The sequence below is a fragment of the Rhizobium sp. 01N424 genome, from assembly GCF_056399485.1.
In genome coordinates this window covers 111,832-166,785 of record NZ_JBFTRK010000007.1, presented here as the reverse complement: position 1 = coordinate 166,785, position 54,954 = coordinate 111,832, and the positions used below count along the sequence as shown (strand labels likewise).

Below are 54,954 nucleotides of genomic sequence, written 5' to 3'. Positions count from 1 at the left end.
TGTCTCGCGGCCGGCGTCATCGCCGTCTCTGCGCTTGGACATTCATATAGTGGATCTCTGTCATATTGTGCAGTGCAAAGAAAAGGCATCTGCTATGCGTTTGTGCAATGATCTGCCCGCGAAATGCGCAGGTGTGATTTTTTGAGCGGCTAAATTGAGCCTTTTTATCTGCAACTCTTACGAAAGTGTAAATTTCAAACAAAAGAAAACGCCCGTTGCGTGAGCACCGGGCGTTTTGAGAAGGAGATCAGCTTGGGAGGACGCTGATCGCCTGAATTAGCGGGCAGCTGCCTCGCGAGCGACGCGATGGATTTCCGACCGGTCGATGCCGAGATCGTGCAATTCGCGGTTGCTCATGCGGCCGAGTTCGCTGACGGTCTGACGGTACTTGCGCCAGTTGTTGAAAGAGCGGGTAATGTTCATTTTGATCCCCTTTCCGAGGGTTCGCATCTGCCAGCTGCAGCCTATCCGCGCTGGCTTTCATTTGATGAGCTGAATATATGCTGCGCCGCAAAGAACGAATAGAGACAAGATTTCAAGTCACCTATGCGCTTTGCGCAGGTCTGGCGCAGTGAATTACATGATTCTGCCGCTTTCTGGTCAATGAATAGGCAGAATGATATTCCCCCAGCGTGCCTATTGCCGGTGACCCGGCGCCAGGTGCGGCTGAGAGTGTTTTCGAGGCGCGCAAAGGGGGAAGCCGAATGCCCGGAGTAGGCGCCGCCGCGGCAGCGCCCAACATTTCCGGCTGACGGCGGGATATGTATCTATAGCTTCTCGCGCGCCGCCGGCTCCATCCGCAGACATTAAGCGGCATATATGCATTCCGGCTGATTTAATCGTTTAACCACCCATTAAACAAAACGCCCACCGGGGGAGGATCCGGTGGGCGTCATGTAGGTGACTGACAACTGGGAGGAGGAGTGTTGTCAGTCTATCGGAGTGCGCTTGGGAGGAGGAGTGCGCATCTCCGAATTCTTTATACGGACATCATATCCGCAGGCTTCCGGTTAACCGGGCCGGGCTGCCACGCCCGCGCTTCTTGATGATCTAAATAGTATGACTAATGATTATTTTGCAGTGCAATATTTTCATAGTGGCTATGCGCATCGTGCATGCCTTTCTACAATGACCATATATTAGAACATTGGCGTTAACTGTCGGTTAAGAAGCGCACCAAGTTCATGCAGGGCGTTTCTTGCATTTCGAGCGCGGGATTGCCTAACCGGATCACCGGCGATAACGCTAGCGGATGCCATCACGGGGGCGGAGGCTGATATGTATCGAGGCAGGTTGGAGCGTGATCTTTCGGTGTGGGTCGGCAAGGGATTAATCCCAGAGGCGACTGCCGAACTGCTGCTCGGGGAATATGACAGCCGTCCGGCGAGCTTCAGTCTCGGCCGCGTCTTGATGGTACTGGCCGCTGTCCTGCTGGGTGCGGCCCTGCTGCTGCTCGTCGCGTCCAACTGGGAGGCAATTCCACGGCTGGTGCGCGCCGGCGCGATCCTGGCCGTGATCTGGATGGCCTATCTCGGCGCTGCCGCCCTGTTTGCCCGCGGCGCGATTGCCGCAGCCAATGCGCTGCTTGTCGTCGGCGTCCTCAGCTTCGGCGGGGCCATATCGCTGATCGGGCAGATGTATCATCTGTCCGGCGACGAGCAGACAGTCATGTATCTCTGGTTTGCCATCGCTGCTATTTCGGCCGCGCTCTTCCGCTCGGGTCCGGCAACGGCAATCGCGGGCTTTCTCTCCTGGGCGTCCTTTGGTGTTTATCTCAGCAATTACGACACCCGCTGGGTCGGTGCCGGCGCCTGGGCGCCGCTGGCAATGAGCGTCGTCCTCATTGCGCTGGTTCGCTACACCGACGCTGGCCGGTCACGCCACCTTGCCTACTTCCTGGTGGTCAGCTGGCTGGCATGGCTTTATACCTTGCACGACGATTTCTGGCTGGCTGCAGCCTATGTGATCTGCGGTCTCGCGGTGTTCCTGGCCGTCAGCCTGCCGCCGTTACGCAATTCCGTCTTCGTCAAGACCGCGGGGGCTGCACCGGCCTTCTACGCATTCCTGATCGCCACCGTCGGCCTGCTGCTTCTCAACATAGAACTGGACAAAGGCGGCGCGCTTGTCGTTCTCAGCCTGATCACGCTGGCCATCGCCGTACTGGCAATCGCGCTGCAGGGCCGGGATAATGGCGCCGTTCGCTATCTGGCCTATCTGATGTTTGCCGCCGACGTCCTTTATCTCGCATCGGAAACGGTCGGCTCGATCCTTGGCACATCCAGTCTCTTCCTTCTCTCCGGCGTCTTCGTTGCTCTGGTCGCGTGGCTGGTGATCCGGCTGGAACGGCGCTTCGGTGGAAAAAAGGCGGAGGTGGCCCAATGAGCGCGATCGTCTCGAGCCGCAATCCGGCAAGGCGTTATATGGTGGCGGCGCTTATCGCTGCCGGTCTGCAGACCGCGGTACTCGGCTATATCATAGAGAGCCGTGCCGCTATTCTGCGCAGCGGCGCGGAGGTCGTCCTCAAGACTGCGCCCGTCGATCCGCGCGACTTCCTGCGCGGCGATTACGTCGTCCTGAACTATGACATCTCCTCCGTGCCGGTCAGCAGCGTCAAGGGCGGGCTTCCATCTGCCGCCGGCGAGCAGGTGCTATGGGTGCGGTTGAAGCCGCAGGCCGATGGCTTCTGGAACGTCGCCGAATCGTCATTCTCTGCGCTGCCGGAAGAGAGCGGCAGCGCGGTGATCAGAAGCCAGCCTTTCTATAGTTATGGCCCGGCCGGCGGCGACAGCATGCGCGTCGAGTATGGCATCGAGCGCTACTATGTTCCTGAGGGTGAGGGCAAGCCACTTGAGGAGGCCCGGCAGGATGGTCAGGTCTCGGTTGCGGCCCGTGTTTCGGCCGATGGAACGGCGCAGATCAGGAGCCTGCTCGTCGATGGGAAGGCAGCCTATGAGGAGCCGCTTTACTGATTGGAGGAGAGGCCTGTGGATTGCCGCTCGCCGGGCGGTTGATCGCTGTCATCCGGCCTTCATTTTTCCTTTGCCTCTACCAAATCGGGTGATATAGAGACGCCGCGCTCCGGAAGGCCTCATGCGCAGGCATATGCATGCGGTTTTGCGAACGCGGGTATGGTGAAATTGGTAGACACGCCAGATTTAGGTTCTGGTGCCGCAAGGCGTGGGAGTTCAAGTCTCTCTACCCGCACCAAAGCTGGCTTGCAGGCGGGAGATCCCGATTACCCGGCAGGATGGCGCCGTCCCCCTTAACGGCGGGATGTATTGGAATTTGAAGAACAAAGCCACGCGCGGCCAAATTGTCCGGCGTCGTGCTCATCGAAACGAAGGCGTCTGGGCACGGCCGCCAACGAAATGAAGGTAGGAAGACATGCAGGTTATCGAAACGCTCGCTGAAGGGCTGAGGCGCGAAATCAAGGTCGTTATCCCGGCCAAGGACATGGAAAGCAAGCTGAACGAGCGTCTTGCCGACGTGAAGGACAAGGTCCGTATCAACGGTTTCCGTCCGGGCAAGGTACCGCCGGCTCACCTCAAGAAGGTCTACGGCAAGTCGATCATGGCCGACCTCGTCAACGAGATCGTCCGCGAACAGCCGACCCAGATCCTTTCCAGCCGTGGCGAAAAGTCGGCTACCCAGCCGGAAATCGCCATGACCGAGGACAAGGACGAAGCCGAGAAGATCCTTGCCGCTGAGAAGGACTTCGAATTCACGCTGTCCTACGAAGTCCTGCCGCCGATCGAACTGAAGTCCACCAAGGGCATCAAGATCACCCGCGAAGTTGTCGATATCTCCGACGACGAAGTCAATGAACAGGTCCTGAAGGTTGCCGAGAGCGCCCGCTCTTACGAAACCAAGAAGGGCAAGGCTGCTGACGGCGACCGCATCACCATGGACTACGTCGGCAAGGTCGACGGCGTTGCCTTCGACGGCGGCACCGATCAGGGCGCCGAACTGGTTCTCGGTTCCGGCCGTTTCATCCCAGGCTTCGAAGAACAGCTCGTCGGCACCAAGGCTGGCGACGAAAAGACCATCACCGTCACGTTCCCGGCCGATTACCCGGCCAAGAACCTCGCCGGCGCTGAAGCCACCTTCGACGTCACTGTCAAGGACGTTGCCGCTCCGGGCGAAACCGAAATCAACGACGAACTGGCTAAGAAGCTCGGCCTCGAATCGGCTGACCGCCTGCGCGAAATCGTCCGCGGCCAGATCGAATCGCAGTACGGCTCGCTGACCCGCCAGAAGGTCAAGCGTCAGATCCTCGACCAGCTCGACGAGATGTACAAGTTCGATACGCCGAAGTCGCTTGTTGACGCTGAGTACAACGGCATCTGGAGCCAGGTGAACAACGACCTCGCACAGTCGGGCCGCTCGTTCGAAGACGAAGGCACGACCGAAGACAAGGCGCAGGAAGAGTACAAGACGCTGGCTGAACGCCGCGTCCGCCTCGGCCTCGTTCTCTCCGAAATCGGCGAAAAGGCCGGCGTCGAAGTCTCCGAAGACGAAATGCAGCGCGCGATCTACGAACAGCTGCGTCAGTATCCGGGCCAGGAAAAGCAGATCCTCGAGTTCTTCCGCAGCCAGCCGGGTGCAGCCGCTTCGATCCGCGCTCCGATCTTCGAAGAGAAGGTCATCGACCATCTGCTGACCGAAATCGACGTCACCGACAAGAAGGTCACCAAGGAAGAGCTGCTCGCCGACGAAGAAGGCGAAGGCTCCGACAAGGACGCCAAGAAGACCGCCCCGAAGAAGAAGGCAGCTGCCAAGGCTGAAGCTTCCGAAGGTGAAGAAGCAGCTCCGAAGAAGAAGGCTGCTCCGAAGAAGAAGGCTTCCGAAGGCGACGCTGAATAATCGGCTGATCCCTTATGGATTTTCGAAGGCCTCGCCGCTTGCGGCGGGGCCTTTTTGTTTGTCATCGAGCGTCCTGACTCCGAGGCTGTGAAGAAGTTTCATATTTGCTAATCAGTGCCTTGCAGTGTGAAGCTGATCCTTTACACTTCTGGATTGCGACGATGTGCAAAGGGGAAAATCTTGGCCTTCCAGAACAGCGCCATTGAGTCCGAACAGGCCGATTGGCAGGCGGCAGAGTCCGGCTTTTTCACCTGGGATATCGTGGCGAACCTGCTCTATGCGGATGGTGCGGTCGCTGAGCTTTTCGGGCTTGATTACGTCAAGACCGAGCACGGTCTGCCGCTGGATATCTATATCGAGCGCATTCATCCGGAAGACCGCGCGAATGTTGCTGCCGCCATCCACGAATCGATCGCGACAGGCGAGCCGGAGCAGCAGAGCTACCGGACGCGCCAGGCAGACGGTCGCTACAGCTATGTGATGGTCTTTGGCCGTTGCTTCCGCGACAAGGCGGGCATCCCGTCGCTCTATGCCGGCATCATTTGTCCGGTGTCCGATGAGCCGATGCTGACCAAGCCATTGGTGAAATACTGCCTCACGGCCTACGATATCGCCGTTCGCGAAGGTAACCACGCCGTTGCCAAGCACCTGCAGGCGGCGCTTGGCGAACTCGACTGGATGAAACCAGATGGTTTGCTGGCGAACTGAGAAAGCTTAGCGCTGGAAGCGCTTTAAAGCTCCGACTTGATATCGCCCATGCGGTTCCAGGCGTCGAGGCCTGCAATCTTGTAGGCTTCGGCAAGCGTCGGATAGTTGAAGGTGTTCTCGACGAAATATTCGACGGTACCCTTCAGGTTCAGCACGGCCTGGCCGATATGAACGAGCTCGGTGGCGCCTTCGCCGACGATATGGACGCCGAGCAGGCGCCGCGTCTTCAGCGAGAAGATCAGCTTCAAAAGGCCGGTATCGAGGCCCATGATATGGCCTCGCGAGGTCTCGCGGAAACGGGCGATACCGCATTCATAGGGAATGCCGCGTTCCTTCATCTCTTCCTCAGTCAGGCCGCAGGTGGAGATTTCAGGGACGGCATAGATGCCGTAGGGGAAGTATTTCGGCGGCTCCTTGGCAACGGCACCGACGGCGACGCGTGCCGCGATGCGGCCCTGTTCCATCGAGGTCGAGGCAAGGCTCGGAAAGCCGACGACGTCGCCTGCGGCATAGATATTCGGTACCGAGGTCTGGAAGGTTTCCGGATTGACCTTCAAGCGGCCGCGATTGTCGGCTTCGAGGCCGATGGCAGGCAGGTTGAGCGTATCGGTAGCGCCCATGCGTCCGGCGGCAAACAGCACCATGTCGGTGACCAGGTGGCGGCCATTGTCGAGTGTCAGCTGCACCTTGCCATTGTCGAGCTTCTCCACCTTGTCGGCCTTCTGGCCGAGCAGCAGTTTCATGTTGCGGTCACGCAGCTGATAGGTGAAGTCCTCGATGATTTCCTTGTCGATGAAGTCGAGCATCGTCGACTTCGGATCGATGACGGTCACGGCGGTGTCGAGCGCGCTGAAGATCGTCGCATATTCGATACCGATGACACCGGCGCCGATGACGACCATCGAGCGCGGCAGTTCCTCGATATCGAGCAGCTCGTCGCTGTCGATGATTGCCTTGCCGTCGAAGGGCATGTAGTCGGGCCGGAACGGCTTGGTGCCGACGGCAAGCAGCACGCTTGCGGCAGAAACCTGGATCGTCTCGCCATCATCCTTGACGACCTGCAGCGTCGCGGCGTCGATGAAGCTCGCCTTGCCGCGCATATGCTGCACGCGGTTGCGGGCGAACTGATGTTCCAGGACTTCGACTTCATGATCAAGGGTGATTAGCAGGCGGCGGCGCAGGTCCTCTGCGCTGATCTGGTCCTTGACGCGATAGGCCCGGCCGTAGAAGCCGCGTTCGCGCCAGCCGGAAAGATTGAGCGCCGTTTCGCGCAAGGTCTTGGACGGGATCGTACCGGTATGGACGGAGACGCCGCCCACCCGCTTGCCCTGTTCGATGACCAGAACTTTCTTGCCGAGCTTGGCTGCCTGAATGGCGCCGCGGCGGCCTGCGGGGCCGCTGCCCACAACAACGAGATCGTACTGGAACATGGCTCAGCCCCGGCTGGAAGAGGAATCAAATATTGCGCCGCAAAATGTCGCGCATTCACCGGTAGCTGGTCAATGTTACAGATGGTTTAAGGCGCTGGTATCAAGAATTACCGAAGCCAAGCAGGGGTTCCATCTTCTCGAAGGTAATATCCATCGGGAAAGCATGCGAAAACGAGTAAGGGATATGGCCGTAAAGCAGCGACAGCTGGCCCTCCGCGACCTTTTCACTCTTACCGGCGATGGCAGCAAGATAGAGCGCCGAAGCGAGCCCTGTGCGATCTGCGCCTGCCTGGCAATGGATCAGGAGCGGCTTCGGCGCATCGCGCATGATGGCAATCAGCTGCAGCGCCTGTTCAGGCGTCAGCTCCTTTGAGGAGTTCATGCGGAAGTCGATATGCTTGATCCCAAGCGCATTCGATTGGGCGATCTCGCTGTCGTACCAGCTCTTGCTGCCGTTCTCGCCCCTTAGATTGAGGATCGTCTTGATGCCGTAGCTGCCTTCCAGCCGGGCGATCGCCGAGGCGGAAGGCTGCGAGGAGCGATAGACTTCCCCGGGCACGACGGCGTGGAAATTGTTCGTCGCCAACAGATGGACATAGTAGCCGCCAATCAGCAGCACGAGCAGGCCGGTGAGGCTGAGGATGCGTGTGGCGATCGGGGAAATGGTCAGGCGCGGAAATCTCAGTGTCATCGAATCTCAAGCTCGGGTCGCGCTGCGAGAAGAGCAGCATGCGCTCTTTGCGAGCCGAAGCTGACAGACACCTGAAGGAAACTGTGACGGTAGCTAGATTAGCCTGAGGCCTTTAAGGCTGGCATGGCCGTCCTTACCGATGATGATGTGGTCGTGAACCGTTATGCCGAGCGGCTTTGCCGTATCGATGATCATTTTCGTCATGTCGATATCGGCGCGCGAAGGCGTCGGGTCGCCGGAGGGATGGTTGTGGACCAAGATCAGCGCGGTTGCCGAAAGCTCCAGCGCGCGCTTGACCACTTCACGCGGATAGACAGGCGTGTGATCGACCGTGCCGCGCCCCTGCACCTCGTCGGCGATCAGCGCGTTGCGTTTGTCGAGGAAGAGAATGCGAAACTGCTCACGGGTCTCGTGCGCCATCGCCGCATGGCAATACTGGATCACCGACGACCAGGAACCGAGCACCTGCTTGTTGCGCAGCTCGCTCTTCAGCGTGCGTTGCGCCACCGCGGCGATCAGCTTGAGATCCAGCGCCACCGTCTCGCCGATGCCCTTGACCTCCTGCAGCAGCCCGGCCGGCGCGCCGAAAACGGCGGCGAGCGTGCCGAAGCGGTCAAGCAGGGCTTTGGCGATCGGCTTGGTGTCGCGCCGCGGGATCAGGCGGAAAAGCAGAAGCTCCAGGATTTCGTAATCGGCCAGCGCCCCGTCGCCATTTTCGCGGAAGCGGTTTCGTAGCCGCTCGCGGTGGCCGTGATAATGCTGCTCTCCGCCAAGGGCAGGCGGTGCTGAAGCCGCTTTCGCCATCGAGGGTTTTGCGGGCTGCTCGGCAAAGAACAGGCGCTCGTCGATATCCGGTTCGCCAACAGGCAAATCGTCGAAAGGCAGCTCGTCATCGGAAGTCAGAACCGGGCCTTTCGCCATCTTCGTTTCACCCGTTGAGCGGCGCGAGCCCCGGACGGTCGAGACCACCGGGCGACAGTGTGAAAATCTCGCATCCGCTGGCGGTGACGCCGACGGTGTGTTCGTATTGTGCCGAGAGCGAGCGGTCGCGGGTGACTGCCGTCCAGCCGTCGGCCAGAACCTTCACATGCGGACGCCCGAGATTGATCATCGGCTCGATGGTGAAGATCATGCCTTCCCGCAGTTCCGGCCCTTCGTTGGCGCGGCCGTAATGCAGGATGTTCGGCGAATCGTGGAACAGGCCGCCGACGCCGTGGCCGCAGAAATCGCGCACGACGGAGCAGCGCTCGGCTTCGGCATAGGTCTGGATCGATTCGCCGATCGCGCCGGTGCGGGCGCCCGGACGCACGGCGCCAATGCCGCGCATCAGTGATTCATGGGTGACCTCGAGAAGCCGTTCGGCCGCGCGCTTCAGCTGACCAACCGGATACATGCGGCTCGAATCGCCGTGCCAGCCGTCGACCACATAGGTGACGTCGATGTTGACGATGTCGCCATCGCGTAGCGGCTTTGAATCTGGAATGCCGTGACAGACGACGTGGTTGATCGAGGTGCAGGTCGATTTCGTGTAGCCGCGATAATTCAGTGTCGCCGGATAGGCGCCATTGTCCATGCCGAATTCGAAGACGAAACGGTCGATCGCATCGGTCGCAAGCCCCGGCTTGACGATGGCCGCCAGCTCGTCGAGACAGCGGGCTGTCACCTGGCACGCCTTGCGCATACCCTCGAAAGCCTCGGGGCCATAGAGCCTGATTGCGCCGGTATTTTTCGGCGGCGCCGATGCGGCTTCGATATAATTCACCATTGCAGGGCCTTAGCGGAAATTGTCCTTGTCGTACATAATGCAGCTATGCCGGGTTCGTCCATGCCGATCAATGGGCCTGTCGCGATTTGTACCAGCATAACGCAGATGAGGCGGCCAGTTGCCTGGGCCGCCTCATCGATCAAATGCAGATACTGGACTTAGGATTGCTTGGAGAAGAGCGATGCCAGCGTCGATTTGGGCGAGGAGCCCGTCGAGCCGCCGGTATATTTCGGCACGACGACGAGCTGTTTGACTTCGCCACGCTTGAAGGCGGCCAGGAAGCGCTTGTAGTCCCTGAACGATACGCAGCCGTTGGAATCGCCGCGCTTGCCGAGCATGTAGGTGTGGGCAAGCAACCCGACACGGTCATGGATGGCGCCTGGGCCGCCGACGGGATGCAGGCGGATTGCCTCGACGCCGTGGAACAGGGCTTCGCGCATCTGCAGATTATAGGTGTGCGGCGGCGTCGGGCCGCGCATCTTCTGGCTGACATAGCGCGGGTTGTCGCGCATTGCGCCAAGGCCGGAATGGGCTTCGAGGCGCTCGCCGTTCGGCATGTACACAGTGCCGGCGGAAATGTCGTAGATCGCAATGCCGTTGCGAGCGATTGGGGCAAGCGCCAGTCGGCCGATCTTCGGCATGTCGCCGTCATCGTCGTCCTGATCCACCTTGGCATAGGCGAGTGCTGCGACCGGTGCATCGGCAGCGGGCTTCGGCCGGTTCGGGCGTGCCATCGGCAGCGGCACATCACCGCTTTCCGACAGAACGAGGCCGAACGGTGCGTCGGAAACGACGCTCTCGGCAAGCGCGGTCTCGACGGCCGGTGCAGCGGCGGCTTCCGGCTTCTGTTGCGGCATAGCTTCTGCAGCTGCCATGGTCGGCGCCGGTTGCGGCGCCTTGACGGTGGCGACTTGGACTGGCGCGGGGAGGGAGGCCGGAACCGTGACGGCAGAAAATGCCGCAGCGCCTGCGATCGTTTCTGCCTGCTGCTTCAGGGCAGAGGCAATTTCACTGCCGTTGTTGCGCATGGCGAGCGCCGAGAGCCCGCGGCGCTGCATCAGCGCCACCATGTCCTTGGAGGATTTCGACTGCACCTCTGCAGTCATGCGATCGGACACGGTGATCTGGCCGGGCAGCCGGGAAAATTTGCCGATGTGGACGAGCGTATGGGCAGCCGACGCGTTGTGATGCGCAGGCGCCATCGGCGCGATGGCGATATCCGCAAACAGCCGCTTGTCTTCGCGTTCCGGCATGGCCGACGAGTGCATCGTTGCGACCGATGCGAGAGCCCATGTCGATACAGCGGCCCCAAGGCCGATGGCAGCGATGACCGGAACGAGCCGGAGGAGCTTTGCCGAGCCAAAAATCGCCCAGCCGAAAGGGTTGACGCTTTCACACGTCTCGACAGCAAACGCCATATTACTCGGTTTCCAAACGCGTCACTCTACCGGCGGCTTACGCAGGACGCTTTCGCCGGAGCCGATAATGAAGCAAGAGGGCCTAATTGAGGCATCCCGCACATAATCAACTGTCTGGAACTATGCGGGATTATGGTTTCCAATTTCTTTATAAGCATGAAGGACCGCCCAAAAAAAGATTCTGGTTCGGTTCTTTTGGCGATGAAATCGGGCTAAAGATCGGCCGTTCGGAGGCAGATATGGCCTATGCCCGCTCCATCACGTAGCTGCCCGGTGCTTCCTCGATCGCATTCAGCGAGGCGCCGCCGGGCTTGCGGGCGGACACGCGCTTGCCGTCCTTGGCTTCGATCCACGCCTGCCAGTGCGGCCACCAGGAACCTGGATTTTCCTCGGCCTTGTTGAGCCAGCTGTCGTAATCGCCCTTGGCAGGGCCGCCGGTCCAGTACTGATATTTCTTCTTGTCCGGCGGATTGACGACGCCGGCGATATGTCCCGATCCGGTGACAACGAAATCCACCTTGCCGCCGAAGAACTGGCTGCCGAGGAAGACCGACTTTGCCGGCGCGATGTGATCCTCGCGGGTCGCCAGATTGTAGATCGGGATCTTCACGTCCTTCAGCGACACGGTCTTGCCGTCGAGGATCATCTCATCGGCGGTGAGGGCATTCTTGAGATAGCAGTTGCGCAGATAGAAGGCGTGGTTGGCAGCCGCCATGCGCGTCGAATCGGCATTCCAGAACAACAGGTCGAAGGGCATCGGCATTTCGCCCTTCAGGTAGTTGTTGACGAAATAGGGCCAGATCAGTTCCGAAGCGCGCAGCATGTTGAAGGCCGTCGCCATCTTCGAGCCGTCGAGATAGCCGACCGATTGCATATGCGCTTCGAGCGCCTGCAGCTGCTCCTCGTCGACGAAAACCTTCAGGTCGCCGGCATGGGTGAAGTCCACCTGCGTGGTGAACAGCGTTGCCGAGCGGATGCGCTTGTTCTTTTCCTTGGCATGCAGCGCCAGCGTTGCGGCCAGCAGCGTCCCGCCGACGCAATAGCCGACGGCGTTGACGTCCTTTTCGCCGGTCGCCTTCTCGATCGTCTCCAGCGCGAAATCGACGCCCTCGCGGGCATAGGCCGTCCAGTCCTTTTCGGCATGGCGCGAATCGGGATTGACCCAGGAGATCACGAACACCGTCTGCCCCTGATCGACGCACCACTTGATGAACGACTTCTGCGGATTGAGGTCGAGGATATAGAACTTGTTGATCCAGGGCGGGCAGATCAGGAGAGGGCGCTTCAGCACCGTTTCCGTCGCCGCCTCGTACTGGATGATCTGGCAGATATCGTTCTGGGCGATCACCTTGCCCGGTGTCAGTGCCATATCCCGGCCGACAGCGAATTTCGTCATGTCGGTCTGGCGAAGCTTCAGGTCGCCGTGCCCGGCAACGATATCCTCGGCCAGCATCTTCATGCCGCGCACCAGGTTTTCACCGCTGCTGGCGATCGTCTCGCGATAGAGCTGCGGGTTGGTGGCGACGAAATTGCTGGGCGAGAGCGCCGCGGTGATCTGCTTGATGTAGAAACCGGCCTTATGCTTTGTGTGCTCGTCCAGACCCTCGGTCTGCGTCACCATCTTCTCGGCCCAGTCGGCGGTGATGAAATAGACCTGCCGCAGGAAGTCGAAGAACGGGTTCTTCTCCCAGTCCTGATCGGAAAACCGCTTGTCCTTGCGCTCGGGCTCGGGTTCCGCCGCTTCGCCCTGCATCCGCTGCATCGAGCGCATCCAGACGCCGAAATAGCTGCTCATCAGCTGTGTCTGCGCCTCGAAGGTGCGGCGCGGATCGGACATCCAGTATTCGGTGATCTTCGACAGCGTCTTGACCATGTCGGTCATCGGCTCGGCGGCCTTGTCGCTGACGTCGCCCCGTTCGCGGGGCGCCAGCCATGCGGATGCGGCCTTGCCGAGATTTTCGAGGGCGCGGGCAAAATTCATCGCCATCGCCTCGGGATCCTTCATCAGATAGGGATCGAGGTCTGCCGTTTCGAAGCCTTGCGGCTTTCCCTTGTCGCCTGTCTTGCTGTCGGTCACACGTTTCCTCCGGGCGGCAGCAATCATCCTGAAATCGATTTGTACATCGTGCAAGATCGATAAAACAAGTTCAACACAACCACGCTCGTGCTATTGCTTTGTTGCTGCGACAAATTTAACAGTCGCAGAGGCTTGAGGATTTGGAAGATCTGGCATGACGAACAACGGCAGCTCTGGCATCGCAATCGCAACCCGCATGGCAATTGTTGCCGCGGCCGCGGCGATGACGCTTGCCGGCTGCACGTCGACGCCGGATGAGAAGGCAGCCCTTGCCGCCAGGCGAGCGGCCCCCACGGCGGTCGTGATGACCGCCACCAAGGGTGAGGCTCCGGCCGAGAGCGGCCTTTCGCACTACAGGGACGGTTATCCGTCCTTTGGTGCGCCTCTGACGGCCGCCAACGTTCAGATGAACGATGACGAGGCAAAGGGCCTGCAGGCCAAGCTGACAGCGCTTGGCGCGCAGCGCAAGGCGGGCACGATTTCCGAGGCCGAGTATCAGCGCCGCGTTGCCGAATACCGCAAGCTTGCGGCCGATCACGGCACCGACACACTCTCGGAAATCACCAAGTAGGCCTTGCCTTTCAGGCAATTTGCACGCAAAGCCTTCCGCAGCTGGCGGGAGACGTAAATTTTCCCGATAATGCTTCGCCAGGCATGGCCTCTGCCAAAGAATCGCCGCCTGACGACAGTCTGATGAATACGGCGCATGCGATTCTGAAGTTCGTATCGCAAGCAGCCGGGAACAGGACGAACTTCGAGCGCGGCCGCGGTGGCCGCATTTCCATGGGGAATGAAATGGAAGAGTTTCACAAAGTCCGGCGTTTGCCGCCTTATGTTTTCGAACAGGTCAACCGTTTGAAAGCAAGCGCGCGAGCGGGCGGCGCCGATATCATCGATCTCGGTATGGGAAACCCTGACCTGCCGACCCCGAAAGCAATTGTCGACAAGCTCTGCGAAGTGGTCCAGGACCCGCGCACGCATCGCTATTCGTCCTCCAAGGGCATTCCCGGCCTTCGCCGCGCGCAGGCTGCCTATTACGCCCGCCGCTTCGGCGTGAAGCTCAACCCGGATACGCAGGTCGTCGCGACCCTCGGCTCCAAGGAAGGCTTCGCCAACATGGCGCAGGCAATCACCGCACCTGGCGACGTGATCCTCTGCCCGAACCCGACCTATCCGATCCATGCCTTCGGCTTCCTGATGGCAGGTGGCGTGATCCGTTCGATCCCGGTCGAGCCGGACGAGAATTTCTTCGCGCCTCTCGAGCGCGCCGTGCGCCACTCGATCCCGAAGCCGCTTGCGCTGATCCTGAATTATCCGTCGAACCCGACGGCCTTCGTCGCGACGCTCGACTTCTACAAGGACGTCATCGCCTTCGCGAAGAAGCACGACATCATCGTGCTGTCCGACCTTGCCTATTCGGAAATCTACTTCGACGGCGAGCCGCCGCCCTCCGTTCTGCAGGTTCCTGGTGCCATCGATGTCACGGTCGAATTCACCTCGATGTCGAAGACGTTCTCCATGCCCGGCTGGCGCATGGGCTTTGCCGTCGGCAACGAGCGCCTGATCGCAGCCCTGACGCGCGTGAAGTCCTACCTTGATTACGGCGCCTTCACGCCGATCCAGGTTGCAGCGACCCATGCGCTCAATGGCGACGGCTCCGACATCGCTGAGGTCCGCAACGTCTACAAGCGGCGCCGCGACGTCATGGTCGAAAGCTTCGGCAAGGCCGGATTCGAAGTGCCGCCGCCGGCTGCCACGATGTTCGCCTGGGCGAAGATCCCGGAGAAGTTCCGTCACCTCGGTTCGCTGGAATTCTCCAAGCTGCTCGTCGAAAAGGCCGACGTTGCCGTGGCACCGGGCATCGGCTTCGGCGAAATGGGCGATGATTACGTTCGTCTCGCACTCGTCGAGAACGAGCACCGCATCCGCCAGGCCGCGCGCAGCATCAAGAAATTCCTGTCGACGGCCGACGAGACGATGCACAACGTCATCTCTCTGAACGCACACCGCTGATAGACACCTCCCAATCGGCAGCCGCGGTCCGCGGCTGCCACTCATGAACATTCAGGATCGCTTCATGGCAGACGCCCTCAAAATCGGCATTGCGGGTCTTGGTACCGTCGGTGCCTCGCTCGTCCGTATCATCCAGAAGAAGAGCAACGAGCTTGCTGCCACCTGCGGGCGTCCGATTCACATTACGGCCGTGACGGCACGCGACAAGACCAAGGATCGCGGCATCAATCTCGATGGCATCACCTGGTACGATACGCCGGAAGAGCTGGCCGCCAAGGCCGATATCGAGGTTTTCGTCGAGCTCGTCGGCGGTGCCGAGGGCGCTGCCAAGGCATCCGTCAAGGCCGCCCTCGATCGCGGTCTCCATGTGGTGACTGCCAACAAGGCGCTCCTTGCTTACAACGGCGTCGAGTTCGCGAAGATCGCTGAAGAGAAGGGCTCGCTGCTCAACTTCGAAGCGGCTGTTGCGGGCGGTATCCCCGTCATTAAGGCGCTGCGCGAATCGCTGACCGGCAATTCGATCTCCCGCATCTACGGGATCATGAACGGCACCTGCAATTACATCCTCACCAAGATGGAGAAGGAAGGCCTGTCCTTTGCCGATTGCCTCGCCGAAGCTCAGCGTCTCGGCTATGCCGAAGCCGATCCGGCCTTCGACATCGAGGGCAACGACACGGCGCACAAGCTGTCGATCCTGACGACGCTGGCCTTCGGTAACCAGATTGCAGCCGACGATATCTATCTCGAAGGCATCACCAACATTTCGATTGAGGACATCCGCGCCGCCGCCGATCTCGGCTACCGCATCAAGCTCCTCGGCGTTGCCCAGCGCACCGAAACCGGCATCGAGCAGCGCGTTCATCCGACCATGGTGCCGGTTGATTCCGTCATCGCCCAGGTCGATGGCGTCACCAATGCCGTGGCGATCGAATCCGATATTCTCGGCGAACTGCTGATGGTCGGCCCGGGTGCTGGCGGCAATGCAACCGCTTCGTCGGTTCTCGGCGACATCGCCGATATCGCCAAGAGCCAGCCGGGTGCCCAGCGCGTTCCGGTTCTCGGTCATCCGGCCAAGTCGCTGGAGCCCTATCGCAAGGCGCAGATGCAGAGCCACGAAGGCGGCTACTTCATCCGCCTGACGGTTCTCGACCGCACCGGCGTTTTCGCCAGCGTCGCAACGCGCATGGCCGAAAACCACATCTCGCTGGAATCGATCGTGCAGCGCTCGCAACAGCACCTGTCGCCGTCGCATCACCAGACGATCATCCTCGTCACCCATGCGACGACGGAGGACTCGGTCCGCAAGGCCGTCGCCGCCATCAAGGGCGAGGGCTATCTCGTCGGCGAACCGCAGGTCATCCGCATCGAGCGCCCCAAGGAAGACTGAGGGTAACGCCAGCCAAGGCGTTGCCACCGGCCTTAAGCCTGCATAAATGTGCTCATGGAATTTTTGCCGCCCCGTCACGGGGCGGTGACATTGTGGGGCATTGGCAGAATGGTGGATATAGCCGCTGATCCGGTACAGCGCGCGTTCCTCGGGGTGGAGAAATCCATTCTCGACAATCGCTGGATTTCGCGGCTCGACCAGGCCGGGCAGAATCGCGCGCTCGCCATGTCTCAAGTCCATGGCCTGCCGGATCTGATTGCCCGCGTGCTTGCCGGACGCGGCGTTGCCGTCGATGAAGCCGTCGAATTCCTCGATCCGACCATCCGCAGCCTGATGCCCGATCCCTACAAGCTGACCGATTGCGAGACGGCGGCAAAGCGGCTGGCAGAAGCCATCCGGCGCGGTGAGAATGTTGCGATCTTCGGTGACTATGACGTCGACGGTGCCGCCTCATCGGCGCTGATGTACCGCTTCCTCGCCCATTTCGGCGTCAAGGCCGAGATCTATATTCCGGACCGCATCTTCGAAGGCTATGGACCGAATGCTGCCGCGATCAACCAGCTGATCGACAATGGCGCGAAACTGATCGTTACCGTCGACTGCGGATCGACCAGCCACGAGGCGCTCGACGCCGCCAAGGCGCGCAATATCGACGTCGTCGTCATCGATCACCATCAGGTGACACATGCGCTGCCGCATTGCCACGCGCTGGTGAACCCCAACCGTGAGGACGATCTCTCGGGGCAGGGACATCTCTGCGCCGCCGGCGTGGTGTTCCTGGTGCTCGTGGCCACGCTCAGATTGCTGCGCGAAGCCGGCGACAAGCGCATTCTGGCAATCGACCTCTTGCAATGGCTGGACATCGTGGCGCTCGCCACGGTCTGCGATGTCGTCCCGTTGAAGGGCCTGAACCGCGCCTACGTCGTCAAGGGCCTCGTCGCCGCGCGCCACCAGAGCAATGCGGGTCTCGCTGCCCTGTTTCGCAAGGCCAGCCTCTCCGGCCCGGTCACGCCCTATCATTTCGGCTTTCTCGTCGGACCCCGCATCAATGCTGGCGGCCGCATCGGTGACGCCGCCCTCGGCAGCCGCCTGCTGACGCTGGACGATGCCGGCGAGGCGGAGACGATCGCCCAGAAGCTCGACGAACTGAACCGTGACCGCCAGGTCATGGAAGCCGCCATGCTGCAGGAGGCGGAGGCCGAGGCAATGGCGGAGTATGGCGACGGCCAGGGTGCTTCCGTCATCGTGACCGCTCGCGACAAGTGGCATCCGGGAATCGTCGGTCTTCTGGCCGCACGGCTGAAGGAGAAGTTCAAGCGCCCGGCCTTCGCCATCGCTTTCGATCCCTCAGGTCGCGGCACAGGATCCGGCCGCTCGATCAACGGCTTCGATATGGGCCGCATGGTCCGCGCCGCCGTTGATGAGGGGCTGCTGATCAAGGGCGGCGGACATGCGATGGCCGCGGGTCTGACGGTCGAGCGCGAAAAGCTCGGCGCCCTGCGCAGCTTCTTCACCGAACGCGCCGAAAAGACCGTCGCCAATCTAGTTGCCAATGAAACGCTGAAGATCGATGGCGCGATCGGCGCCAGCGGCGCTACGCTCGATCTCATCGACCGGCTGGAAACCGCAGGTCCTTACGGATCCGGCCATTCGCAACCGGTCTTCGCGATCCCCGCCCATCGGCTGCGCGATGTCAGGACGGTCGGCGAAAAGCACGTCAAGGTGACGCTGGAAGCCATGGACGGCGCCCGTCTCGACGGCATTGCCTTCCGCGCCGCCGATACCGCTCTCGGGAACCTGCTGCTCAATTCACGCGGCGCCAATCTGCATGTTGCAGGCTCGCTCGGCGCAGACCATTACCAGGGCTCGCGCCGCATCCAGCTGCGCGTGTCCGATGCGGCGCCGGCGAAGTGAGCCCTACCAGTCGGCCGAGAGCTTGGTGAGATACTGCCCATAGGCGCTCTTGCCGAGCTTTTCTGCAAGCTTCGCCAGATCGTCCTGGCCAATATAACCCATGCGCCACGCCACTTCCTCGGGGCAGGCGATCTTGAAGCCCTGGCGCTTCTCCAGCGTACTGACGAAGGCGGCTGCGTCGAGCAGGCTATCGGGTGTGCCGGTATCAAGCCAGGCATAGCCACGGCCCATCAGTTCGACATAGAGTTCGCCGCGCTCCAGATAGGTTCGGTTGACATCGGTGATCTCCAATTCACCGCGCGGTGACGGCTTCAGTTTGGCGGCGATATCGACGACCTGCTGGTCATAGAAATAGAGGCCGGTGACAGCCCAGTTGGATTTCGGCTGCTTCGGCTTTTCCTCGATCGACAGCGCGTTCATCTTGCCGTCGAATTCGACGACGCCGTAACGCTCGGGATCGGTGACGTGATAGGCAAAGACCGTGGCGCCTTTGGTGCGCGCCGTCCCCGACTTCATGATCTCCGGCAGGCCGTGACCGAAATAGATATTGTCGCCGAGAACCAGCGCGGAATTCTGGCCGTTGATGAAATCGGCGCCGATGATGAAGGCTTGTGCCAGACCATCGGGGCTGGGCTGAACTGCGTAGCTCAGCGAAATGCCCCATTGCGAACCGTCGCCGAGAAGCCGCTTGAAGGCCTCGACATCGTGCGGCGTGGTGATGATCAGGATGTCGTTGATCCCGGCCAGCATCAGCGTCGTCAGCGGATAGTAGATCATCGGCTTGTCGTAGACAGGCATCAGCTGCTTCGACACCGCCTGGGTGATCGGATGAAGCCTGGTGCCGGTGCCGCCCGCTAGAATGATCCCCTTCATCTCAGTCTCCTCAAATCGCATTTTTCAAAATGGCTTTGACCGCAATTTCCGTCGAGCTTTTCCAGCCGGGCAAGCGGATGCCGTAGGTGGCAGCGAGTTTGTCTCCCGAAAGCCGCGAATTGGCGGGGCGCCTCGCGGGCGTCGGATATTCTGCAGTGGTGATGGGCGTAACCGCGGCACTGTTGCCGCCGAGCGCTCGCGATTGCGCAAAGATCTCGGTGGCAAAATCGGCCCAGGTGGCTTCGCCGGTCCCGGTCAGATGAAAGGTGCCGCGTAGCGCGGGATCCGGATCGGCTTTCAAACGCGCCGCGATGGCGAAGATCGCCCCGGCAATATCAAGCGCCGATGTCGGGCACCCCTGCTGATCGGCGACGACGCGCAGCTCGTCGCGCGTTTCGGCAAGCCGCAGCATGGTCTTCACGAAATTGGCGCCGAAGGGCGAATAGACCCAGGCCGTCCGCAGGATGACGTGATCGGCATTGCCCGCAGCCACCCGCAGCTCCCCTTCAAGTTTGGTGCTGCCATAGACAGAGATGGGACCAGTTGGGTCGGTCTCGACATAGGGCGCAAGCTTCTCGCCAGAGAACACATAGTCGGTCGATAGATGGATGACGGGGATGCCAAGCTTGGCCGCCGCTTCGGATACGGCGCCGGCACCAGCTGCATTCACGGCAAAAGCTGTATCGGGCTCGCTCTCGGCCTTATCGACAGCCGTATAGGCCGCGGCTGAGACGATCACGTCGGGCTGTGCGGCTGTCAGAGCCGGCAGCACACTAGCGGGATTGGCAAGATCGAGCTCAGGACGGCCAATCGCGATCACCTCAATGCCTGTCGCCAGAAGCGACCGAGCGACCTGACCCTCTCTACCCGTTACGGCAATGCGCATCGTCATCGTCCCTTGAAGACGCCAAGGCGTTCGCCGGAATAGACGTTGTCGCGCAGCGGGCGCCACCACCATTCATTGTCGAGATACCAGCGCACAGTCTTGTCGATGCCGCTGTCGAAATTCTCCGCAGCCTTCCAGGCGAGCTCCGTCTCCAGCTTGGTCGCGTCGATCGCGTAGCGCGCATCGTGGCCAGGCCGGTCGGTGACATTGGTGATCAGGCGCGAATGCGAGGCCTTGTCCGGAAAAACGGTGTCGAGAATGGCGCAGATGCGCTCGACCACCTCGATATTGCGGCGCTCGTTGCGGCCGCCGACATTGTATTTTTCACCCGGGCGTCCGCGGGAGGCGATCGTGAACAGCGCCCGCGCGTGATCCTCGACATAGAGCCAGTCGCGGATATTGGCGCCGTTGCCGTAGACCGGCAGCGCCTTGCCATCCAGCGCGTTGAGGATCATCAGCGGAATGAGCTTTTCCGGGAAGTGGTAGGGTCCGTAATTATTGGAGCAGTTGGAGACCACGACCGGCAGGCCGTAGGTCCGGTGCCAGGCGATCGCCAGGTGGTCGCTCGCGGCCTTCGAGGCAGAATATGGGGAGGAGGGATCGTAGGCGGTCACCTCCTCGAACAGGCCCTGATCGCCGAGTGAACCATAGACCTCGTCGGTCGAGACATGCAGGAAGCGGAAGGCCGCCTTGGGTCCCGCATCCAGGTCATCCCAGTAGTGGCGCGCAGCATCGAGCAGGCTGAAGGTACCGACGATATTGGTCTGGATGAAATCGCCAGCACCGGAGATCGACCGGTCGACATGGCTTTCAGCGGCCAGATGCATGACGATGTCAGGGCGGAACGATGCGAAGACGTCCTGCATCTTCGCTCGGTCGCAGATATCGGCCTGCAAAAAGCGGTAGTTTGCGGCATTCTCGACAGATGTCAGCGAGGCCAGATTTCCGGCATAGGTCAGCTTGTCGATATTCAGCACCTCGGCGCCGATCTCGCTCACCAGATGACGCACCAGCGCCGAACCGATAAAGCCTGCTCCCCCCGTTACGACGACACGCATTGCCGGAAATCCCCTGAATTACTGTGCTGAAAACTGAAAATGGCCTGGAATATCCGCAAGCTTCGGAAGCTTCCGGTCCTTGTCGGAAAGCACAGCGTGCGCCTCATCGACCGGCCAGCGAATGCCGATATCCGGATCGTTCCACAGGATGCCACGGTCGTGTTCGGGGCTGTAGGGCGCCGTCACCTTGTAGCTGATCATGCTATCCGGAGCGAGCGTCACGAAGCCATGTGCGAAGCCTGCCGGTACCCAAAGCTGGGCACCGTTATCGGGCGTCAGTTCTTTGCCGAGCCACTGGCCGAAGGTCGGAGAGCCCTGGCGAATATCGACGACGACGTCGAGAATTGCGCCCCGAAGGCAGCGCACCAGTTTTCCCTGGGCGAAGGGTGGCGTCTGGAAATGCAGGCCGCGCAGCGTGCCTGCTTGTCCCGAAAGCGACTCGTTGTCCTGGACGAAGGTGATGTCGGCGACATTCTCGCGAAACCATCCGTCCTTGAAAACCTCGGAAAAATAGCCGCGGTGATCGCCATGCCGCGCCGGCGTGATCTTCAGAATACCCTCGATCGTCGTGGTCTCGATACGCATGGTCTTTTCTATCCGGCCTGCATCACGCTCATCAGCATATCCGCCTGCGACCGGCTTTGCATGGCTGCAAATCCATTGGCTGCGATGAGCTCGCGCTCCTCGTCATCGGCAATAAGCTCCTTGCAGCGCTCGACGAGATCCTCGTAGAGTTCGACTGCCAGGCCGCCCATGAACGGCTCGAGATCCGGATCCTCGATATCGCCTTCGGTCAGAACGCAGACGCGGTTCGCCAGGAGATAGGAGATGCGGACGATCTCGAAGACGCCGCTTTCATAGTGGTGGATGTTGATGACGATCTTGGCGCGGGCGATCGCGGCGTCGCGCTCGGCACCGTAGACGTTGAAGAGATGGACGACCTTCAGCCCCGCCTCGTGGAGAGCCATGAGGATATCGCGACGGCGATCGTTCATCGAGCCGTAGAACAGGACGTCGATATCCTTCACCGGCGCCCATTCGATCTGCGTCAGCACCTCGCTGTAGCCGATTTCGAGAACACCGGCGTGATCGATACCCTTGGCCGCCATGTTCCGCCTGTTGCGCGGGCTGTAGTCGAGCACGGGAAAGGACTTGAGAACGGCGGTATAGCGCTCGTTCATCCATGTGCTGTCGTCTGATACCTGCTCGAGATTGACGATGACGCTGTCCTTCGGCAGATGCGCGGTGATCTCCGGCGGCAGCAGATTGCCGCCATAGACGATCGGCGAGCGGCCGGCAAATTCGCTCATCTCGCGCACGATCGGCGCCGAGCCGCCAAGCTCCTCGAACGCACCTTGCAGCCCGAGCGCCACTTCATCGAAGGCATGGCTGTGATTGTAACCCTTGGGCGTGACGATCCAGATGCAGTGCCGGTCCTTATGCGCATCCCAGCCGCCCTCGAACGCCTGCAAGCCGGAAAGACCTGACGCAACCGGTTCTGCGACAGAGAGCGGTGCCAGGGGCTGGCTCATCGCCTGCAAGGCGGCGGCATTCGGTGCGGGCAGCGATTGGTCGCTGGCGCTCGACGCGCTCGCCGGCCGCGACTTGCCCTTGGGGAAATTGCCACGCGGCGTCCAGTCGGGCGGATCGTCGCCGGTCCAGATCAGTTGCGGCTGCTTGACGATAGGCATCCGGCCTTCCTGCCACAGCTCGAGCTTCGCCGGATCACGCGTCTGCAGGAATGCTTCCTTGCGGCCGTAGAGGCTGTGGAGGAGCTGGCCGGTCCGGGCGCCGAACTTCCATTCGAAATCCTCGGCGGAGGGCACGAAGGCGGAGACTTTCATGCCGCTTGCCACCGCATGCGGGATATAGAGCCCAAGCAGCCGTTCGATCACGAAGGGCCGCATCGCGGCATTGCCGTCGCGGCTGTAATTCGCCGTGCCGCTATAGGCACGTCCGGCCGGCGTGCCGCGCGCCGCTTCCTGCTCCAGCGCCTGCAGGATATGTTCGCAAAAGGCGAAATAGCCGGACCAGAATTTCTGATTTCCGACGAAATAGTTGCAGAAGAAGAATGAGGTGCGGCCCTGCGGCGGCGCGATCGGATAGCCCATCTCTTTGAGATGGCCGAAAACAGGCTCCATGCCGGGATGGCCGCCCATCATCGCGTGTTCCCAGACGTTACTGTAAACAGCGGCGTGGCCGATCAGTGGATTGTAGACATAGGCATCGGCGCCGCCGGCGCGCGCTTTTCTCGCCTCGGAGATGAAGGATTGCAGACTGGAGACCGATTTTGTCTCGAACTTGCTGGACAGCAGCCCCCAGAACACATCCGCCTGCAACCCGGCCTGCAGATGGTGCTCGTGCAGTATCCGGAAGAGTTCATATTCGCGCGTCGTCGATTGCGTGTTGAAGGAAATGTCGAAGGGCAGGGCGGCCGAATCGAGATTCGCCCGCTGCCTGGCGTCGAGATAAGGCTGATAAACGATCACCGATCCGGATTGCTGCGCCTTTCCGGTCAATTGCTGAAGGCTCGGCAATCCCGCGGGCAGGGTGGTCGGAATCTGCTGGTTGATCGTCAAAGTCGCGTCCTTCGAATGCCGCCTCCGCTGGAAACAGAGATTCCCGCGAGGCTATCCGGGCCGGACTATTGGCATTGAAGCTTGCGCCACCCTGTTGGATGCGCGGTGCGCACGACGGTCGGATATCGCTACGTCGAGAGCGTCTTTTTGCTGAGTGTGAAAGTCCACGAAACTTGAAAACATTCTCTCCGAAATCGAGAGAGAAGTGGCACGCCCTAGGGGAGTCGAACCCCTCTTCCCAGAATGAAAATCTGGTGTCCTAACCGATAGACGAAGGGCGCTTCCTTCGTGGTGGCGCCCTTATAGTCAGCACCTTTCTGACCCGCAAGCGGTAAAATGCGAAATTCCGTAGATTTTTTCTGAGCTTGTGGAAATACCTTGCAGCAGGCGCCGAAGTCCCCGGAATACAGGGGATGCCGGGCCTCGCAGTAAGATCGGCAGGACGCGGTTTGCAGCCGCTGACCCAAAAAGATTGAAACGAATTCCGCCGCCACCGGTTTTCCAGATGTCACCACCTCAACAATGGAGACAGATATGAGCAAGACTGACGCAAAGGAAATCCAGAAGCGCGCCGAGCGCCAGGCCGAAAACACCGGCGGTGGCGGCCATCTCGGCGGAACCTATTTCGGCCAGCAACCCGACGGCAAGACCGCCTCGGTGAGCAGCAAGGAAGGTCCGAAGGCGAGAGCCAATGACGGTTAAGGAGAGAGCCCCGCTTCGGCGGGGTTTTTTCTGCCGGCCACGCAGCAAAGGATTCGAATCGCCAACCAACGATGACAATCCGCCGTCGCGAAGAATACTCGAAAAGCCAGTTTTTCTCGATGGAAACAGGAAGAAGCAAATCGCTCTGCAAGCGTCTCGATCATTGAAAATGAAAGAGAGAAGTGGCACGCCCTAGGGGAGTCGAACCCCTCTTCCCAGAATGAAAATCTGGTGTCCTAACCGATAGACGAAGGGCGCTTCCTTCGTGGTGGCGCCCTTATAGTCAGGGTCTTTGAATCCCGCAAGCGGGAAATTCGTATTTCCTTCAAAAAAATGACACGCCAAGATGGGAGGGATTTTTTCGAGTTAAATCAATGCTCTGCGAAAACTCTTTCGAAGAGGGACGGCAGGTGACGTTGCGGCACGGCAAAAACCGTGCCGTCCTTCAGATGGCGCGGGCGCTTGGCGGCGTGTTGCGCCGGGCGCCGCATCCCCAGTTCCAGTCGCGATTGTTTCCGGTGTCGAGATGGACCGAATCCGTGTGGCAATAGGTGCCGACACCGCCACGGCCGGGAAGCGAGCGGATATAGCTGGCGATATCCCATTTCGAGACGCCATCGATCTGGATGTCGGCGGCGTCGCAGCTCTTGTGCATCGATTCCTCGGCGCCGCCGACCTGACGGTTGTGCTCCGGATCGCGGTAACCCGACGTGACGATCACCGGACGGCCGAAATGGGTCTCGACCGTCTTGATGACGTTCAGGAGGTTGGGCTTGAAACAGCTGACCTCGACATTGGCGTTCTGTACATGGATGCCATTCGGCGCCACGCGTGTCATGCCGGGCAGCGAGGCCTTCTGCAGGAGCCCGGAGAGGCTGCCGAGCAGGTTCTGCTTCGGCGCGGCATAAAGCGCGTTGGTGGAGGCGCCCTGCAGGCTGCCTGTTGCCAGCGACGCTGCCTGATAGGGCGCAACCTGGGTGCTGGTATTCTGCGACGATTGTTGCGGCAGCAGAATCTCGCCCTGCGGCGCCTGTTGCGGCTGCTGTTGCTGTTGGGGCGTCCCGAAGACGCCGCCGCGCGACGTTGCAAATCCGCCCAGCACCGGCGCATAGGCGTTTGCATCGGCCGGCTGGATGACCGTCGAGGTGCGGTTGTTCTGAGGCGGTGCGGGCTGCGCCGAGAAGATGCTCATCGCATTGGCATTGATGCGGGTCGATTGCATCGCCATGCCACCGATATTGGCGGGCTGCATCTGAGGTGCGCCGGGCGGCATGTTCGCGGCATTGGGATCCATCGCCGCTGTCTGCTGCTGGCCTCCGGCCGCTGCCACCATCGGGTCGCGATAGCCTGCCGTCTTGGCGCCGGGCTGGCCGGCGGGAGCGCTCGCCGCCTGCTGCGCTGCGGCCGGTGCGGGTGTCGCAGCCGCAGAATCAAGTGCCTTCTGGTCGGACACGCAGCCTGCAAGCGCAAGCGTCGAGACTGCGGCAAGAAGCAGGCACGGACGGGTTCGAAGATGGGGCAAGCGTAGGCTCTCCGGTCAAAACTGAAGCAGCCCGGCGCTAGCCCGACTGCAGGAATTGACCGGAAGGTGCCTGCGGCGGCTGGATGCGGCAAGTGCGAACCGGCGTCTCGGGCCGGAAATCGCAAAAGCCGCAAGCCTCACTAAAGCCTCGGCCTACCAGACGCCGGTATTGCCCATGGAAAGCCAGGGTTCGGCTGCCGGCAAGCTGCCGTTCTTCTGCAGAATCTCGATCGAGATGCCGTCCGGAGAGCGGACGAAGGCCATGCGGCCGTCGCGGGGCGGGCGGTTGATGGTGATTCCACTGTCCATCAGCTGCTGGCAGGTGGCGTAGATGTCATCCACCTCATAGGCGAGGTGACCAAAGTTGCGTCCACCGGTATAATCCTCCGTGTCCCAGTTATAGGTCAGCTCGAGGCAGGGGGCGCCATAGGCTTCAGCGTCGGAAATGTCGTTGGTGGCAGCAAGGAAAACGAGCGTGAAACGGCCCTTTTCGTTCTCCGAGCGACGGATTTCTTTCAGTCCGAACAATGTGCAGTAGAAATGCAGCGAGGCATCGAGGTCCTTCACGCGGACCATGGTATGGAGATAACGCATTCTATTTCCTTTCGAATGTTGGGTCGTAACCCGGATAGGCGAGCGGACGTCAGCTTCGGGCAAGACATGACGCTAAAATCAGCAACTGGGAATAACCGAAAACAGGACTTGCGCTTATCCGTTACCAAGATGTTAATCTTGATTTCAAGAATCAGTTAACCGTAACAGTGTGACGCGTAATGAGGGGCTGGCGACATGGCTGATAGGATTTCATCGAAGGAGTTCATTGAGCTCGAAGAGCTATCGGGGGATAGCGTCGATCTCATTGAAATCACCGGTGTCGTTAAGTGGTTCGATGTCGCCAAGGGATTCGGTTTCATCGTCCCCGACAACGGCATGCAGGACGTGCTCCTTCATGTGACCTGCCTGCGCCGCGATGGCTATCAGACGATCCTGGAGGGCACCCGCATCGTCGCGCTGATCCAGCGCCGCGAACGTGGCTATCAGGCCTTCAAGATCCTCTCGATGGACCAGTCCACGGCAATCCATCCTTCGCAGCTGCCGCCGGTGCGCACCCATGTGCAGGTCACCGCGACGAGCGGCCTGGAGCGGGCTCTGGTGAAGTGGTTCAACCGCACCAAGGGCTTCGGATTCCTGACGCGCGGCGAAGGCACTGAAGACATCTTCGTCCATATGGAAACGCTGCGCCGCTTCGGCCTCACCGAGCTGCGTCCCGGCCAGGTCGTGCTGGTGCGCTTCGGGCCCGGTGACAAGGGTCTGATGGCCGCCGAGATTCACCCGGATATGCCAAGCCCGGCAAGCCGCGCCCACTGATGTTCAGGATTGATGAGAATGCATAGAATCAAAGGCGCCTTATTGGCGCTTTTTTTCATTGTGGCAGCACCCGCTTTTGCCCAGCAGCAACAGCCGATGGCCTTCGACAAGGAACCGCTGGCCGTGCAGACGGCCTCCGGCAAGATGCTGAACTTCACCGTCGAGATCGCCTCGACGAACGAGCAGCGTCAGTATGGGTTGATGTATCGCAAGGAAATGCCTGAGAATGCCGGAATGCTGTTCGACTTCGGGCAGTCGCGCCGGGTGACGATGTGGATGGAGAACACCATCCTGCCGCTCGATATGCTGTTCATCGACAGCAAGGGCGTCATCCGTCACATCAAGGAAAATGCCGTGCCCTTTTCGGAGGACATCATCGATTCGATGGGCGATGTGAAATACGTCGTCGAGCTGAACGCCGGCACAGTCAAGAAGCTCGGCATCAAGACCGGCGACAAAGCCGCCAGCGCGACAATCACGAAAAAATAAGGGGAAGCTTACTGCTTCTTCTTTGCAGCCTGCGCCTGGGTCACCGCAGCCTGACGCATGCGTTCCATGAAGCGCGCCATCTTCGCCTTGACCGAACCATAGGTGCCAAGCTCGAAATTGCAGCTGTAGCAGCTGATGATGTCGTTATCGAGCGGCTGCGGGCGCGGGAAATTCATCCGGGTCTTGCCGCATTTAGGGCAGGGGATTTCGACTTGCATGACCGGCTCCCGTACCAGCGGATGACCGCCTGCTTACCGTAGAAATCTAGGGAAAATGGTCGGAGTGGAGAGATTCGAACTCCCGACCCTCTGGTCCCAAACCAGATGCGCTACCAGACTGCGCTACACTCCGTCTGAGGGGGCAATACACGCTTCGCCGGGGGGCCGCAATATCAAAAACGCGTTTGTCCCATCCTTAAATGCGGCTTTTGCATTCAGGATAGTGTCAGGAAGCCTCTCCATGGTCGCCCGGATTTTAAGATGGGCGGCCAGAGGCTTGAGTCGGATGGTCCGCCCGGCGCGGAGCGAACCTGACAGCATGGCCATGACACTGAAGACGGCGCGGATGCGCCCCAAGATCGGCAGCATCACGCTCGCCGTTATCGTTTCGCTCTATATCCTCGTCGTTGCCAATTACACGTTCTGGAGCCGGGCCTACGTCTATTTCGACGGCCACCGGTTAGCTTTCGCCGGATTCGTTATCGGCATGATCGCGCTGACGGTGGCGATCGCCGTCACCGTTTCGGTCAAGTATCTCATCAAGCCGGTGCTGATTCTGCTGTTGCTGGCGGCTGTCGCGGCCGCCTGGTTCACCGACAGGTTCGGCGTCATCATCGACCGTGAGATGATCCGCAATGCCGCCGTCACGACGCAGTCGGAAGCGCAGCACCTGATCACCACGAAATTCATTCTCTACATGCTGTTGGCCGGCGTCCTGCCGTCGCTGTTCATCGCTGCCGTGCGCGTCGTCCACCGGCCGTTCCCCAGCAAGTTTCTGCACAATATGGCGGTGATCGTGCCCTGCATCACAGTCATCGCGGTGATCGGCATCGGCTTCTATCCGACCTATGCCGCCGTCGGCCGCATCCATCGCGATCTGATGATGACCATCAATCCGCATTTTCCGCTCGGCAGCGCGGTCTATTTCACCGCGACCTATGGCGACAATCTCAATCTCGTGCGTCAGCCGATCGGCACGGACGCGCACCAGATCCCGGCGGCTTCCCCGGCCAAGCCGCGTGTGCTGATCATCGTTGCCGGAGAGACGGCCCGCGGGCAGGACTTTTCGCTCGGCGGCTATGGCCGCGATACCAATCCGGAGATGAAGGCGCGCGGCGTCACCTTTTTCCCCGATGTCACCAGTTGCGGCACAGAGACGGCCGTCTCCATTCCCTGCATGTTCTCCGTCTACAAGCGGACGGAATACAGCTACCGCAAGGGGCTGGTCACCGATAACCTGATCGATGTTCTCGGCCATGCCAAGGTCGGCGTCGAATGGTGGGACAACGATACCGGCATGTACGGTGTCGCTGACCGCATCAAGTACAAGTATCTGCCCGACAGCCGCGATCCGCGGTACTGCAAGGACGGCGAGTGCCTGGACACCATCCTGCTCGACAAGCTCGATGACTGGCTTTCCAGCGTCAAGGGCGACAGCGTGCTGGTGCTTCACCAGCTGGGGAGCCACGGCCCGGCCTATTATCTGCGCTATTCCGACAGCGCCCGGCGCTTTACCCCCGATTGCCGCGCCGCCGATTTCGCCACCTGCAAGCCGGAAGAAATCACCAACGCCTATGACAACACCGTTGTCATGACCGACCAGGTGCTGGCCGCGGTGATCGACAAGCTGAAGGCGCATCAGGCCGCGCTGGCCGGTTCGATGATCTATCTCTCCGACCACGGCGAATCGCTGGGCGAAAACGGCATCTATCTGCATGGCGCGCCGTATTTCATCGCGCCGAAGGAGCAGACGCATGTGCCGATGGCGCTGTGGCTGTCGGATGATTTCGCCAGCGAGACGAGGCTCGACACCGCCTGCATTGCCGCTCGCGCCAAGCTGCCTGCCTCGCACGATAACCTCTTCCACAGCGTTCTAGGCCTGATGGAGGTGGAAACCAGCGTCCGCGATGCGTCGCTCGACCTTATCTCCCCCTGCCGGCGGCCCACGGACAAGCTTGCCGCCAAGTAAGCAGCGGCAGTTGGGTGCGGCTCGGCTTTTTTCTTGAAACCGCAGGGATTCGCGGATAAGCAAAATTCATCTCTTTGCGTTAGATAGAGCGGAGGGAACCGTGCTGGTGACGGCGCGGCAGTTTGAAATTCCAGCGGATGTTGTCCGCGTATTAGGAGGCGAATGCAGCGATGTCTGCCAAGATCTACCGTCCAGCCAAGACCGCCATGCAGTCCGGCAAGGCCAAGACGCATCTCTGGGTGCTCGAGTTCGATCAGGAGCAGCCGCGCAAGATCGATCCGATCATGGGCTACACCTCTTCGGGCGACATGCGCCAGCAGGTCAAGCTGACCTTCGAAAGCCAGGAACTGGCCGAAGCCTATGCCAAGCGCAACGGCATCGAATACCGGGTGCTGCAGCCCAAGGATCCGATCCGCCAGACTGTCGCCTATCCGGATAATTTCCGTTATACCCGCACACAGCCCTGGACGCACTGAGTGTCCGTGTATGCCGCGTTTCGCCGCTATCGCTGGATAGCGGCCGGATGGCCCCTTAGCTCAGCTGGATAGAGCACCTGCCTTCTAAGCAGGTGGTCGCAGGTTCGAATCCTGCAGGGGTCGCCAATTCTTTTTTCCGAAAATTTTGAACGCAAAAGCGGCGCCTTGGTGCCCCTGCCGAGGAATTGAACCTGGATCGGCTGCTAACGGCGCAGCTGCTCTGACGTTGAGCTACGAGGGGCGTGAGGCATTGTATGCCTCCGGCGTGCCGCGGCTTCAACGCGTTCTTCGCCGGACGGTTAGCCGGTAAGCTTAATGCACATGATGCCGAAGGCATGATGATTGAAAAAGGCCCGGTGATGAACCGGGCCTTTTCTCGCTTACTGCGGGGTGTTGCCACCGGCTGCGGGCGGCGTAGCCGGGGCCGGAGTAGCGTTTGTATCGGCCGGTGCCATCGGCTTTACGGGAGCCGGTGCCGGTGCTGCCGGTTCCGATTGCGTCGATGCCGTCGTCTGCGGGTCGGTAGTCGGCGTGCCGTTCCACTCCGTATAGGCAAAGGCCGCGACGGCGACCACGGCGATCGCTGCCACCCAGCCGACCCAGGCGTTGGATTTTTCAGCGCGGACAGGGGTGGCGCGGTAGTCGGGAGTGCCCGCCGGATCCAGCGGACGGTTCGGGTCATTCAGGTTGTTCGGGTCGTATGTCATTGTCTCTTCTCCTCTTCACATGGGAGGGAAACTGACATTCACGCTTATTTGTTCCCGAGGCGGTCATTGCTGTTGCCGCTGTCCGGCCCGTGACTGCATCGCAGAGCCGTTCCATGCGGCAAGGGACGAGAGCAGGAGCGCCACCGGAAACGCAGGCCTGTTTGCCGGAATCAATCGTTCCAGCGGAAGATCGGGCGATAGACGCGATTGGCGATCATCAGGCTGCGGTCCGGCCGGATGATGTAGGTTTCCTCGACCTCGCGGCCGCGATTGTCGACGAAGGTGTGCGGAAACTGCGAGCCGATCGGCGACTTGGTCAGCTTCGTCCGGGGTTGGCCGTTATAGGTGATGCTGCCCGGGATCGGTGCCAGGCCTGGGCCGGAGATATCGCCGGTCGCCGTGCAGCCGGAAAGAACAGCACCCGCGATGATCGCTGCGGCAAGAGAGAGTTTCATCGGGCTGCTCCGTCGGTTGTTTGTTATCTCAGGCAACTAGGCCTTCGCTCGCTCTTGTCTATGGCCGGTATCACAGCGATTCGCCAACCGCCGCCTGTTGACGAAGAAGTGTATGCTTCCGGCACGCCTTGGGCGGATCTTTGCTTCGCGGTAACCGTGGCTCATTCTTGCGTGAAACAATGCTAATATTACTGCGTTCGCTTTTCATGGACCTGACCGCGATGGCCAAGTCCACGGACCGGCCAACGGCCGTGTCCAAGGACCGGGCTCGAGGCCCTGTCCATCTGATCGAAGGTGCGCGCGTTCCGTCGATTTTCGGCTGCCGGTGATCCGGCATTGAGAAAACGGAGGAATATCATGACTTACGCTCATTCGAGGACCGCGATCGCCGTCCTTGCATCCGCCTGCTCGATTTTCGTCATGCCGGTCAGTTCTGTTCACGCTCTCGATATCTCCATCGGCGGCAGCAACGGCATCAATGCCAGTGTCGGTCTCGGCTCCGGCAGTTCCGGCGGCCTTGGCGCCAATGTCGGCGCTTCCGTCGGTGGCTCAGGTGGCGTCAATGCGAATACCAACGCAACGGTCGGCGGGTCCGGCGGTCTCGTTGATGCCGATGTGAAAGCCAGCGTCGGCGGCAGCAATGGCGTGAATGCGGCGGTCGGCGCCAATGCGGGCGGCAGCGGTAGCCTCGCGGACGTCGATGCCGGCGTATCGGCTGGCGGCGGCAGTGGTGTGAACGCCAATGCCGGCGCAACTGTCGGTGGCAGCAATGGTAGTATCCTCGATACGGATGTCACCGCGTCGATCGGCGGATCGAACGGCATCAACGCCAATGTGGGCGCAAATATCGGCAATGGCGCAGGCGCCAATCTCGGCCTTGGTATCGGCGGCGGCTCGTCCGGTGGTGGTGCATCCAGTGGCGGCAGTGGAAGCGGGATGACGCCGAGTGCGGTTACCCGCGAATTCAGCAGGATGGATGCCAGTGATCAGAGGAAGATGCTGGTTCGCTGCCGCGACATTGCCTCTGGTGGCTATGATGCTGGGCTGACTGGGCTCTGCAAGATGCTGCGGACGCTGGCATCCCGCTAGAGCCGCAAACAAAAAAGCCGCCGGATCGCTCCGGCGGCTTTTTCTGATCTGTTATCCGCTTAATGTAGGATCTGGCTGAGGAACAGCTTGGTGCGCTCGTGCTGCGGATTGTCGAAGAATTCGGCCGGCGAATTCTGCTCGACGATCTGGCCCTGGTCCATGAAGATCACGCGGTTGGCGACCTGGCGGGCAAAACCCATTTCGTGGGTCACGCAGAGCATGGTCATGCCTTCTTCAGCCAGACCGACCATCGTATCCAGCACTTCCTTGATCATTTCAGGATCGAGCGCCGAGGTCGGCTCATCGAACAGCATGATCTTCGGATTCATGCAGAGCGAGCGGGCGATCGCCACGCGCTGCTGCTGGCCGCCGGAGAGCTGGCCGGGATATTTGTTTGCCTGCTCCGGGATCTTGACGCGCTTCAGGAAGTGCATGGCGACTTCTTCCGCCTGCTTCTTCGGCATCTTGCGCACCCAGATCGGCGCCAGCGTGCAGTTTTCCAGGATCGTCAGATGCGGGAAGAGGTTGAAGTGCTGGAACACCATCCCGACTTCGCGCCGCACTTCGTCGATCTTCTTCAGGTCGTTGGTAAGCTCGGTGCCATCGACGACGATCTGACCCTTCTGATGCTCTTCCAGACGGTTGATGCAACGGATCATCGTCGACTTGCCGGAGCCCGACGGGCCGGCGATGACGATGCGCTCGCCACGCATGACCTTCAGGTTGATGTCGCGCAGAACGTGGAAATCGCCATACCACTTGTTCATGTTGACGATATCGACGGCGACTTCGGTCGTGGAGACGGTGAGCTTCTTGGTTTGAGCTTCAGCCATATTTGTTACCCTCAATTCTTATCGTTTGTGGCCGGTGTCGAGATGGCGTTCCATGAACACCGAATAGCGAGACATGCCGAAGCAGAAAATCCAGAAGACAAAACCCGCAAAGATCAGACCTGTCAACGGTGTTACGGCCGACGCCCAGTTGCCGTCGGAGAAGTTCAGACGAACGATGCCGAGCAGGTCGAACATGCTGATGATCGAGACCAGCGAGGTATCCTTGAACATGCCGATGAACGTATTGACGATGCCGGGGATGACGAGCTTGATCGCCTGAGGCAGCACGATCAGACGCATCTTCTGCCAATAGCCCAATCCAAGCGAATCCGCGCCCTCATACTGGCCCTTCGGAATGGCCTGCAGACCGCCTCGGATGACCTCGGCCATATAGGCCGACGCGAAGATCGACACGCCGATCACGGCGCGCAGCAGCTTGTCGACGTTCCAACCCTGCGGCAGGAACAGCGGCAACATGACGCTGGCCATGAACAGGACGGTGATCAGCGGAATGCCGCGGATGACTTCGATGAAGATGACGCAGACCATTTTCACGACCGGCATTTTCGAGCGGCGCCCGAGCGCCAGGATGATGCCGAAGGGCAGGGAGACCGCGATGCCGACGAAGGAGACGACGAGCGTCACCAGAAGGCCGCCCCAAAGCGGGGTTTCCACGACTTCGAGACCGAGACCACCATACAGCAGCCAGAGCGAAACGAGCGGCAGCGCCACGAAGAGCAGCAGAGCGTTCAGCCCCTTGCGCGGCATCGATGGCATCAGCATCGGCACCAGCAGGGCGGCGAACATGATGAAAACAAGCGTCGGACGCCAGCGGTCGCTGAGCGGGTAGCGGCCGTAGACGAACTGGTCGAGCTTGGCGTTGACGAAGGCCCAGCAGGCGCCGCTCCAGCCATCCGGCTGCGTGCCGCCCTGAACGGTGGTGGCGCAGAAGGTGCGGTCCGTACCGGTCCAGACGGCCTGGATGAACAGCCAGTTGATCATGTGCGGCAGCACCCAAGCAAGAACTGCGATGGCGATCACCGTCAGGATGATGTCCTTCGGGGTTGCAAGCAGGTTACGCCTGATCCAGGCGATTGTGCCGCGTTCGCTGGAGGGAGCCGGTTCGGGCTGCAGCATGGCATTGCGGACGAAAGAAATGTTGGGACCCGACATCTTATCTCTCCACCAGTGCCATTTTGCCGTTGAACCAGTTCATGAACAGCGACGTCAGAATGCTGAGGGTGAGGTAGACGGCAATCCAGATGACCACGACTTCGATCGACTGGCCGGTCTGGTTGAGCGTCGTACCGCCGACGGCAACGAGATCCGAGAAGCCGACGGCGATTGCCAGCGATGAGTTCTTGGTCAGGTTGAGATACTGGCTGGTGAGCGGCGGAATGATGATGCGGAAGGCCTGCGGCACCACGACGAGGCGGGTGACGGAGGAGGGATGCAGACCGAGCGCACCTGCGGCTTCCGACTGTCCCTTCGGCACGCCGCGAATACCGGCACGCACGATTTCGGCGATGAAGGCTGCGGTGTAGAAGGACAGCGCCAGGAACAGCGACATGAATTCCGGCCCGACGACGGAGCCGCCGGTCAGATTGAACTTGCCTGCGATAGGAACGTCGAAAGTCATCGGCAGACCGGCCGCCAGGAAGGCGAGAATAGGCAGGCCGGCGATCAGAGCGATCGACACCCAGATCGTATGGAACTGCTTGCCGGTGGCCGTCTGGCGCTTGTGCGCCCAGCGGGCGATGATCACCGTGGCGACGATGCCGATCACCAAGGCTGCGAGGACAGCCCACATGCCGGTATCGAAGATCGGCTTGGGAAAGGCGAGGCCGCGATTGTTCAGGAACATGCTGAACGGCAGATGCACGGATTCGCGCGGCTGCGGCAGCACGGCCAGAACGCCGGAATACCAGAAGAAGATGACCAGCAGCGGCGGGATGTTGCGGAACACCTCGACATAGACGGTGCACAGCTTGGCGATAAGCCAGTTATGCGACAGACGTCCGATGCCGACGATAAAGCCGATGATCGTCGCGGTGATGATGCCGGTGACGGCAACGAGAATGGTGTTCAGGATGCCGACGACGAGCGCGCGGCCATATGTCGAATCGCTCGAATACGGGATCAGCGACTGGCCGATCTCGAAGCCGGCGCGCCCGTTGAGAAATGCGAAGCCAGATGCCGTATTGCTGCGCTGCAGGTTGAGCGCGGTGTTGTGAGCGACCCATGCCACGAACAGCACCAGCAGAAGTACGGTCAGAACCTGGAAAAATATGCCCCTGAATTTGGGGTCGTAAAGTGCCGACTGGAGCGTCCAGTGGCTCTCCGGCAAAGGTGTCGTGTGCACAGCCTCTTGCGTCATGCCGAGCCTAATCCCCTATGCGCCCGTTTTTGGGCTTTTTTTCTTTGAAGATGGAAAGGCGGTTTCCCGCCTTTCCGGCATTCTTGTCGAAAGCTTAGCGAACCGGCGGAGCGTACTGGATGCCGCCCTTGTTCCACAATGCGTTCAGGCCGCGTGCGATCTTCAGCGGGCTGCCCTGACCGACGTTGCGTTCAAAGACTTCACCGTAGTTACCAACGCCCTTGATGATGTTGTAGGCCCACTCGTTGGTCAGGCCGAGGTCGGTACCGATCTTGGTATCGGCTTCGGTGCCGAGGAAGCGCTTGATATCCGGGTTCGGCGAATTCTTCATCTCGTCGACGTTTGCCTGGGTGATGCCGAATTCTTCAGCGTTCACCAGGGCGTAAGCCGTCCACGAAACGATATCGAACCACTGGTCGTCACCCTGGCGCACTGCCGGGCCGAGCGGCTCCTTGGAGATGATCTCCGGAAGGATCATGTGCTCGTCAGGGTTCTTCAGCGTCAGACGCAGCGAGTAGAGGCCGGACTGGTCGGTCGTGTAGACGTCGCAACGGCCGGAATCATAGGCAGCGTTGACTTCTTCGAGCTTCTCGAAAACGACCGGATTGTACTGAAGGTTGTTGGACTTGAAGTAGTCGGCGAGGTTGAGCTCGGTCGTGGTGCCGGACTGTACGCAGACAGCGGCGCCGGAGAGTTCGAGAGCCGACTTCACGTTCAGGCTCTTGCGAACCATGAAGCCCTGACCGTCGTAATAGGTGACCGGACGGAAGTTGAAGCCGAGAGCTGTGTCGCGGTTGATCGTCCAGGTGGTGTTACGCGAGAGAACATCGACTTCGCCCGACTGCAGAGCCGGGAAGCGGTCCTTGGCGGACAGAGGCGTGTACTTGACCTTGGTCGGGTCGCCGAAGACGGCGGAAGCGACGGCCTTGCAGAAATCAACGTCGAAGCCGGCCCAGTTGCCGGATGCGTCAGGCTGCGCAAAACCCAGGAGGCCCGAGTTGACGCCGCACTGAACGAAGCCCTTTGCCTTCACGTCTTCAAGAGTGGTTGCCGAGGCCGCATGGGCGCCAAGAGCGAAAACTGCTGCGCCGACGGCGGCGGACAGGAGCTTAATCTTCATTTTTCCCAACCTTTTATCTGTTGTCTTATGTTTTTGTGGGAGGAGAGGCGAAGAAAACCCTGTCCCCCCAATTTCTCGACACCCTCCCGGCGCGAGTGGTTCTATCACAGTCGCAAATGCCAATACGGTCAAGTGTCGCGGCTAATAAATGCGGCAAAATTCGGCATTTTGGCAAAATGCGCCGTTCTGATAGGCAGTTGGATAGTATTTGGGCAGTGTTTTGCGGAAAAATACCGCGCAATTCACTGATATATCTGCGAAAGTAACGTTCCGGGTAATTTTCGGCCCGGCGCGGCTACGGGGTTGACCCGACTTTTCCTGAGGTCCAAAACTCGCCCATTGCATCCCTCGCCAAAGGCTATTTCAGACTATGAAAGACAAAGACGGTCTCCTGCAGAACGCCGGTATCAACACCCGCCTCTCGCATATCGGCAACGACCCTTCGGAATACCACGGTTTCGTCAATCCGCCCGTCGTGCACGCATCGACGGTGCTGTTTCCGAATGCCAAGGCGATGGAAACACGCGGGCAGAAATACACCTATGGCACCCGCGGCACGCCGACCACCGATGCGCTCTGTGAGGCGATCGACGAGCTCGAAGGTTCCGCGGGTACGATCCTCGTGCCGTCGGGTCTTGCCGCCGTCACCGTGCCGTTCCTGGCGTTTCTGTCTTCGGGCGATCACGCGCTGATCGTCGACTCCGTCTACACGCCGACCCGCCATTTCTGCGACACCATGCTGACGCGCATGGGCGTCGAGGTCGAATATTACGACCCGGCGATCGGTGCCGGCATCGAGCAGCTGTTCAAGCCGAATACCAGGCTCGTCCATACGGAAGCGCCGGGCTCGAACACGTTCGAGATGCAGGATATTCCGGCGATCGCCGCGATTGCCCACAAGCACGGCGCCGTCGTTGCCATGGACAATACCTGGGCCACGCCCGTCTATTTCCGCCCGCTCGATTTCGGCGTCGATATCTCGATTCACGCGGCAACCAAATATCCGGCCGGCCATTCCGATATCCTGATGGGCACCGTCTCGGCCAATGCCAAGCATTGGGAGCAGCTGAAGGAAGCCAACATCACGCTCGGCATCTGCGGCGCACCCGATGACGCCTATCAGGTGCTGCGCGGTCTGCGCACCATGGGCATCCGCCTGGAGCGTCACAATGAAAGCGCGCTCGCGCTCGCCAAGTGGCTGGAAGGCCGCGAAGAGGTGGCCAAGGTGCTGCATCCGGCGCTGCCGAGCTTCAAGGGTCACGACATCTGGAAGCGTGACTTCAAGGGCGCCAGCGGCATCTTCTCCTTCGTGCTCAAGGTCGATTCCGCCGAGCAGTACAAGGCGAAGGCCCATGCCTTCCTCGATGCGCTCAGCATCTTCGGGCTTGGCTGGTCCTGGGGTGGCTTCGAATGCCTGGCCGTTCACGTCAACCTGAACGACCGCCGCATCGCAAAGGCGCCGGAAGGCGGTCCGCTGATCCGTCTGCAGATCGGTCTCGAAGACGTGGCCGACATCAAGGCCGATATCGAACGCGGCTTTGCAGCAGCCAAGGCCGCCTGATCAGCCAAGCGGCCGGTAGCCGTAGATCCAGTCGAGATCCGCCGCGAGGCTTTGCGGCGGTTTCAGCGACAGCACGATATCACGCCCGATCCTGACAGGGCCGCGGGCGTGATAGGCAAAGCGGTTGAATGCGCCGCGCTTGCGGATCTTGGCGATCCGCGGCCCCCGATGCGCCTCGAAGCGGGGCAGGGCCTGCTCGATGGGATTGCTGCCCAGAAAATAAGCCAGCTCATAGGCATCTTCGATTGCCATGGCCGCGCCCTGGGCGGCAAACGGCATCATCGCATGCGCAGCGTCGCCGATCAGCACGCGGTCGCGCCCGTCCTGCCACGATCCCTCGGATGCTTCGTAGAGCGGCCAATAGGTCGGCTCGATATTGCGAAGCAGGGCCAGAGCTTCGGGATGCCAGCCGCGGAAGCGCGAACGCAGGGTCTCCAGCTGGTGACTTGCCGTGCCACTGTCCCACCGCTCAGTGCTTTCATTGCCGCTGGTGATGGCGACGAGATTGAAGCTCGCCGATTCCTTCAGCGGATAGCAGACGAGATGCACCGATCCACCGAGAAACGCCGAGACGCTGTTCCTGTCGAGAAAGTCAGGCGCTGCGGCGGCTGTGATCGTGAAGCGATAGGCGATGTTGCCGGAAAATCGGGGCGAGGGCGAACCATCGATCGCGGCTCGCGTCTTCGACCAGACGCCGTCGGCGCCGATCAGCACGCCCGGGCCATTAGACGGCAAGCCTGCGGATTCGATTGGAGTACCAAGGTGCAGCTGGCAGAGCGGATTGGCGCGCACCGCATCCAGAAGCACGCGCTGAAGCGTTGCACGGTGCAGGACACCATATGGCGCATCCCATCGCTCACGGGCGAAACGGCCGGCGGGAACGGCGGCGAGCTGCCGCAACGTGTCGCCCGCAACGAGCCGGATCATCTCCGGCTCGTGCCAGCATTTCTCGATCTCACCGAGAACGCCGAGTTCACGGAGAATGCGCGATGCATTGGGGGAAAGCTGCAGGCCGGCACCGACCTCTGCCAGTTCGCCGGCCTGTTCGAAAATATCGGAACGGATGCCCCGTTTGGCCAGTGCCAGCGCGGCTGTCAGTCCTGCAATTCCTGCGCCCGCAATGGCGGCGTGCTCGACCGGCATCGTTTGTCCGATCTTCAGGAGAGAATGATCAGGCGGCCTTCACATGGAAGACGCAGCCGGCCGGGTTCGTCTGGTTGGCCTTCAGCGCGCCATTGAAACGAAACAGCGTCGAGCAATAGGAACAGACCTTTTCGTTGTCGTCGCCCATGTCGATGAAGATATGCGGATGGTCGAACGGCACGGATGCGCCGGTGCACATGAATTCCTTCACGCCGACTTCAATCACGCGGTGTCCGCCGTCGTTCTGGAAGTGAGGAATGCTGTGGCCGGCCATGTCTGTCTCCGAATGCTTTGAAATTTGGCCGGACATTACCGTCCTTCGCCGCAAATGTGTAGAGCCAAAGCGCCGCAAGCGGCATGGTTTTTTGCCCGCCGGGGTTCACCTCGCGGCAGCGATAAAATATGTTCCGGCGCAAACAGGGGCCTGCCTTTATGAATTTGAATACGCCTGCATTCTCCAGCTTCACGCATGACGGCCTGAAACTCGCCTATTTCGACGAAGGCGACCCGAATGGCCCGCCGGTCCTGCTGATTCACGGCTTTGCGTCGACGGCGAGCGTCAACTGGGTGCATCCGGGCTGGCTGAAAACGCTGGGCGATGCAGGTTACCGCGTGATCGCCATGGACAACCGCGGCCACGGCGCCAGCGACAAGCCGCACGATGCCGAAGCCTACCGCCCGTGGATTATGGCGGCGGACGCGATGGCGCTTCTCGATCATCTCGGCATCCCCGAAGCAAACGTCATGGGCTATTCGATGGGTGCGCGCATTTCTGTCTTTGCGGCGCTCGCCAATCCGCACCGCGTCCGCTCGCTGGTGCTTGGCGGCCTCGGCATCGGCATGACCGATGGTGTCGGCGACTGGGACCCGATCGCCGACGCGCTGCTGGCGCCGTCGCTCGATACCGTGACCCACGACCGCGGCCGGATGTTCCGCGCCTTTGCAGAGCAAACGAAGAGCGACCGCGAAGCGCTGGCCATGTGCATTCGCGGATCGCGCGATCTGGTTGCCCGGTCCGACATGGGCAAGATCGAGGCGCCGACGCTGATCGGCGTCGGAACAAAGGACGACATTGCGGGTTCGCCTCAGGAACTTGCCGCCCTGATGCCGAATGCCGAAGCGCTCGATATTCCGGGCCGCGACCATATGCTGGCTGTCGGCGACAGGGTTTTCAAGAAAGCGGTTCTGGAGTTTTACGAGAAGGTCGCCTGACGGTGACATGCCGCTGTTGAGCGGATATTCACGGAAAAATCATTCTAGAAAGCGCTGGCGGCCCGACCCATTTATGTTACAGCCGTTTTGCTCTATACACTGACGTTCCCACGGGAAATGAGGAGACCGGTAATGGTCGCGAAGACAGACATTCGTCCTCTTGAAGCTGCAAGCCCGCTCAAGGTGATGGATCCGATCTGGGACAGCCTGCGCGAAGAAGCGCGCATTGCTGCCGAGAAGGATCCGGTACTGGCGGCTTTCCTTTATTCGACGGTGATCAATCACCGCTCGCTGGAAGAATGCGTCATCCACCGTATCTGTGAACGCCTCGACCACCCGGACATGCAGGCGACGCTGCTGCGCCAGGCTTTCGATGAAATGCTGTCGGAATGGCCGGAATGGAGCGACATCCTGCGCGTCGACATCCAGGCGATCTATGACCGCGATCCCGCATGCCTCCGCTTCATGGAAGCCGTGCTCTATTTCAAGGGCTACCATGCCCTGCAGACGCATCGTCTGGCGCATTGGTTGCTGAACCGTGGACGCCGCGATCTGGCGCTCTATCTGCAGAGCCGTTCGTCCAGCGTCTTCCAGACGGATATCAATCCGGCGGCGCGGATCGGCAGAGGCATCTTCCTCGACCACGCAACCGGTCTCGTCGTTGGCGAGACGGCCGTGATCGGCGACAACGTTTCGATCCTGCATGGCGTGACGCTCGGTGGCACCGGAAAGGAAGGCGCAGACCGCCATCCGAAAATCGGCAGCGGCGTGCTGATCGGAGCGGGCGCGAAGATCCTCGGCAATATCGAGATCGGCTACTGCTCGCGCGTTGCGGCAGGCTCGGTGGTCTTGAAGGCCGTTCCGCCGAAGACGACCGTCGCAGGCGTGCCGGCGAAGGTCGTTGGCACCGCAGGGTGTTCGGAGCCGTCGCGGGTCATGGACCAGGTGATTGGCGCGGATATCTGAGCCGGTCATATTCGCAGAGGCTGAAAAAGCTGGCGAAAATCGCAAGGGGAAAGCCGGGCACGTTGGCTTGTCTCAACCTTTACAGCGCCACTTTTCGTGTGCAAGAAGCGGCCACCAGAGACCGCTAGGAGATCAAATGTGAAGCCCGAAGAACTCAAGAAGCTCGACGCCTACTTCAAGAAAACGCTCAACCCGGAGATCGTCGTGAAGGCGCGCCCGCGCAAGAACGACTCCGCTGAAGTTTACCTCGGCGAGGAGTTCCTGGGTGTCGTCTATATCGACGACGAGGACGGTGACCGCTCCTATAACTTCTCGATGGCGATCCTCGACGTCGATCTCTGATCCAGCGCCGATTGACATTGCGTGACGGGCCGCTTTTGCGGCCCGTTTGCGTTTTATGGCACGCAATCGGTCCTCAACGCTGGATCGCGCCGCTCTCTGCTCCATTTTAGTGATTGCGAATGCGATCAATCATCATGGAGGCCTGGGACATGGGAATTTTTCGACAAGATCAAGCACGCGATTTTCGGGGAGGCGAAAGCGGCTCCCGTTACGGCGGCAGCCGCGCCTAAGGCTGAACCGGCCCCGCCATCAGCAGCGCCCACAGCTGCGTCTGCCGCCGCGGCACCGGCACCTGCGGCTTCCGCTGCGCCAAAGGCGGCAGCGGCCGCCGTCGATATCGTCCCGATCCTCGATGCTGCGGTGAAGAAAAGCGGCCAGAAACTCGACTGGCGCCGCTCGATCGTCGATCTCATGAAGGCCGTCGGCATGGATGCAAGCCTTGCCGAGCGCAAGGAACTGGCAGCCGAGCTCGGCTACTCAGGTGACACAGGCGACTCCGCCAAGATGAACATGTTCCTGCACAAGGCGCTGATGAAGAAGCTCTCCGAGAATGGCGGCAAGGTGCCCGCCGATCTGCTAGACTGAGCCGGTAAACGCAATGTGTTTCGAGGCTTCGCTGGCTACCGGCGAAGCCTCTGGTTGCGCGTGACTGATATATGTCTGCAAAATCAACGATCGACGTACGTTCATCTTTTTCCGGAAAATATGCGGTATCGTGAATGCACGCATGAGTCGTTTTGCATCGCACAAAATCTCTTGACTCCTGATGGTTTGCGGCTACCATTTTTGCTGCAGAGCCGAAGAGGAGGATGCGCATGTTCAACTTTGACGATACGAGCCGCAAGAGCAAGGAAGCCATGGACACGATGCTCAAGAGCTATTCGGATAGCGCCAAGGGCTTCCAGGCAATTGCCACCGAAGCCGTCGAATATTCCAAGAAATCGTTTGAAGACACCGTCAGGCATTTCGAGGCGCTGTCAGGCGTTCGCAGCATCGAGGCTGCCTTCGACCTGCAGAGCAGTTTCGTGAAATCGTCCTATGAAAGCTTCGTCGCCGAAGCCACCAAGATGGGCGACATGTATTCCGACCTCGCCAAGGGCGCCTACAAGTCCTACGAGGCGCAGGTTCCGGCACCGGTCGTGAAGGCCGCGAAAGCTGCCGCACAGGCGACGCCCGCCGCTGCCTGATTCCATGCGCCTTGTGGCGCACCCCTTGAAAAACGAAGACCGGCTACGCACTTGCGGCCGGTCTTTTTTGTTTTCTGCTCTGTTCAAGAAATAGTCCGGGACTTTTTTGGCGTTTGCGTCAAGTCCTGCGGAATTGTGATTGCAGTCGGGAACAAGGGGCTTAAAATCGCAGCATTATGAACTAAGTTAGTGTGTGAGATATTCGGTGGGTAAAGCATCCTCCCATGCACCATCGGACTGATCGAGGAATGAATGAAAATGATCGCAAAGCCGATCCGGATGCAAAACGATGGCGAAAGGAACGGGGACAACGGAAATCGCGGAACCTCGGTCATTACACGTACGAAGCCGAAGACCAAGAAGCCTAATCTCTACCGCGTGCTCATCCTGAATGACGACTACACTCCCATGGAATTCGTCATCCACATCCTGGAGCGGTTTTTCCAGAAAGATCGCGAAAGTGCCACCCGCATCATGCTCCATGTCCATAACCACGGCGTCGGCGAGTGCGGGATATTCACATACGAGGTAGCGGAAACGAAGGTTAGCCAGGTGATGGACTTTGCCCGGCAGCATCAGCATCCGCTGCAATGCGTCATGGAAAAGAAGTGAGGATCACAACGTGCCAACATTTTCGCCTAGCTTAGAAAAGGCGCTCCATCAGGCACTGACCTTTGCCAACGAGCGGCATCACGAATATGCGACGCTCGAGCATCTGCTGCTCGCCCTTGTCGACGACTCCGATGCGGCCGCGGTCATGGGTGCCTGCAACGTCGATCTCGACGCGCTCCGCAAGACGCTGATCGAGTATATCGACAATGAACTCTCCAATCTGGTCACCGGCTATGACGAGGACTCCAAGCCGACATCCGGCTTCCAGCGCGTCATCCAGCGTGCCGTGATCCATGTCCAGTCGTCGGGCCGCGAAGAAGTGACGGGGGCAAACGTCCTCGTCGCAATTTTTGCCGAACGCGAAAGCCATGCCGCCTATTTCCTGCAGGAGCAGGAGATGACCCGCTACGACGCGGTCAACTACATCTCGCACGGCATCGGCAAACGGCCGGGCTCGTCGGAAAGCCGCACCCCGCGCGGTGCCGAGGATGAATCCGAGAGCAAGCCGAGCGCATCGCGCGGCGGCGCCGAAGACGATACAGCCGGCAAGAAGCAGCAGGATGCGCTGAAGGCCTATTGCGTCAATCTCAACGAGAAGGCCAAGACCGGCAAGATCGATCCGCTGATCGGCCGCCACGCCGAAGTCAGCCGCACGATCCAGGTTCTGTGCCGCCGTTCGAAGAACAACCCGCTCTACGTGGGTGACCCTGGCGTCGGCAAGACCGCAATCGCCGAAGGCCTCGCCAAGCGCATCGTCGAAGGCAAGGTTCCGGAAGCGCTCGCCGACGCGACGATCTTCTCGCTCGATATGGGCACGCTGCTCGCCGGCACCCGCTATCGCGGCGACTTCGAAGAGCGTCTGAAGCAAGTCGTCAAGGAGCTCGAGGAATATCCGGGCGCCGTGCTGTTCATCGACGAAATCCACACCGTGATCGGTGCGGGCGCCACTTCGGGCGGCGCCATGGATGCGTCGAACCTGCTGAAGCCTGCTCTGTCGTCCGGTGCGATCCGTTGCATCGGTTCGACCACCTACAAGGAGTATCGCCAGTTCTTCGAGAAGGACCGGGCTCTGGTTCGCCGCTTCCAGAAGATCGACGTCAATGAGCCGTCGATCGACGATGCGATCGAAATCATGAAGGGCCTGAAGCCTTATTTCGAAGAATATCACCACCTGCGTTATTCGAACGACGCCATCAAGTCGGCTGTCGAGCTGTCGGCCCGTTACATCTCGGACCGCAAGCTGCCGGACAAGGCGATCGACGTCATCGACGAGACGGGTGCAGCGCAGATGCTGCTGCCGCCCTCGCGCCGCCGCAAGCTGATCACCGAAAAGGAGATCGAAGCGACGATCGCGACGATGGCTCGCATCCCGCCGAAGACCGTGTCGAAGGATGACGAAGCCGTTCTTGCTAATCTTGAGCAGGAATTGCGCTCGGTGGTCTACGGCCAGGATACGGCGATCGAAGCCCTGTCAACCGCGATCAAGCTGGCGCGTGCCGGCCTGCGCGAACCGAACAAGCCGATCGGCTCCTACGTCTTCTCCGGCCCGACAGGCGTCGGCAAGACCGAGGTTGCCAAGCAGCTTGCATCGTCGCTCGGCGTCGAGATACTGCGCTTCGACATGTCGGAATACATGGAGCGGCACACGGTCTCGCGTCTGCTCGGTGCACCTCCCGGCTATGTCGGCTTCGACCAGGGCGGTCTTCTGACCGACGGCGTCGACCAGCATCCGCATTGCGTGGTTCTTCTCGACGAAATCGAGAAGGCGCACCCTGACATCTACAATATCCTGTTGCAGGTAATGGACCACGGTACGCTGACCGACCACAACGGCAAGAAGATCGACTTCCGCAACGTCATCCTGATCATGACGACCAATGCGGGCGCATCTGAAATGGCAAAGGCTGCCTTCGGCTTCGGCTCGTCCAAGCGGTCGGGCGAAGACGAGGAAGCGCTGAACCGCCTCTTCACACCGGAGTTCCGCAACCGTCTGGATGCGATCATTCCGTTCGCATCGCTGCCGACGGCTGTCATCCACAAGGTCGTCCAGAAGTTCATCATGCAGCTGGAAGCGCAGCTTTCCGAACGCAATGTGACCTTCGACCTGCACGAGGATGCGATCGCTTGGCTGGCGGAACGGGGTTACGACGAGAAGATGGGCGCCCGCCCACTGGCTCGCGTCATCCAGGACGTCATCAAGAAGCCGCTGGCGAACGAAATCCTCTTCGGCAAGCTGAAGAAGGGCGGCGTCGTTTCCGTCACCGTCGGTCCGAAGGAAGACGGAAAGCCAGGCATCGTGCTCAATTCCGTCTCGGAACTGGCGCCGATCAAGCCGAAGCCAGAGGCTGAGGTCATCCATCCCGACGCCGATGGCGAGGATGATGGCGAGCTGAAGACCAAGCCGAAGAAGGCAACGGTCAAGAAGGCCAAGGCCCAAGCCGAGCCTGAAGTGAAGGCGGCGCCGAAGAAGAGCAGCACGGTTCCGAAGGTTCCGCGCAAGAGCTGATCGTCACCGCATGGTGAATTGAAAAAGGCCGCAGTGATGCGGCCTTTTTTGCGTCTGCCGATGCGTGTTTCAGAGCGGCGTGTAGTCGATCTCCATAAAGTCCTCGACCTCGGGCATCCAACGGTCGCGCACGAAAGCTGTATGCGCCGGGTGGACATTATAGGCGTCGTAGCCAGCCTGGTTCTCGAATTCCATCGAGAAGCCGAAGGTGAAGGCGTTCTTGCCGCTGGTCTGCCGGAGCTGCTCGAAATTGCGCACACTCGGGATGGCGGCAAGCGTCAGTGCCTCTGTGAGGAATGCCTTCTCTTCTGCCGAGCCGGCCGGATGCTTCAGGCGGAATGCCACCGTATGACGGATCATCTTTGTCTCCAGGTTTTGCAGCGGCTCAGGGGAGCTCGGCCCTGATCTTTTCTGCATTCGCAGCCAGCACCGCGCCGTCTTCCATCGTGCCGGAATGCGGCTTCAGCGCCACGCCGTCATGGCGGGGGATAACGTGGAAGTGCAGGTGGAAGACGGTCTGTCCGGCGGCCGGTTCGTTGAACTGGCAGACGAAGACGCCGTCGGCATCGAAGGCATCCTGAACCGCATTCGCGATCTTCTGGACGACAGCGATGGCCTGAGACAGCGCGGCAGGATCTGCGTCGAGAATGTTGCGGGACGGAGCCTTGGGAACGACAAGGACGTGGCCAGGTGCCTGCGGCATCACGTCCATGAAGGCCACCGTATGATCGTCTTCATAGACCCGGTGCGACGGGATTTCGCCGCGCAGGATCTTGGCGAAGATGTTGTTGTCGTCATAGGCGGCGCTGGTCATGGTGAAATCTCCTCGTGTTTGCAATCGGGTAGCGCGGTGACGGCGAGTGCTTCAATCCTCCTGCTGCCGCTCTCCCTTGCGGAACGGGCTGTGGTCGGTGAGGATTTCGTTCATGTGCTCGACATCCTCACGCTCGCGCTTGAGATAATCGGCGATCGCCCGGCGCAGACCGGCGTGGGCGACATAGTGGGCGGAATGCGTTGTCACCGGCAGGTAACCTCTGGCGAGCTTGTGCTCGCCCTGCGCTCCGGCCTCGACGCGCTTCAGGCCCTTGGCGAGGGCGAAATCGATCGCCTGATGATAGCAGACCTCGAAATGCAGATAGGGGTGATCCTCGATGCAGCCCCAGTGGCGGCCGTAGAGCGTATCGCCGCCGATGAAGTTGATGGCGCCCGCCACGTAGCGCCCCTCGCGCTTCGCCATGACAAGCAGAATATCATCGGGCATCCGCTGGCCGATCAGCGAATAGAATTCACGGGTCAGATAGGGCCGGCCCCACTTGCGGCTGCCGGTATCCATGTAGAAGGAAAAGAACTGGTCCCATATCCGTTCGGTCAGGTCGCTGCCGGTCAGCCAGTCTATGCTGATGCCGTTTTCCAGTGCTGCGCGCCGTTCCTTCTTCAGTGCCTTGCGCTTGCGTGACGCCAGCGTTTCCAGGAAAGTGTCGTGATCGGCATAGCCGTCATTGATGAAGTGAAACTGCTGGTCGGTGCGATGGAGATAGCCGTCGGTCTCGAAGACCGAGATCTCATCCTCGGGCACGAAGGTGACGTGCGCAGAGGAGACGCCGAGCTGACGCACGACTTCCTTCAGGCTCTCGGCAATCACGCTCTGAACCGGACGCCGCTCAAAACCCTCGGCAACGAGCAGCCGCGGGCCGGTTGCCGGCGTGAACGGGATCGAGCATTGCAGCTTCGGATAATAGCGCCCGCCGGCGCGCTCGAAGGCATCCGCCCAGCCATGGTCGAAGACATATTCGCCCTGGCTATGGTTCTTGAGATAGCCGGGCAGGGCGCCGATCAGCTCGCCCTTTTCCGTCTCCAGAAGCAGGTGATGGCCGAGCCATCCAGTCTCTGCTGTTGCAGAGCCCGATTCCTCAAGCGAGGAGAGAAAGGCGTGAGATAGGAACGGATTGTAGGGGACGGCGTTTGCCGTTTTCGATGTCCCGGAAAGCCGTGACCAGCTCTCCGGGGAAATCGCGGTAAAGGACCGTTCGACGCGGATCGATAGTTCATCAGTCATGGAGCAAAAGACGAGGCCGTTGGGGGAGGAAAGTGGCTCCCTTCCAGTCTGCGCATGATCTTGTCCAAAAAGCGAGCATCAAACCGAAGCGCGGGGATCAAAGCCTTCAAAAGTCATTTGATCGGCATTTTCGAATGTATGCTTGCGGGCCTTCTCGTCGCGCACGGTCCAGGTGATCACAGGGATACCCTTGTCGCGCTGGCCGGAGATGAACGGGTTCGGCAGATCGGCGAAGAAATAGGAGATGAAGTCGAGGCCGAGCGCCATCGCCTTCTCGTGAACCTCGAATTCCTCCGGCTTGTTGCCGCCAGCCGTCAGGCCGACGGGGTAGGGCGCCTTCAGTTCCTTCAGGTCGCGCAGCAGCCAGTGGTCGAAGCTCATCAGCGCAACCTTGCCCTGGTAACCTTCCAGCACTTCGAGCACCGTCTCGGCAAAGCCCTCGTCATCGGCTTCACGGCCTTTGAGCTCGAGCACCAGCGGAACCTTGCCCTGCACGAGATCGAGCAGCTGCTTAAGCGTCGGGATCTTGTCGGCGGTGCCGCCGACGGAGAGCAGGCCGAGCTCCTTGGAGGTCCGCTCGCGGATATCGCCCGGCATGTTGCAGAGGCGCTCGAGATTCTCGTCGTGGAAAACGATCGGAACGCCGTCGGAGGCATAATGCAGATCGCACTCGATGGCGAAACCCGCCTCGACGGCGCGCGAAAACGCCGTCAGCGTGTTTTCCCAGACGAACTTGTTGGTGTCGTGATAGCCGCGGTGAGCGACTGGCAGTTCCTTGATCCAGGCGGCGGAGGTCATGTTATGCGATTTCCATGATGGCATCGATTTCAACGGCGGCGTTGAACGGCAGCGCCGCCATGCCGACGGCAGCGCGCGCATGCTTGCCGGCGTCACCCAGAACATTGGCGATCAGGTTGGATGCGCCGTTGATGACGAGGTGCTGCTCGACGAATTCAGGTGCGGAAGCGACGAAGCCGTTGAGCTTGATGACGCGCTTGATACGGCCGAGGTCGCCGCCGAGTGCGGCACTGGCCTGCGCCAGGATGTTGATGGCGCAAAGCTCAGCGGCGCGCTGACCCGCGGCAACGTCGACATTCCTGCCGAGATGGCCGGTGACGGCGACCTTGCCGCCTTCCATGGGGAGCTGGCCGGAAATGTAGAGAAGGCCGCCGCTGATCACATAGGGAACATAATTGGCAGCCGGAGCAGCGGCTTGCGGCAGGGTTATCCCCATTTCCTTGAGTTTTGCGGCAATCTGGTCGGACATTTTCGCCTCCACTTTCATTGTCAATGCTTCAAAAATTATGCATCAAGACTAGAATGTTGCGTATGACAGCTTCCAGCCTCGATTTGGCCGAAAGCGTTCTTATAACATCGCGGCCGAGTCCAACAGGAGATAATGGATGTTCCGATCGAGTCTTGCCGCTCTGCTTATCGCAAGCGTTTCCGCACCGGCCCTAGCCGCCGCGCCCGCGGCGGGCGCTGCGATCGCGTCGGGCCTCGTGGCGCATCGCGCGATCTATGATCTCGAACTCAAGGACGCATCCGAACGTTCAGGCATCGCCGGCATGTCCGGCCGCATGGTCTATGAGTTTAACGGCAGCTACTGCGAAGGCTTCACCACCAATTTCCGCTTCGTGACGCAGATCGATACCGGAGAAAACACCCGGGTCAGCGACCAGCAGACCAAGACCTTCGAGAACATCAAGGACCGCAAATTCACCTTCGAGACCAAGTCTTTCACCGACGACCAGTTGGACAAGGAAGTCAACGGCGCGGCAAGCGACAAGCCGAATGGCGTGACCGTCGACCTGACGAGCCCGCAGACGAAGGAATTGCAGCTGGCGGAAAGCCGCTTCCCTACGGAACACATGCTCGACGTGATCGAGAACGCCAAGTCCGGCAAACGCTTCTTTGAGGCCCGCGTCTTCGACGGATCCGATGATGGCGACAAGGCGCTGGCGACGACGACCGTCGTCGGCAAGCAGATCAGCCCCAAGGCGGGCGACGAGGCCGATGCCGGCAATGCCGGCGCCTTCGCCAAGCAGGCTTTCTGGCCTGTGACGATTTCCTACTTCAACGAGAACAGCAAGACGGATGCCTTGCCTGTCTACCGGATGTCGTTCAAGCTCTACGAGAACGGCATTACCCGCGATCTCACCATGGACTACGGCGATTTCGTCCTGACCGGCAAGCTCGCGAAGCTGGAAATGCTCGACAAGAAGCCCGAGACCTGTAAGTAGCTGAATAGCCGCTTCGACGCGGCAGGTCTTTTTCCGGGGGAGGATGGCATGACCTGCATGCCAGTGAAAATGCTTGCTTCTTCGGTCATTGCGCTCGCAGCCTTCTGCGCAGCCATGCCGGCATTTGCTGCCGATTGCGGCGAGACGCCAGCGTCCGGCGTTGATTGGAGCAATTGCAACAAGAAAAACCTTATGCTCGAATCGAGCGACTTCGAAGGCGCCAACCTGGCCGATGCCGACCTGTCGCAAACGAGCCTCAAGGGCGCCAACCTCACATCAGCCAATTTCGAAAAGGCGACCCTGATCCGCGCCTGGCTCGAGAATGCCAAGGCCGACGGTGCGAAATTCGACAAGATCGAAGCCTATCGCTCGGTCTTCCAGAGCGCATCGGCGCAGAAGGCATCCTTCGCCGCGGCCGAGTTGCAGCGTGCCGATTTCACCGGTGCACAGTTGTCAGGCGCCAGCTTCGAGAAGGCCGAGCTTGGCCGCACCAACTTCGCGAAGGCGACGCTCAGCGAATCCAAGTTCGCGCTGGCAAACCTGTCGCGCGCCAATCTGGTCGGCGCGACGCTTGGCGGAAAGGTCAGTTTCGACCGCGCCTTCATGTATCTGACGCGCATCGAAGGTGTCGACCTTTCGACTGCGACCGGACTGGAACAGGCGCAGATCGATCTCGCATGCGGCGACGCCACGACGAAGCTGCCCTCGGGGCTGAAGGCTCCCACAGATTGGCCGTGCCCCGCAGAGCCCAACTGATGCCGGTAAGGCCCGGCGCTCAGATCTCGGGGCGTCGGTTTTTTCAGAGAAACCCTTGCAATCGAGGTGAATCGACTGTAAGGGCACCCGCATTCCACACGTAAGGCATGGGATTGTCCGGGAGAAATCCGGATTGTTCCGCCCGGTGGCATTCTCGAAGAGGATGCTGTTCGCCTTGCGGAGGTTCAACCGGAAAAGGATAACAAGGCATGGCATTGCCCGATTTCTCTATGCGCCAGCTCCTCGAAGCAGGCGTCCACTTCGGCCACCAGACGCACCGCTGGAACCCGAAGATGAAGCCGTACATTTTCGGCGATCGTAACAACATCCACATCATCGACCTGGCTCAGACCGTTCCGATGCTGTCGCGCGCTCTGCAGATTGTCAGCGACACGGTTGCTCGTGGCGGCCGCGTTCTGTTCGTTGGCACCAAGCGTCAGGCTTCCGAGCTCATCGCTGACTCGGCCAAGCGTTCCGCTCAGTACTACGTCAACTCGCGTTGGCTCGGCGGCATGATGACCAACTGGAAGACGATCTCCAACTCGATCCAGCGCCTGCGCAAGCTCGACGAAATCCTTTCCAGCGACGCCTCCGGCTTCACCAAGAAGGAACGTCTGAACCTTGAGCGCGAGCGCGAAAAGCTCGACAAGGCCCTCGGTGGTATCAAGGACATGGGCGGCACGCCGGACCTGATGTTCATCATCGACACCAACAAGGAAAAGATCGCGATCGACGAAGCCAAGCGCCTCGGCATCCCGGTCGTCGCCATCATCGACTCGAACTGCGATCCGGACCTCATCGACTACCCGATCCCGGGTAACGACGACGCGTCGCGCGCCATCGCTCTCTACTGCGACCTGATTGCTCGCGCTGCCCTCGATGGCATTGCGCGTCAGCAGAGCTCGTCTGGCCGTGACCTCGGCGCTTCCTTCGAAGCTCCGGCCGAGCCGGCGCTCGATGAGACGGCTCAGGCCTGATAAACAAGCGGCGGATCTTGCGGTCCGCTCAGCTTGACTGAATTGGGAAAAGGCCGCGCGAGACTTTGCGAAGTTCCGGCGGCCTTGACCTTTTCAGGCAAAGGCATCCGCCATTGCCTGACATGTTTCGTTATGGCGCGTCATTCATCACGCTGTCATACATACAGGTACATTTCGTGCCTCAATCCGGTGCCGCACGCGTTTCGCGGGCCACCGTTGAACCGACAAAGAGGAAGCTTATGACCGAGATTACGGCTGCACTGGTGAAGGAACTGCGCGAAAAGTCTGGCGCAGGCATGATGGACTGCAAGAAGGCGCTGCTCGAAAACAACGGCGACATCGAAGCATCGATCGACTGGCTCCGCGCCAAGGGCATCTCCAAGGCTGACAAGAAGGCTGGCCGCGCTGCTGCTGAAGGCCTGATCGCCATCGCCGGCGCTGGCCACAAAGCCGTTGTCGTCGAGCTCAACTCGGAAACCGACTTCGTTGCCCGTAACGACGCCTTCCAGGACCTCGTTCGCGGTATCGCCAGCGTTGCGCTTGCGACCGACGGCACGGTTGAAGCCATCGCGGCTGCGACCTACCCGGCATCCGGCAAGCCGGTTACCGACACCATCAAGGACGCGATCGCCACCATCGGCGAGAACATGACGCTGCGCCGCTCTGCCAAGCTCGAAGTCGAGCACGGCGTTGTTGCCACCTACATCCACAACGCTGCCGGCGACGGCATCGGCAAGCTCGGCGTTCTCGTCGCGCTGAAGTCGGAAGGCGACAAGGCTGTCCTGACGTCGATCGGCCGCCAGGTTGCCATGCACATCGCTGCGACCAACCCGCTCGCCATCCGTTCTGAAGAAGTCGATGCTGCTGTCGCCGAGCGCGAACGCAACGTCTTCATCGAACAGGCCCGCGAATCCGGCAAGCCGGAAGCGATCATCGAAAAGATGGTCGAGGGCCGCATGCGCAAGTTCTTCGAAGAAGTTGCTCTTCTCTCGCAGGCTTTCGTCATCAACCCTGACCTGACGGTCGGTGCTGCTGTCCAGGCTGCCGAAAAGGAAGCTGGCGCCAAGATCGAAGTCGTCGGCATGGCACGTCTCCTGCTCGGCGAAGGCGTCGAAAAGGAAGAGAGCGACTTCGCTGCCGAAGTCGCCGCTGTCGCCAAGGGCTGATAGCCTCTCTTACATGTGAAAACGCAAGGGCATCGCGTGACAACGCGATGCCCTTCGTGTATCCGGCAGTCAGCGGTGATAAACGAGGAGCCAAGATGTCGCGAGAGCCTGTCTACAAACGCGTTCTACTCAAGGCTTCCGGCGAAGCCCTCATGGGCAGCCAGGGTTTTGGCATCGACGTAGCGGTTGCGGACCGCATTGCTTCCGATATCGCGGAAGCCCGCCATATGGGCGTTGAAGTCGGCGTCGTTGTCGGCGGCGGCAATATTTTTCGCGGCGTTGCCGTAGCCTCCAAGGGTGGCGACCGGGTGACCGGCGACCACATGGGGATGCTCGCAACCGTCATCAACGCGTTGGCGCTGGCGACCTCGCTACGCAAGCTGAATATCGACACCGTGGTGCTGTCGGCTATCGCCATGCCGGAGATCTGTGAAAGCTTCTCCCAGCGCGCGACGCTCTATCACCTGTCGCTTGGCCGCGTGGTGATTTTCGCCGGCGGTACTGGCAATCCCTTCTTCACCACCGATTCGGCTGCAGCATTGCGCGCCGCCGAAATGGGCGCAGAAGCGATCTTCAAGGGCACGCAGGTTGACGGCATCTATTCGGCTGATCCGAAGAAGGTTCCGGATGCGACGCGCTTTGACCGCCTGACCCACAAGGAAGTGCTCGACAAGGGCCTCGCGGTCATGGACGTGGCAGCCGTCGCGCTTGCCCGCGAAAATTCCATTCCGATTATCGTCTTCTCGATCCACGAAAAGGGCGGTTTCGCTGAAATCTTGACGGGCGGTGGTCTCAAGACCATCGTATCCGACAACTGACAAAGACGGCGCCGCAAACACGGCGCGATTCCGACTGAGACGGGAGCATGACTATGAGCGAAGGCATCGACATCAAGGAAATCAAGCGCCGCATGGATGGCGCAGTTTCCTCATTCAAGAGCGATATCGCATCGCTGCGCACCGGCCGTGCCTCGGCCAATATTCTGGATCCGGTCACCGTCGAAGCCTATGGTTCGCGCATGCCCCTGAACCAGGTTGCCAACATCACCGTTCCCGAGCCGCGCATGCTGTCGGTTTCCGTCTGGGACAAGTCGATGGTCGGCGCCACTGACCGCGCGATCCGCGAATCGAACCTCGGTCTCAACCCGATCGTCGATGGCCAGAATCTCCGCATTCCGCTGCCTGAGCTCAACGAAGAGCGCCGCAAGTCGCTGGTCAAGGTTGCTCACGACTATGCCGAA

At 60.4% G+C, this 54,954-nt stretch carries 56 protein-coding genes and 6 tRNA genes (1 of these 62 only partly in view); 30 read left to right on the top strand and 32 right to left on the bottom strand.

Annotated elements, in window-relative coordinates; all coding sequences use genetic code 11:
- Positions 1-276: 276 nt before the first annotated feature.
- Positions 277-423 (bottom strand): DUF1127 domain-containing protein, encoded by a 147-nt coding sequence (locus AC1DNK_RS18705; protein ID WP_112387991.1) that lies wholly within the window; start codon positions 421-423, stop codon positions 277-279.
- A gap of 855 nt (positions 424-1,278) precedes the next feature.
- Between AC1DNK_RS18705 and AC1DNK_RS18700 the strand changes: the two genes are divergently transcribed.
- The 5 genes from AC1DNK_RS18700 to AC1DNK_RS18680 all read left to right on the top strand — a co-directional run bounded on the left by AC1DNK_RS18700 (position 1,279) and on the right by AC1DNK_RS18680 (position 5,571).
- Positions 1,279-2,382 (top strand): DUF2157 domain-containing protein, encoded by a 1,104-nt coding sequence (locus tag AC1DNK_RS18700; protein ID WP_477942709.1) that lies wholly within the window; start codon positions 1,279-1,281, stop codon positions 2,380-2,382.
- Positions 2,379-2,969, top strand: a complete 591-nt coding sequence (locus AC1DNK_RS18695) for a GDYXXLXY domain-containing protein (RefSeq protein WP_112518648.1) — start codon at positions 2,379-2,381, stop codon at positions 2,967-2,969. The genes AC1DNK_RS18700 and AC1DNK_RS18695 overlap by 4 nt, the downstream gene beginning before the upstream one ends.
- 153 nt (positions 2,970-3,122) lie before the next feature.
- Positions 3,123-3,207 (top strand) — tRNA-Leu (locus AC1DNK_RS18690).
- A gap of 177 nt (positions 3,208-3,384) precedes the next feature.
- Complete coding sequence (tig, locus tag AC1DNK_RS18685; protein ID WP_477942707.1) at positions 3,385-4,863, top strand: trigger factor; 1,479 nt, start codon at positions 3,385-3,387, stop codon at positions 4,861-4,863.
- A gap of 180 nt (positions 4,864-5,043) precedes the next feature.
- Positions 5,044-5,571: a PAS domain-containing protein gene (locus tag AC1DNK_RS18680; RefSeq protein ID WP_310299018.1), complete on the top strand. Its 528-nt coding sequence runs from the start codon at positions 5,044-5,046 to the stop codon at positions 5,569-5,571.
- A gap of 23 nt (positions 5,572-5,594) precedes the next feature.
- Here the strand turns inward: AC1DNK_RS18680 and sthA are convergent, their stop codons facing one another.
- The 6 genes from sthA to AC1DNK_RS18650 all read right to left on the bottom strand — a co-directional run bounded on the left by sthA (position 5,595) and on the right by AC1DNK_RS18650 (position 12,979).
- A complete protein-coding gene (sthA, locus tag AC1DNK_RS18675; protein WP_112387995.1) occupies positions 5,595-7,001 on the bottom strand; it encodes a Si-specific NAD(P)(+) transhydrogenase in 1,407 nt (468 codons plus the stop codon).
- 100 nt (positions 7,002-7,101) lie between these two features.
- Entirely contained in the window at positions 7,102-7,692 is a 591-nt protein-coding gene (locus tag AC1DNK_RS18670; RefSeq protein ID WP_477942705.1) for a dual specificity protein phosphatase family protein, read from the bottom strand.
- A gap of 93 nt (positions 7,693-7,785) precedes the next feature.
- Positions 7,786-8,613, bottom strand: coding sequence for a RadC family protein (gene radC, locus AC1DNK_RS18665; protein WP_112387997.1), 828 nt, complete (start codon positions 8,611-8,613; stop codon positions 7,786-7,788).
- A 7-nt stretch (positions 8,614-8,620) separates the two neighbouring features.
- On the bottom strand, positions 8,621-9,457 hold the full coding sequence (map, locus tag AC1DNK_RS18660; protein ID WP_477942703.1) for a type I methionyl aminopeptidase: 837 nt from the start codon (positions 9,455-9,457) through the stop codon (positions 8,621-8,623).
- A 158-nt stretch (positions 9,458-9,615) separates the two neighbouring features.
- Positions 9,616-10,875: a DUF2778 domain-containing protein gene (locus AC1DNK_RS18655; protein ID WP_477942701.1), complete on the bottom strand. Its 1,260-nt coding sequence runs from the start codon at positions 10,873-10,875 to the stop codon at positions 9,616-9,618.
- Positions 10,876-11,119: 244 nt separating this feature from the next.
- Complete coding sequence (locus tag AC1DNK_RS18650) at positions 11,120-12,979, bottom strand: PHA/PHB synthase family protein (RefSeq protein WP_477942699.1); 1,860 nt, start codon at positions 12,977-12,979, stop codon at positions 11,120-11,122.
- A 127-nt stretch (positions 12,980-13,106) separates the two neighbouring features.
- On the opposite strand from AC1DNK_RS18650, the gene AC1DNK_RS18645 reads away from it, so the two are divergent.
- The 4 genes from AC1DNK_RS18645 to recJ all read left to right on the top strand — a co-directional run bounded on the left by AC1DNK_RS18645 (position 13,107) and on the right by recJ (position 18,266).
- Positions 13,107-13,523, top strand: coding sequence for a hypothetical protein (locus AC1DNK_RS18645; protein WP_477942697.1), 417 nt, complete (start codon positions 13,107-13,109; stop codon positions 13,521-13,523).
- A gap of 224 nt (positions 13,524-13,747) precedes the next feature.
- On the top strand, positions 13,748-14,965 hold the full coding sequence (locus AC1DNK_RS18640; RefSeq protein WP_112388164.1) for an LL-diaminopimelate aminotransferase: 1,218 nt from the start codon (positions 13,748-13,750) through the stop codon (positions 14,963-14,965).
- A gap of 64 nt (positions 14,966-15,029) precedes the next feature.
- On the top strand, positions 15,030-16,352 hold the full coding sequence (locus AC1DNK_RS18635) for a homoserine dehydrogenase (RefSeq protein ID WP_112388165.1): 1,323 nt from the start codon (positions 15,030-15,032) through the stop codon (positions 16,350-16,352).
- A 108-nt stretch (positions 16,353-16,460) separates the two neighbouring features.
- Positions 16,461-18,266, top strand: a complete 1,806-nt coding sequence (gene recJ / locus AC1DNK_RS18630; protein ID WP_477942695.1) for a single-stranded-DNA-specific exonuclease RecJ — start codon at positions 16,461-16,463, stop codon at positions 18,264-18,266.
- A 3-nt stretch (positions 18,267-18,269) separates the two neighbouring features.
- Here the strand turns inward: recJ and rfbA are convergent, their stop codons facing one another.
- The 6 genes from rfbA to AC1DNK_RS18600 form a co-directional block, all read right to left on the bottom strand.
- Positions 18,270-19,139 carry a glucose-1-phosphate thymidylyltransferase RfbA gene (rfbA, locus tag AC1DNK_RS18625; RefSeq protein ID WP_477942694.1) on the bottom strand — a complete coding sequence of 290 codons (870 nt, stop codon included), beginning with the start codon at positions 19,137-19,139 and terminating at the stop codon, positions 18,270-18,272.
- Positions 19,140-19,149: 10 nt separating this feature from the next.
- A complete protein-coding gene (gene rfbD, locus AC1DNK_RS18620) occupies positions 19,150-20,025 on the bottom strand; it encodes a dTDP-4-dehydrorhamnose reductase (protein WP_477942692.1) in 876 nt (291 codons plus the stop codon).
- A 2-nt stretch (positions 20,026-20,027) separates the two neighbouring features.
- On the bottom strand, positions 20,028-21,083 hold the full coding sequence (gene rfbB, locus AC1DNK_RS18615; protein ID WP_477942690.1) for a dTDP-glucose 4,6-dehydratase: 1,056 nt from the start codon (positions 21,081-21,083) through the stop codon (positions 20,028-20,030).
- An 18-nt stretch (positions 21,084-21,101) separates the two neighbouring features.
- On the bottom strand, positions 21,102-21,668 hold the full coding sequence (gene rfbC, locus AC1DNK_RS18610) for a dTDP-4-dehydrorhamnose 3,5-epimerase (RefSeq protein ID WP_477942688.1): 567 nt from the start codon (positions 21,666-21,668) through the stop codon (positions 21,102-21,104).
- A gap of 8 nt (positions 21,669-21,676) precedes the next feature.
- The gene (locus AC1DNK_RS18605; RefSeq protein ID WP_477942686.1) at positions 21,677-23,662 is read right to left on the bottom strand and encodes a CgeB family protein; all 1,986 of its coding nucleotides are present in this window, start codon (positions 23,660-23,662) and stop codon (positions 21,677-21,679) included.
- 206 nt (positions 23,663-23,868) lie between these two features.
- Positions 23,869-23,943 (bottom strand) — tRNA-Glu (locus AC1DNK_RS18600).
- Between the two features lie 253 nt (positions 23,944-24,196).
- Here AC1DNK_RS18600 and AC1DNK_RS18595 point away from each other — a divergent pair.
- Positions 24,197-24,364 (top strand): hypothetical protein, encoded by a 168-nt coding sequence (locus tag AC1DNK_RS18595; RefSeq protein WP_477942684.1) that lies wholly within the window; start codon positions 24,197-24,199, stop codon positions 24,362-24,364.
- A 183-nt stretch (positions 24,365-24,547) separates the two neighbouring features.
- On the opposite strand, the gene AC1DNK_RS18590 is transcribed toward AC1DNK_RS18595, so the two are convergent.
- The 3 genes from AC1DNK_RS18590 to gloA all read right to left on the bottom strand — a co-directional run bounded on the left by AC1DNK_RS18590 (position 24,548) and on the right by gloA (position 26,480).
- A tRNA-Glu gene (locus AC1DNK_RS18590) sits at positions 24,548-24,622 on the bottom strand.
- A gap of 187 nt (positions 24,623-24,809) precedes the next feature.
- Positions 24,810-25,886, bottom strand: a complete 1,077-nt coding sequence (locus tag AC1DNK_RS18585; RefSeq protein WP_477942683.1) for a YcbK family protein — start codon at positions 25,884-25,886, stop codon at positions 24,810-24,812.
- A 153-nt stretch (positions 25,887-26,039) separates the two neighbouring features.
- The gene (gene gloA, locus AC1DNK_RS18580; protein ID WP_112388008.1) at positions 26,040-26,480 is read right to left on the bottom strand and encodes a lactoylglutathione lyase; all 441 of its coding nucleotides are present in this window, start codon (positions 26,478-26,480) and stop codon (positions 26,040-26,042) included.
- Positions 26,481-26,675: 195 nt separating this feature from the next.
- On the opposite strand from gloA, the gene AC1DNK_RS18575 reads away from it, so the two are divergent.
- On the top strand, positions 26,676-27,254 hold the full coding sequence (locus AC1DNK_RS18575; protein ID WP_112388009.1) for a cold-shock protein: 579 nt from the start codon (positions 26,676-26,678) through the stop codon (positions 27,252-27,254).
- A 12-nt stretch (positions 27,255-27,266) separates the two neighbouring features.
- Positions 27,267-27,743, top strand: coding sequence for a DUF192 domain-containing protein (locus AC1DNK_RS18570; protein ID WP_112518634.1), 477 nt, complete (start codon positions 27,267-27,269; stop codon positions 27,741-27,743).
- An 8-nt stretch (positions 27,744-27,751) separates the two neighbouring features.
- Here AC1DNK_RS18570 and AC1DNK_RS18565 read toward each other — a convergent pair whose 3' ends face one another.
- Both AC1DNK_RS18565 and AC1DNK_RS18560 read right to left on the bottom strand, forming a co-directional pair.
- Positions 27,752-27,961: a hypothetical protein gene (locus AC1DNK_RS18565; RefSeq protein WP_148194348.1), complete on the bottom strand. Its 210-nt coding sequence runs from the start codon at positions 27,959-27,961 to the stop codon at positions 27,752-27,754.
- A 56-nt stretch (positions 27,962-28,017) separates the two neighbouring features.
- Positions 28,018-28,094 (bottom strand) — tRNA-Pro (locus AC1DNK_RS18560).
- A 186-nt stretch (positions 28,095-28,280) separates the two neighbouring features.
- Between AC1DNK_RS18560 and AC1DNK_RS18555 the strand changes: the two genes are divergently transcribed.
- The 3 genes from AC1DNK_RS18555 (at position 28,281) to AC1DNK_RS18545 (ending at position 30,532) form a co-directional block, all read left to right on the top strand.
- Entirely contained in the window at positions 28,281-29,930 is a 1,650-nt protein-coding gene (locus AC1DNK_RS18555) for a phosphoethanolamine transferase (RefSeq protein WP_477942681.1), read from the top strand.
- Between the two features lie 170 nt (positions 29,931-30,100).
- Positions 30,101-30,406, top strand: a complete 306-nt coding sequence (locus AC1DNK_RS18550) for an ETC complex I subunit (RefSeq protein WP_112388167.1) — start codon at positions 30,101-30,103, stop codon at positions 30,404-30,406.
- Positions 30,407-30,455: 49 nt separating this feature from the next.
- Positions 30,456-30,532, top strand: a tRNA-Arg gene (locus tag AC1DNK_RS18545).
- Between the two features lie 40 nt (positions 30,533-30,572).
- On the opposite strand, the gene AC1DNK_RS18540 is transcribed toward AC1DNK_RS18545, so the two are convergent.
- The 3 genes from AC1DNK_RS18540 to AC1DNK_RS18530 form a co-directional block, all read right to left on the bottom strand.
- Positions 30,573-30,648: transfer RNA gene (locus AC1DNK_RS18540), tRNA-Thr, on the bottom strand.
- A 138-nt stretch (positions 30,649-30,786) separates the two neighbouring features.
- Positions 30,787-31,113, bottom strand: a complete 327-nt coding sequence (locus AC1DNK_RS18535) for a hypothetical protein (RefSeq protein WP_112388083.1) — start codon at positions 31,111-31,113, stop codon at positions 30,787-30,789.
- A 170-nt stretch (positions 31,114-31,283) separates the two neighbouring features.
- Positions 31,284-31,568 (bottom strand): hypothetical protein, encoded by a 285-nt coding sequence (locus tag AC1DNK_RS18530; protein ID WP_112388084.1) that lies wholly within the window; start codon positions 31,566-31,568, stop codon positions 31,284-31,286.
- Between the two features lie 357 nt (positions 31,569-31,925).
- Between AC1DNK_RS18530 and AC1DNK_RS18525 the strand changes: the two genes are divergently transcribed.
- A complete protein-coding gene (locus AC1DNK_RS18525; protein ID WP_477942679.1) occupies positions 31,926-32,657 on the top strand; it encodes a hypothetical protein in 732 nt (243 codons plus the stop codon).
- 59 nt (positions 32,658-32,716) lie between these two features.
- Here AC1DNK_RS18525 and AC1DNK_RS18520 read toward each other — a convergent pair whose 3' ends face one another.
- The 4 genes from AC1DNK_RS18520 to AC1DNK_RS18505 all read right to left on the bottom strand — a co-directional run bounded on the left by AC1DNK_RS18520 (position 32,717) and on the right by AC1DNK_RS18505 (position 36,987).
- A complete protein-coding gene (locus AC1DNK_RS18520; RefSeq protein WP_112388086.1) occupies positions 32,717-33,490 on the bottom strand; it encodes an amino acid ABC transporter ATP-binding protein in 774 nt (257 codons plus the stop codon).
- An 18-nt stretch (positions 33,491-33,508) separates the two neighbouring features.
- Positions 33,509-34,663: an amino acid ABC transporter permease gene (locus AC1DNK_RS18515; protein WP_477942677.1), complete on the bottom strand. Its 1,155-nt coding sequence runs from the start codon at positions 34,661-34,663 to the stop codon at positions 33,509-33,511.
- Position 34,664: 1 nt separating this feature from the next.
- Entirely contained in the window at positions 34,665-35,867 is a 1,203-nt protein-coding gene (locus AC1DNK_RS18510; protein WP_477942675.1) for an amino acid ABC transporter permease, read from the bottom strand.
- Positions 35,868-35,961: 94 nt separating this feature from the next.
- Positions 35,962-36,987 carry an amino acid ABC transporter substrate-binding protein gene (locus tag AC1DNK_RS18505; protein ID WP_112388089.1) on the bottom strand — a complete coding sequence of 342 codons (1,026 nt, stop codon included), beginning with the start codon at positions 36,985-36,987 and terminating at the stop codon, positions 35,962-35,964.
- A 370-nt stretch (positions 36,988-37,357) separates the two neighbouring features.
- Here AC1DNK_RS18505 and AC1DNK_RS18500 point away from each other — a divergent pair, with 370 nt between their 5' ends.
- Positions 37,358-38,548 carry a cystathionine beta-lyase gene (locus AC1DNK_RS18500; RefSeq protein WP_477942673.1) on the top strand — a complete coding sequence of 397 codons (1,191 nt, stop codon included), beginning with the start codon at positions 37,358-37,360 and terminating at the stop codon, positions 38,546-38,548.
- Here the strand turns inward: AC1DNK_RS18500 and AC1DNK_RS18495 are convergent, their stop codons facing one another.
- Together AC1DNK_RS18495 and AC1DNK_RS18490 are read right to left on the bottom strand one after the other, a co-directional pair.
- The gene (locus AC1DNK_RS18495) at positions 38,549-39,691 is read right to left on the bottom strand and encodes an FAD-dependent monooxygenase (protein WP_477942671.1); all 1,143 of its coding nucleotides are present in this window, start codon (positions 39,689-39,691) and stop codon (positions 38,549-38,551) included. It lies immediately after the preceding gene.
- A gap of 28 nt (positions 39,692-39,719) precedes the next feature.
- Complete coding sequence (locus AC1DNK_RS18490; protein ID WP_112388092.1) at positions 39,720-39,965, bottom strand: zinc-finger domain-containing protein; 246 nt, start codon at positions 39,963-39,965, stop codon at positions 39,720-39,722.
- A 158-nt stretch (positions 39,966-40,123) separates the two neighbouring features.
- Here AC1DNK_RS18490 and AC1DNK_RS18485 point away from each other — a divergent pair, with 158 nt between their 5' ends.
- The 7 genes from AC1DNK_RS18485 to clpA all read left to right on the top strand — a co-directional run bounded on the left by AC1DNK_RS18485 (position 40,124) and on the right by clpA (position 46,516).
- Positions 40,124-40,903: an alpha/beta fold hydrolase gene (locus AC1DNK_RS18485; protein ID WP_477942669.1), complete on the top strand. Its 780-nt coding sequence runs from the start codon at positions 40,124-40,126 to the stop codon at positions 40,901-40,903.
- A gap of 132 nt (positions 40,904-41,035) precedes the next feature.
- On the top strand, positions 41,036-41,869 hold the full coding sequence (gene cysE / locus AC1DNK_RS18480) for a serine O-acetyltransferase (protein WP_477942667.1): 834 nt from the start codon (positions 41,036-41,038) through the stop codon (positions 41,867-41,869).
- A 138-nt stretch (positions 41,870-42,007) separates the two neighbouring features.
- On the top strand, positions 42,008-42,211 hold the full coding sequence (locus tag AC1DNK_RS18475; protein WP_112388095.1) for a DUF3126 family protein: 204 nt from the start codon (positions 42,008-42,010) through the stop codon (positions 42,209-42,211).
- 168 nt (positions 42,212-42,379) lie between these two features.
- Positions 42,380-42,796: a DUF3597 domain-containing protein gene (locus AC1DNK_RS18470; RefSeq protein ID WP_477942881.1), complete on the top strand. Its 417-nt coding sequence runs from the start codon at positions 42,380-42,382 to the stop codon at positions 42,794-42,796.
- A 230-nt stretch (positions 42,797-43,026) separates the two neighbouring features.
- A complete protein-coding gene (locus AC1DNK_RS18465; RefSeq protein WP_112388097.1) occupies positions 43,027-43,398 on the top strand; it encodes a phasin family protein in 372 nt (123 codons plus the stop codon).
- Positions 43,399-43,656: 258 nt separating this feature from the next.
- A complete protein-coding gene (gene clpS / locus AC1DNK_RS18460; protein ID WP_112388172.1) occupies positions 43,657-44,010 on the top strand; it encodes an ATP-dependent Clp protease adapter ClpS in 354 nt (117 codons plus the stop codon).
- A gap of 10 nt (positions 44,011-44,020) precedes the next feature.
- Positions 44,021-46,516: an ATP-dependent Clp protease ATP-binding subunit ClpA gene (gene clpA, locus AC1DNK_RS18455; RefSeq protein ID WP_477942666.1), complete on the top strand. Its 2,496-nt coding sequence runs from the start codon at positions 44,021-44,023 to the stop codon at positions 46,514-46,516.
- 69 nt (positions 46,517-46,585) lie between these two features.
- Here the strand turns inward: clpA and AC1DNK_RS18450 are convergent, their stop codons facing one another.
- The 5 genes from AC1DNK_RS18450 to AC1DNK_RS18430 form a co-directional block, all read right to left on the bottom strand.
- Complete coding sequence (locus AC1DNK_RS18450; RefSeq protein WP_477942664.1) at positions 46,586-46,876, bottom strand: Dabb family protein; 291 nt, start codon at positions 46,874-46,876, stop codon at positions 46,586-46,588.
- Positions 46,877-46,901: 25 nt separating this feature from the next.
- Positions 46,902-47,330 carry an HIT family protein gene (locus AC1DNK_RS18445; RefSeq protein ID WP_477942663.1) on the bottom strand — a complete coding sequence of 143 codons (429 nt, stop codon included), beginning with the start codon at positions 47,328-47,330 and terminating at the stop codon, positions 46,902-46,904.
- Between the two features lie 51 nt (positions 47,331-47,381).
- The gene (locus tag AC1DNK_RS18440) at positions 47,382-48,572 is read right to left on the bottom strand and encodes a GNAT family N-acetyltransferase (RefSeq protein ID WP_477942661.1); all 1,191 of its coding nucleotides are present in this window, start codon (positions 48,570-48,572) and stop codon (positions 47,382-47,384) included.
- 78 nt (positions 48,573-48,650) lie between these two features.
- Positions 48,651-49,370: a glycerophosphodiester phosphodiesterase gene (locus tag AC1DNK_RS18435; RefSeq protein WP_477942659.1), complete on the bottom strand. Its 720-nt coding sequence runs from the start codon at positions 49,368-49,370 to the stop codon at positions 48,651-48,653.
- Between the two features lies 1 nt (position 49,371).
- Positions 49,372-49,839 (bottom strand): RidA family protein, encoded by a 468-nt coding sequence (locus AC1DNK_RS18430; protein WP_477942657.1) that lies wholly within the window; start codon positions 49,837-49,839, stop codon positions 49,372-49,374.
- A gap of 136 nt (positions 49,840-49,975) precedes the next feature.
- On the opposite strand from AC1DNK_RS18430, the gene AC1DNK_RS18425 reads away from it, so the two are divergent.
- From AC1DNK_RS18425 to frr, 6 genes are all read left to right on the top strand, one after another.
- The gene (locus AC1DNK_RS18425) at positions 49,976-50,815 is read left to right on the top strand and encodes a cell envelope integrity EipB family protein (protein WP_112388104.1); all 840 of its coding nucleotides are present in this window, start codon (positions 49,976-49,978) and stop codon (positions 50,813-50,815) included.
- A gap of 48 nt (positions 50,816-50,863) precedes the next feature.
- On the top strand, positions 50,864-51,571 hold the full coding sequence (locus AC1DNK_RS18420; protein ID WP_477942655.1) for a pentapeptide repeat-containing protein: 708 nt from the start codon (positions 50,864-50,866) through the stop codon (positions 51,569-51,571).
- 209 nt (positions 51,572-51,780) lie between these two features.
- On the top strand, positions 51,781-52,548 hold the full coding sequence (rpsB, locus tag AC1DNK_RS18415; protein WP_112388105.1) for a 30S ribosomal protein S2: 768 nt from the start codon (positions 51,781-51,783) through the stop codon (positions 52,546-52,548).
- 239 nt (positions 52,549-52,787) lie between these two features.
- The gene (gene tsf / locus AC1DNK_RS18410; RefSeq protein WP_477942653.1) at positions 52,788-53,714 is read left to right on the top strand and encodes a translation elongation factor Ts; all 927 of its coding nucleotides are present in this window, start codon (positions 52,788-52,790) and stop codon (positions 53,712-53,714) included.
- Between the two features lie 95 nt (positions 53,715-53,809).
- Positions 53,810-54,532 carry a UMP kinase gene (pyrH, locus tag AC1DNK_RS18405; protein WP_112388174.1) on the top strand — a complete coding sequence of 241 codons (723 nt, stop codon included), beginning with the start codon at positions 53,810-53,812 and terminating at the stop codon, positions 54,530-54,532.
- A gap of 53 nt (positions 54,533-54,585) precedes the next feature.
- On the top strand, positions 54,586-54,954 hold the 5' portion of the coding sequence (frr, locus tag AC1DNK_RS18400) for a ribosome recycling factor (protein WP_112388107.1). 192 nt of this gene lie beyond the right edge of the window; the window shows 369 of its 561 coding nt (coding positions 1-369); the start codon lies at positions 54,586-54,588; its stop codon lies off the right edge, out of view.

Excerpts from the sequence above, each read along its gene's own strand:
- AC1DNK_RS18705 (WP_112387991.1), bottom strand. The coding sequence starts at position 423 with ATGAACATTACCCGCTCTTTCAACAACTGGCGCAAGTACCGTCAGACC.
- AC1DNK_RS18700 (WP_477942709.1), top strand. The coding sequence starts at position 1,279 with ATGTATCGAGGCAGGTTGGAGCGTGATCTTTCGGTGTGGGTCGGCAAG.
- AC1DNK_RS18695 (WP_112518648.1), top strand. The coding sequence starts at position 2,379 with ATGAGCGCGATCGTCTCGAGCCGCAATCCGGCAAGGCGTTATATGGTG.
- tig (WP_477942707.1), top strand. The coding sequence starts at position 3,385 with ATGCAGGTTATCGAAACGCTCGCTGAAGGGCTGAGGCGCGAAATCAAG.
- sthA (WP_112387995.1), bottom strand. The coding sequence starts at position 7,001 with ATGTTCCAGTACGATCTCGTTGTTGTGGGCAGCGGCCCCGCAGGCCGC.
- AC1DNK_RS18670 (WP_477942705.1), bottom strand. The coding sequence starts at position 7,692 with ATGACACTGAGATTTCCGCGCCTGACCATTTCCCCGATCGCCACACGC.
- radC (WP_112387997.1), bottom strand. The coding sequence starts at position 8,613 with ATGGCGAAAGGCCCGGTTCTGACTTCCGATGACGAGCTGCCTTTCGAC.
- map (WP_477942703.1), bottom strand. The coding sequence starts at position 9,457 with ATGGTGAATTATATCGAAGCCGCATCGGCGCCGCCGAAAAATACCGGC.
- AC1DNK_RS18655 (WP_477942701.1), bottom strand. The coding sequence starts at position 10,875 with ATGGCGTTTGCTGTCGAGACGTGTGAAAGCGTCAACCCTTTCGGCTGG.
- AC1DNK_RS18650 (WP_477942699.1), bottom strand. The coding sequence starts at position 12,979 with ATGATTGCTGCCGCCCGGAGGAAACGTGTGACCGACAGCAAGACAGGC.
- AC1DNK_RS18645 (WP_477942697.1), top strand. The coding sequence starts at position 13,107 with ATGACGAACAACGGCAGCTCTGGCATCGCAATCGCAACCCGCATGGCA.
- AC1DNK_RS18640 (WP_112388164.1), top strand. The coding sequence starts at position 13,748 with ATGGAAGAGTTTCACAAAGTCCGGCGTTTGCCGCCTTATGTTTTCGAA.
- AC1DNK_RS18635 (WP_112388165.1), top strand. The coding sequence starts at position 15,030 with ATGGCAGACGCCCTCAAAATCGGCATTGCGGGTCTTGGTACCGTCGGT.
- recJ (WP_477942695.1), top strand. The coding sequence starts at position 16,461 with ATGGTGGATATAGCCGCTGATCCGGTACAGCGCGCGTTCCTCGGGGTG.
- rfbA (WP_477942694.1), bottom strand. The coding sequence starts at position 19,139 with ATGAAGGGGATCATTCTAGCGGGCGGCACCGGCACCAGGCTTCATCCG.
- rfbD (WP_477942692.1), bottom strand. The coding sequence starts at position 20,025 with ATGCGCATTGCCGTAACGGGTAGAGAGGGTCAGGTCGCTCGGTCGCTT.
- rfbB (WP_477942690.1), bottom strand. The coding sequence starts at position 21,083 with ATGCGTGTCGTCGTAACGGGGGGAGCAGGCTTTATCGGTTCGGCGCTG.
- rfbC (WP_477942688.1), bottom strand. The coding sequence starts at position 21,668 with ATGCGTATCGAGACCACGACGATCGAGGGTATTCTGAAGATCACGCCG.
- AC1DNK_RS18595 (WP_477942684.1), top strand. The coding sequence starts at position 24,197 with ATGAGCAAGACTGACGCAAAGGAAATCCAGAAGCGCGCCGAGCGCCAG.
- gloA (WP_112388008.1), bottom strand. The coding sequence starts at position 26,480 with ATGCGTTATCTCCATACCATGGTCCGCGTGAAGGACCTCGATGCCTCG.
- AC1DNK_RS18575 (WP_112388009.1), top strand. The coding sequence starts at position 26,676 with ATGGCTGATAGGATTTCATCGAAGGAGTTCATTGAGCTCGAAGAGCTA.
- AC1DNK_RS18570 (WP_112518634.1), top strand. The coding sequence starts at position 27,267 with ATGAGAATGCATAGAATCAAAGGCGCCTTATTGGCGCTTTTTTTCATT.
- AC1DNK_RS18565 (WP_148194348.1), bottom strand. The coding sequence starts at position 27,961 with ATGCAAGTCGAAATCCCCTGCCCTAAATGCGGCAAGACCCGGATGAAT.
- AC1DNK_RS18555 (WP_477942681.1), top strand. The coding sequence starts at position 28,281 with ATGGCCATGACACTGAAGACGGCGCGGATGCGCCCCAAGATCGGCAGC.
- AC1DNK_RS18550 (WP_112388167.1), top strand. The coding sequence starts at position 30,101 with ATGTCTGCCAAGATCTACCGTCCAGCCAAGACCGCCATGCAGTCCGGC.
- AC1DNK_RS18535 (WP_112388083.1), bottom strand. The coding sequence starts at position 31,113 with ATGACATACGACCCGAACAACCTGAATGACCCGAACCGTCCGCTGGAT.
- AC1DNK_RS18530 (WP_112388084.1), bottom strand. The coding sequence starts at position 31,568 with ATGAAACTCTCTCTTGCCGCAGCGATCATCGCGGGTGCTGTTCTTTCC.
- AC1DNK_RS18525 (WP_477942679.1), top strand. The coding sequence starts at position 31,926 with ATGACTTACGCTCATTCGAGGACCGCGATCGCCGTCCTTGCATCCGCC.
- AC1DNK_RS18520 (WP_112388086.1), bottom strand. The coding sequence starts at position 33,490 with ATGGCTGAAGCTCAAACCAAGAAGCTCACCGTCTCCACGACCGAAGTC.
- AC1DNK_RS18515 (WP_477942677.1), bottom strand. The coding sequence starts at position 34,663 with ATGTCGGGTCCCAACATTTCTTTCGTCCGCAATGCCATGCTGCAGCCC.
- AC1DNK_RS18510 (WP_477942675.1), bottom strand. The coding sequence starts at position 35,867 with ATGACGCAAGAGGCTGTGCACACGACACCTTTGCCGGAGAGCCACTGG.
- AC1DNK_RS18505 (WP_112388089.1), bottom strand. The coding sequence starts at position 36,987 with ATGAAGATTAAGCTCCTGTCCGCCGCCGTCGGCGCAGCAGTTTTCGCT.
- AC1DNK_RS18500 (WP_477942673.1), top strand. The coding sequence starts at position 37,358 with ATGAAAGACAAAGACGGTCTCCTGCAGAACGCCGGTATCAACACCCGC.
- AC1DNK_RS18495 (WP_477942671.1), bottom strand. The coding sequence starts at position 39,691 with ATGCCGGTCGAGCACGCCGCCATTGCGGGCGCAGGAATTGCAGGACTG.
- AC1DNK_RS18490 (WP_112388092.1), bottom strand. The coding sequence starts at position 39,965 with ATGGCCGGCCACAGCATTCCTCACTTCCAGAACGACGGCGGACACCGC.
- AC1DNK_RS18485 (WP_477942669.1), top strand. The coding sequence starts at position 40,124 with ATGAATTTGAATACGCCTGCATTCTCCAGCTTCACGCATGACGGCCTG.
- cysE (WP_477942667.1), top strand. The coding sequence starts at position 41,036 with ATGGTCGCGAAGACAGACATTCGTCCTCTTGAAGCTGCAAGCCCGCTC.
- AC1DNK_RS18465 (WP_112388097.1), top strand. The coding sequence starts at position 43,027 with ATGTTCAACTTTGACGATACGAGCCGCAAGAGCAAGGAAGCCATGGAC.
- clpS (WP_112388172.1), top strand. The coding sequence starts at position 43,657 with ATGATCGCAAAGCCGATCCGGATGCAAAACGATGGCGAAAGGAACGGG.
- AC1DNK_RS18450 (WP_477942664.1), bottom strand. The coding sequence starts at position 46,876 with ATGATCCGTCATACGGTGGCATTCCGCCTGAAGCATCCGGCCGGCTCG.
- AC1DNK_RS18445 (WP_477942663.1), bottom strand. The coding sequence starts at position 47,330 with ATGACCAGCGCCGCCTATGACGACAACAACATCTTCGCCAAGATCCTG.
- AC1DNK_RS18440 (WP_477942661.1), bottom strand. The coding sequence starts at position 48,572 with ATGACTGATGAACTATCGATCCGCGTCGAACGGTCCTTTACCGCGATT.
- AC1DNK_RS18435 (WP_477942659.1), bottom strand. The coding sequence starts at position 49,370 with ATGACCTCCGCCGCCTGGATCAAGGAACTGCCAGTCGCTCACCGCGGC.
- AC1DNK_RS18430 (WP_477942657.1), bottom strand. The coding sequence starts at position 49,839 with ATGTCCGACCAGATTGCCGCAAAACTCAAGGAAATGGGGATAACCCTG.
- AC1DNK_RS18425 (WP_112388104.1), top strand. The coding sequence starts at position 49,976 with ATGTTCCGATCGAGTCTTGCCGCTCTGCTTATCGCAAGCGTTTCCGCA.
- AC1DNK_RS18420 (WP_477942655.1), top strand. The coding sequence starts at position 50,864 with ATGACCTGCATGCCAGTGAAAATGCTTGCTTCTTCGGTCATTGCGCTC.
- rpsB (WP_112388105.1), top strand. The coding sequence starts at position 51,781 with ATGGCATTGCCCGATTTCTCTATGCGCCAGCTCCTCGAAGCAGGCGTC.
- tsf (WP_477942653.1), top strand. The coding sequence starts at position 52,788 with ATGACCGAGATTACGGCTGCACTGGTGAAGGAACTGCGCGAAAAGTCT.
- pyrH (WP_112388174.1), top strand. The coding sequence starts at position 53,810 with ATGTCGCGAGAGCCTGTCTACAAACGCGTTCTACTCAAGGCTTCCGGC.